Origin of the sequence: Oceanicella sp. SM1341 (genome assembly GCF_003448965.1) — a bacterium.
Taxonomy (GTDB): domain Bacteria; phylum Pseudomonadota; class Alphaproteobacteria; order Rhodobacterales; family Rhodobacteraceae; genus Paroceanicella.
On record NZ_QRGC01000023.1, the window covers coordinates 55090 to 96647 of the forward strand.

Genomic DNA, 41558 nt, shown 5'->3' on the forward strand with positions numbered 1-41558 from the left:
CCAGCGCCATGGTGCGCACGTTGTCGGCCACGCTGAGCGCGGGCGGGGTGTCGGAGGCGAGCGCGTGCTGGAGCTGCTCCATCACCCCGGTGAAGGCGTCGGGAAACCACATCGTCTCCCATTCCGGCCGCACCCATGCGCCGCCGGTCTCGCGCTGCGAGGCGTATTCCAGCGTGGAGGGCGCGCCGGTGGGCCAGCCGATGGTGCCGCGCGCCACCCCCTCCAGCCCCTCGATGCGCCAGCCGATGTGCTGGTCGTCGGCATAGCCCTCGGCCCGCGGGCCCGACCACACGTCCTCCAGCGACAGCGCCAGCGCGCCGGAGCCGAAGCGCAGGGTGGAGACCACGATGCCGTCGGTGTGGGCGAATTCGGTGCGCGGGTCCTCGCGCAGCACGGTGGTCACCTCCACCGGCTCGCCGAGCAGGAAGCGCAGCACGTCGAGGTGGTGCACGCTCATGTTCGACAGGGTGAGCCGGTCGTAGCCCTCGAGAAACCCCTGCCAGTGCGGGATGGCGTGCATGTCGATCTGGGCGAAGACGATGTCGCCCAGCGCGCCGCGCTCGATGAGCTGGCGGGCCACGCGCATCGACTGGTCGTAGCGCATGTTCTGGTTGACCGAGAGCGGCTTGCCGGCGGCGGCGGCGGCATCGCGCAGGGCGATGGCCTCCTCGAGCGAGAGCGCGAGCGGCTTCTGCGCCAGGATCGCCTTCACATGCGGGGCGGCCAGCGCGCGGCGGATCAGCTCCGGCTGGCGGTCCGGCGGGTAGGCGATATCGACGATCTCGACATCGGGGTCGTCGATCAGCGCCTCGGGCGTGTCATGCACCCTGGGGATGTGGTGGGCGGCGGCGGCCTCCTCGGCCCGGGCCCTGGTGCGCGAGGCGATGGCCACCACCTCGAACCCGGCCTTCGCATAGGCCGGCAGGTGGCAGCCGGTCATGATCATCCCCGCACCGATGCAGCCGATGCGGGCCCCGCGGGCCCGCACCTCCTGGTCGGGACGGAAGGGGGCGGCCGCGGTCATCGCCGGGCCTCCGCGGGGCATGGCGCGGCGGGGCCGGGCAGCGGCTGCCACGGCCGGACAGGGCATGTCTGGGTCATCGGGCGTCTCCCTCATCGCGGCGCTCGGGCGCACCGTCTCGCTGGTTTCGACGCAGCATTGGCGCCGGGTGCGATGGAGTCAACATCAAACTACATCATAACGCATCATCGGCGGCTAAGCGCGAGGAGACCATAGCCTGGAAATCTGATTTCCTTATAAAATATCCAAATCTCCATGCACCTCCGCTGCACATGCGAAAGTCGTTCAGCATGCGTGATGCAGCGCAACACTTGTCGCGTCCCGTGTTTCATGATGTATTTTGATGTAATTTGAGTCGCGCCGCCCGGCTTGACACCTTCCGGGGTGTGGCCGAAACGGGGCGGGAAGGATGGGAGAGCCTCAGCCATGGCCCTGCGCTCGACATTGACGGATATCGCCCGCGCCGCCGGCGTGAGCAGCGCCACGGTCGACCGGGTGCTGAACAACCGCGAGGGCGTGCGCCCGCGCACCCGCGAGATGGTGCTCGAGGCCGCTGGCCGTCTGGGCTACCTGCCCTCCGGCCGCCCGCTCTTCACCGCCGCCATGCCGGTGCGGCTCGACTTCGTGATGCCGGTGCGCTCCAACCCGTTCATCGGCGGGCTCTGCGCCGAGATCGAGGCCCAGGCCGCCCGGCGCGAGGGGCTCGAGGTGCGCGTCCACGGCATCGACGGCATAAACCCGCAGGCCCTCGCCCGCGCGCTCACCGCCCTGCCCGAGACCCAGGGCGTGGGCCTGATCGCGCTCGACCATCCGGCGGTGCGCGAGGCGGTGCGCGCCCTCTCGGCGCGCGGGGTGAAGGTGGCCACGCTCGTGTCCGACCTGCCGGACGTGCCACGCATCGGCTACGTGGGCATCGACAACCGCGCGGCGGGGCGGCTCGCCGGCTACCTGCTGGGCCGGCTGCTCGGCCAGGGCACGCGGCAGCGGGTGGCGGTGTTTGCCGGCTCGCTCTCCTACCGCGGCCACGAGGAGCGCGAGATGGGCTTCCGCGCCATCCTCGCCGAGGATTTCCCCGATTTCGAGGTGGTGGAGCTGCGCGAGATCCGCGACGACCCGGCCCGCGCCGTGGCCGAAACCCGCGCCCTGCTCGCGGCCCACCCCGACATCACCGGCATCTACAACATCGGCGCCGGCAACCCCGGCATCGCCGAGGGGCTGCGCGCCGCCGCCCTGCCCCGCCGGCCGGTGTTCGTGGGCCACGAGCTCACCGCGCAGAACAAGACCCTGCTGCTCGACGGCACCATCGACGCGCTGATCGACCAGAACCCGCGCGTAGAAGCCCGCGAGGCGCTCTCCCTCCTCGAATGCGCCGTGCGCGGCCTGCCCCACGACGCCCACCCGCCCCGCCTGCAGGTGATCTTCCGCGAAAACATCCCCGGCGCCTGAAGTCACTGCGTGACGGCTGAATGCGTGACGGCCGGACTGCGGGACGGTGGGGCAAAAGACGGTGGCGCGAGGGACGATGGGGCGCGGGATGGCCGAAGATCGGATCCCGCGCCGCGCAGGGGTGCGGCGCCCCGGGCCGTCGGGCGGAAGGGCGAGGGCGTGAACACCCGCCCGGCAAGCTGCTCAGGCGGGCGCCCTCCGTGGCGCGGGAGGCCGCGCGCCGCATGGGCTCAGGCGCCCGGGAACACCTCCTTCACGGCCGCCTCTGTCGCGGCCACGATGGTGTCGGCCTCCGCGCGGCTCAGGCACAGCGGCGGGGCGAAGCCGAGGATGTCGCCCTGCGGCATCGCCCGGCCGATCACGCTGCGGCGCAACAGGGCGGCGGCCACGGCAGGGCCGGTCTTCGCCGCGGGGTCGAGGAAGCGCCGGGTCTCGCGGTCGGCCACGAATTCGAGCGCGCAGAGCATGCCCTCGCCGCGGATGTCGCCCACGTTGGGGTGGGCGCCCAGCGCGTCCTCCATCGCGGCGCGCAGGTAGGAGCCGGTGTCGCGGGCATTGTCGACCAGGCCGAGCCGGTCGATCAGCTCGAGGTTCGCCACCCCGGCCGCCGCGCCGATCGGGTGGGCGGAGTAGGTCCAGCCGTGGCCGATGGGGCCCATCGCGTCGGTGCCCTGCTCCAGCACCGCCCACATCCGCTCCGACACGATGGAGCCCGAGAGCGGCGCATAGGCCGAGGTGAGCCCCTTCGCAATGGTGATGATGTCGGGCCGCATGCCGTAGTGATCGGAGCCGAACATCGAGCCGAGGCGCCCGAAGCCGGTCACCACCTCGTCGGCGATGAGCAGGATGTCATGGCGCTCCAGCACCGCGCCGATCGCCTCCCAGTAGCCCTCGGGCGGCGGCACGATGCCACCCGTGCCCAGCACCGGCTCGCCGATGAAGGCGGCGATGGTGTCGGCCCCCTCGCGCGCGATCAGCGCCTCCAGCGCGGCCACGCAGGCGGCGGTGAACTCGGCCTCGCTCTGGCCGGGGTTTTCCCGGCGGAAGTAGTAGGGCGCCTCGGTGTGCAGGATGCCGGGCATCGGCAGGTCGAACGCCTTGTGGAACAGCTCCAGCCCGGTGAGCGAGCCGGTCATCAGCCCCGAGCCGTGGTAGCCGCGCCAGCGCGAGATGATCTTCTTCTTCTCCGGCCGGCCCAGCACGTTGTTGTAATACCATACGAGTTTCACGTTGGTCTCGTTCGCGTCCGACCCGCCGAGGCCGAAGTAGACCTTCGACATGCCCGCCGGCGCGCGCTCGGTGACCATATGCGCGAGGCGGATCGAGGCCTCGGTGCCGTGGCCCACATAGGCGTGGTAATAGGCAAGCTCCCGCGCCTGCTCGGCGATGGCCTCGGCGATCTCCGGGCGGCCGTAGCCCACGTTCACGCAGTAGAGCCCGGCGAAACCGTCGAGCAGCCGGGTGCCGTCGCGGTCCTCCACGAAGACACCGCTGCCGCCGGTCATGATCCGGCCCGGCGTCTCGCCCCGCGCATGGGCGGCAAGGTGGGTGGAGGGGTGGAAGAAGCTCTCGCGGTCCCAGGCCGCGAGACGGTCGTTGTCGAGCATCGGTCTCTCCTCGGGGGTTTCGGCGATGCTAGCGCAGGGCGCGCAGGCGAAGCCTCCGAAGCGGCGCGAGCGCGCAGACGATCCGTCTCTATTTGCCCGGGCCGGCAGGCGGATCCTCTGCGCCGAGCAGCAGGGCGAGCGGCGGGCCCGCCTGCTTCACCGGCTTGGTGACCACGTAGGTGTAGTAGCGCGCGAGGCCGAGGCCCGCGGCGAGGAACCCGTCGATCAGCGCCTGGTAGCTCTCGATGTCGCGGGTGACCACGTGGAGCAGGTAGTCGAAACCGCCGCCCAGCGCCCAGGCGCCCACCACCTCCTCGCGCGCCGCCACCGCGCGCTCGAACCGCGCGAAGCTCTCGGCATGGTGGCGCTCCAGTTCCACGGTGACGAACACGCTCACATGCGGCGCGAGCCCGCGCAGCGAGACCTCGGCGCGGTAGGCGCGGATGATGCCCGCCGCCTCCAGCCGCTTCAGCCGCTCCCAGCAGGGCGTGGGGCTGAGGTTGATGCGCCGGGCGAGCTCGGCCTTAGACAGCCGCGCCTCCCGCGAGAGCAGGGCGAGGATGCGGATGTCACGATCGTCGAGTTTCAGCATCGCGGCACGCGGGCGGCCCTCCCTCTCACGGCTCCGGCGCGGGCGGCGCCTCCCCTCCCTTCTAGGGGGCAGGCCCGCCGGGCGGCAAGCCCCGGGGGGCACGGGCGCCCGCCAGGGCCGGGCGCACCGCGCGGGGCGCCATGCCTCTTTGCGGCAGCGCCGCGCTGGGCTTGCGCCACACCTCTTTGCGGCAGAGCCGCGCGGGGCTTGCGCCCCGGGGCCCTCCCCTGCTCAACTGGCCGGAAGGAAACCCGCTTCCGCCGAGGCCCCGCCATGACGCTGCTCGACGACACCACCGCCATCCTCGCCGATCTCATCGCTTTTCCCACCGTCTCCTCGGCGAGCAACCTCGAGCTCATCGCCTACGCGGCCGACCGGCTGGGCGCCTGCGGGGCGAGCCTGTCGCTCAGCCTCGACGAGGCCGGGCAGAAGGCCAATCTCTTCGCCACGCTCGGCCCCGAGCAGGACGGCGGCGTGATGCTCTCCGGCCATACCGACGTGGTGCCGGTCACCGACCAGGACTGGCGCACCGACCCGTTCGCAATGGCCGAGCGCGACCGGCTGCTCTTCGGCCGCGGCGCCTGCGACATGAAGGGTTTCCTCGCCGCCACGCTGGCCTTTGCCGGCACGCTGCAGGGGCGGCGCCTCGCGCGGCCGCTGCATTTCGCCTTCACCTACGACGAGGAGGTGGGCTGCATGGGCGGCCGGGCGCTGGCCGAGCAGATGCGCGGCATGCCCTTCCGCCCTGCCGTGGCCATCGTGGGCGAGCCCACCGAGATGCGCATCATCGAGGGCCACAAGGGCTGCTGCGAATACACCACCGTCTTCACAGGGCTGGAGGGCCACGGCTCGCGCCCCGACCGGGGCGTGAACGCGGTGGAATACGCGGTGCGCTACGTCTCCCGGCTGATGGAGCTGCGCGAGGAGCTGCGCGCCCGCTGCCCGGCCACGAGCCGCTTCGAGCCGCCCTGGACCACGCTGCAGGTGGGGCGCATCAGCGGCGGCCACGCGCATAACGTGATCCCCGGGCGCTGCGAGCTCGACTGGGAGCTGCGCCCGGTCACCGCCGCCGACGGCCCCTTCCTGCGCGAGGCGATCGACCGGTTCGCCGCCGAGACCCTGCTGCCCGAGATGCGCGCCCTCGCCCCCACCGCCGAGATCCTGCGCCACGTGGTGGGCGAGATCGACGGGCTGGAGCCGGTGCCCGACAACGAGGCAAGGCGCATCGTGGCCGAGCTCACCGGGGCGAACGGCGCCGAGCTGGTGGCCTTCGGCACCGAGGCCGGGCTGTTCCAGGAGCTCGGGCTCGACGTGGTGGTCTGCGGCCCCGGCTCCATCGCCCAGGCCCACAAGCCGGATGAATACGTGAGCCTCGAACAGCTCTCGCGCTGCCTCGAGATGCTCGAAGGGCTGGGCACGAAGCTCGCCGCCTGAGGGCCGGGCGGACCCGCGCCTGCACCCCCGGCCGCCGCACGCCGGAAGCGGCGGGTCCCGGCGCCCCCCGCGCGCCCCGCATCGGACTGTGCCCTGCCGGTGCCGGTCACGCCCTCGGGGCCCGGTGTCGGTGACAGCCCTCGGGCCCGGGCGCAGGCGCGCATTGCGGGCCGGGCGTCCGGGACATCCTGCGGGCTCGATTTCCGGTCCCGCCCCGCGGGCTCGGCGTCAGCCCCGCCCGGCGGGCTCGGTGTCCGGCGCTTCCACCTGCCACTCGTCGCCCGCGAGCTCGGCCATGTCGAAGCGCTCCACGGCGGCCATGTGCTGGGGCCAGTCCTCGGCGAAGAGCTGCTCCAGCGCCCGGTCCGCCACCCGCTGCGCGCCCACCGAGATGCCCGGGATGTCGCCGGCGATGCGGCCGTGGCTCATCATCGCGGCGTTGTTCATGCAGGTGACGCGCGACACCCAGTCATCCGCGCCCGGGATCTTGGGCAGGAATTCCATGCCCGGGCCGAGGTCGGGGTGCTCGAGCAGCTCCGGGTCTTCGCTGCGGCCGGGGAAGACGTCGCGCCACAGGCGCACGGCGGCGTGCAGGCGGGCAAGCTCGGGCCGCGCCGCCCAGTTCACCGTGAAGCCGGTGCCGGCGATCACGTGGTCGAAGCGCATCGGGCCCTGCCCGGTCTCGAGCCGCACGCCGCCGGCCTCCGCCGCCGCCCCGGTCACCGGGCAGGACATGCGGATGGCGAAGGCCGGGTGCTCGGTGCAGCGTAGCACCGAGGCCTTCGGCGGCGGCACGCCCACGGCGCGCATGTGGCGGTTGAGCGCCCAGCGCGCCTCGGGCGGCAGGGCGTGGAAACCGCGGGCGAAACCGGGCGAGTTTGCCGCGAGGCTCTTGTTCACGCGGGGAAAATCCGGGCGCCGCACGAGGAGGACGACACGGGCCGCCCCCGCCTCCAGCGCCTCGGCCGCATTGTCGACCGCCGAGGCGCTGGCGCCGACCACCCCCACGCGGCGGCCCTTCAGGGCGGCGAAGTCGATGTCGTCGGCCGAGTGCGAGACACCGGGCACCCCGCGCAGGAATTCCGGCATCCAGGGGCCGCCGAGCCCGTCGCGCCCGTTGGCCAGCACCACGTGGCGGGCGAGGTGCCGCTCCTCCGCCCCGGCCCGGCGGAAGCTGAGCGCGAGCAGGCTGCCCTGCGGCGCGAGGTCGGTGAGGGCGGCGCCGTTCTCCACCTTCAGGCCCGTCACGGCGCGCAGCCAGTCGAGGTAGTCCATCCATTGCGTGCGGGGGATGCGGCCCAGCGCCTCCCATTCCGCCGCCCCCCATTGCGCCTCGAACCAGGCGCGGAAGGTGAGGGCCGGCACGTCGACGCAGGGCCCCGCGAGGTGCTTGGGCGAGCGCAGGGTGCGCATGCGCGCATAGGTCACCCAGGGGCCCTCGCGGCCCGGTGCTGCGCGGTCGAACAGGCGGATGTTGCGGATGCCCCGGCGCAGCAGGGCGATGGCGGTGGCAATGCCGGCCATGCCCGCCCCGATCACCGCCACGTCGAGCACCGGGGCGCCGCCGGGCCCGGCCCGGGGCGGCACCCAGTTCTTCACCGGCTCCTCGAGGCAGGCGAGATCGTGGCGCAGCCGGGCCTCAAGCGCTGCGAGGCCGGGGGCGCTCACGCGCCCCGCTCCGCCGCTGCGCCACATCTCGCCGGGATCGCACTCGCACTGCTCACGTCGTCTCTCGCCTTCTGTCACGAAAAAGCGGCGCCGCGGCCTGCTGGCGCCGTGTGGCCGCACCTTGGCCAGCGGGGCGCCCAGCGTCAACCCGAAGGCGCCCGGCCCTTCAGCGCGGCGCGCGCCAGCCGGCGGCTTCTGCCTCCTCCGGCGAGCAGAACCAGCGCTCGCCGGCGCTCTCGTCGATGCGGGTGCGGGCGTAGGAGGCCGAGCCGGGCACGTGGTAGATGCGCCCGGAGGCGGAGATGTTGCCCTTGATGGCGCAATCGCCCGGCGGCGTGTCACGCGTGCTGCGCGTGGCGGCCACCGCGGCGCCGGAGGAGGCGTTGCGCGCCCGGGCGCGATAATCCCACGGGGCCTCGGTGGGGGCCTGCCACACTCCGGCGCCACGCGCGACGGCCGCGGCCTGCTCGGCCTCGTAGTCGCGCGAATAGCGGGTGTAGGCCCAGGCATAGCCCTCGCGCACCATCTCGCGGCCGAGGTCGCGGCCGCCGGCCACGCATTGCCCCACGCTGCGGCCGTAGCGGTCGGTGTCGAGCAGGGCGCAGGTGACACGTTCGCCCGCCACGAGGGCCTGCATCGCCTCGGTGGCCTTCGCCCCGCAGGGCCATTCGCCGCCGCCGGCGCGGGCGCAGGTCTGCGAGGCTTCCGGCGCGTCGATGCCGTTCAGCCGCCATTTCGTGCCGTTTACCGCCAGCGTGTCGCCATCGACCACGCGCACATCGTCGCCCTCGCCGCAGGCCAGCAGCCCGGCGCAGAGCAGCACGGCCGCAGCCGCGCGCATATGCATGAACATCGTCGCCCCGTATTCGTATCCACCACACCCGGAGCGGAACATAGCCTGCGCCGGCGCAGGCGCAAGTGGCTGAGCCGGCGGAGTTTTCAGGCAGGGTTAAGCGGATCTTGCCCGCGCGCGCCGCCGCTGCCGAACGCGGCCGCCCAGCGCGCCGCGGCTGCGCCCAGCGCGTCCGGAGCGCTGCCGGAAAACCCCACCACCAGCCCGTGGCGCGGCGGGGCCTGCAGGTAGAGCGGCGAGAGGGCGCGCCCGCCCAGCCCGGCACGCGCCGCGGCGGCGAACCCCTCCGCCTCGGCCGCGGCATCCGCCAGGCCGGCGATGAGGTGCAGGCCCTGGTCCGGCGCGCGCAGCCCGGGCAGCACGGGCGAGAGCGCGGCCACCAGCGCGTCACGCGCGGCCCGCACCCGCCGCCGCCCGCGGGCGAGATGGGCAGCGAAATGCCCCTCGCGCAGGAAGGCGGCCAGGGCCTCTTCGGCCAGGGTCGAGGGGTAGCGATCGGTCCGGGAGCGCAGCGCGACCACCGGCCCCAGCAGCGGCTCGGGCAGCACCGCGTAACCGGTCCGCAGGCCCGGAAAGAGCGCCTTGGAGAAGGTGCCGATGTAGATCACCCGGCCCGCGCCATCCATGCCCTGCAGCGCGGTGAGCGGGGGCCCGGCGAAGCGGAACTCGCTGTCGTAATCGTCCTCGATGATCCAGGCCCCGTTGCGCCGCGCCCAGTCCACCAGCGCGAGGCGCCGCGGCATCGACAGCGCCACCCCGAGCGGGAACTGGTGCGAGGGGGTCACGTGAACGGCGCGGGCGGCCGGTGCCATGCGCGCGCCGGCCGCGGGGTCCATCCCCTCGCCGTCCACCGGCACGCCGGTGAGCGCCATCCCGGCGCCGAGGAAGGCGGCGCGGGCCATCGGGTAGCACGGGTCCTCGACCCAGACCGGGTCTCCGGGCGAAAGCACGGCGCGGATCACCAGGTCCAGCGCCTGCTGGGTGCCGGAGGTGAGCAGGACCTGGCCCGGGTCGCAGCGCACGCCCCGCGCGGTGCGCAGGTAGGCCGCCACCTCCTCGCGCAGGGCCCGGCCGCCGAGCGGGTCGCCGTAGCTGAAATGCGTCGCCGCGGGGCGGGCGAGCTGGCGGTTCAGCAGGGTGCGGAAGATGCGCATGGTCCGCGCGTCGGGCGCGGTGAGGCCCAGGGTGCCGGGCGGCGGCGGTCCCGGTTCCGGCGGCAGGGGCTGCAGCGCCGGAGCCGGCGCCGCCACCCGCGGAACCCGGGCCGCCACGAAAGTGCCCGCCCCGGTGCGCGACTCGGCGAACCCGTCGGCGTTGAGCATCTCGAAGGCGGTCACGGCCGCCCCGCGCGACAGGCCCAGCCGCGCCGCGAGCGCCCGGGTGGGCGGCAGCTTGGCGCCCGGGCGCAGCGCCCCGGTCTCGATCAGCCGGCGCAGCTCGGCATAGAGCGCCCGCGCCCGTGGCCCGCCCTCGGGCAGCACGGGGATGAGGGCCGACCAGTCCGGCATATTGGTCTGCGTTCTCTTCGCCATATTGGACCTATATCGAACCAATCCGATGCCCTAGCTGTGACTGCAACACACACGCATTGCAACCAGCGAAAGCCAGACCATGCCCGACGACATGCACGCCCCCGCCCCGGACTATCCCGTCACCCCGCGCAACCGGGTAAAGCGCACGCCCGAGCGCGGCGTCTACGACCGCGAGACCGTGCACGCCATCCTCGACGCCGGCATGCTGTGCCACGTGGCCTGGGTGCTGGACGGCCAGCCCTTCTGCACCCCCACCTTCCACTGGCGCGAGGGCGACACGCTCTACTGGCACGGCTCCTCGGCCAGCCGGATGCTGCGCAGCCTGCGCGCCGGGCTGCCGGCCTGCGTGACCGTCTCGCATCTCGACGGGCTGGTGCTGGCGCGCTGCGGCTTCAACCACTCGGCCAACTACCGCTCGGTGATGTGCTTCGGCACCGCGCGCATCGTGGAGGACCCGGAGGAGAAGGCCCGCGCCCTCACGGCGGTCATCGACCGCTTCTTCCCCGAGCGCGCCGCCACCCTGCGCGCCAACACCGCGCAGGAGGTGAAGGCCACCACGGTGATCGGCATGCACATCGACGAGGCCTCCGCCAAGATCCGCGCCAAGGGCGTGGGCGACGGGCCGGAGGAATTCGGCCAGCGCGTCTGGGCCGGGGTGCTGCCGGTGCGCACGGTGATCGGCGCGGCGGAGCCCTGCCCGAACACGCAGCCCGCCCTGCCCCGGCCCGCCTCTCTCGACGTCTACGCCGAGGGCGGCACGCTGGACGCGGCGCTGCGCGCCACCCAGGCGCTCTACGAGGCGGCCGGCTGAAGAAGCCCCGGGGCGGCGCGCGCCGGGAGAACCATCCACGGCGCGCCCACAGCTTTCCCCGGGGTTGTCCCCGGGGTTTTCCACAGGGTCAGCTGTCCGGCCCGGCCGCCTGCCGGGCGGCGAGCAGCCCGGTGAACATCGCCTCAACCTCCGGCACGAGGCGGCGGGTGACCTCGAGCAGCGCCTCGCCCTGCATCCGCTCCATGCGCCGGTCCGAACCCCAGGAGGGGCTGAGGCGCGACAGGTCGGCCGAGGCGGTCGCGGTGCCGTAGGGGTAGCCGTTGCGCACGTCGAGCAGCAGGGCCGCGGCGCGGCCCTCGACCTCGATGGACCGCGTGGGCAGGATCGCGCCGCCGATGATGGTGAGATCGGCGAAGCCGAGCCCGGTGGCCGTCTTGTCCGCCCGCACGCCGGCCTCGTAGACCAGCACGGCGTCGATGTGCTGGCGCGCCGCCCCGATCCGGATGGTGGCGATCACGTCGGAGGGGTCACTCCATCCGCGCGAGAGGTCCGGCCCCCCGGTATCGGCCACGGCCGAGGCGGCGATGAGCGGCTGCACCGCCACGAAACTGCCCAGCTCCGCATGCGCTTCCGCCAGTTCCGCCCAGATCGCCGCCTCATCCGCCGGCAGGGTGGTAAGCCGGCGGTTCACCACCCGGGCCAGCCCGATCCGCGCCGGGAACCGCAGCAGCGGCTCGACGGCGGCGGCCATCCGCACCCGCTCATCGAGGCCCGGCGCGGCGCCCTCCCCTGCCTGCTGCGCGGGCAGGGCCGGCGGCGCCTCGTAGCGGGAAAGCCAGTCGGCCCCGGAACTCGTCTGCACCTGGTGGTCTGCACAGGCGGTGAGGAACAGGGCGGCCGCCAGCGCCGCGACAGCAATCGGTTTCATCGGTCTCTCCTGAATATGGGCAGTTTGCACATTTATTGCGACTCCCATAGCAGACATCCGGGCTTGCGGGAAAGCGAAAAATGGGCGATATGCACATTCATGAAGAGAATGCCCCAGGACACCCTGCGCCTCGCGGTCCTGCGCGTGCTGCGCCCGCTGGTGAGGCTGCTGATCGGCGGCGGAGTTCCCTATCCGCGCGCCGCCGAGTGGCTGCGCGCGCTCTACATCGAGGTGGCGGAGGCGGCCTTCCGCCTGCCCGGCAAGCGGATGACCGACAGTCGCATCAGCCTGCTCACCGGGGTGCAGCGGCGCGAGGTGAAGGCGGTGCGCGGCCAGCCTGCGCCGGAAGCACCGCCGGAAAGCGCGGGCCCCCTGCCCCGGGTGCTGGCGCGCTGGCAGGGCCACGCGCCCTACAACACCCGCCCCCGCCTGCCGCGCAGCGCGCCGGCGGGCGTGCCCTCCTTCGAGGGCCTGGTGGCGGAGGTGAGCCAGGACATCCACCCCCGCACCGTGCTCGACGAGTTGCTGCGGCTGGGGCTGGTGGAGCCCGGCCCGGGGGACGGCGAGTTGCAGCTGCGCAGCGCCGCCTTCGTGCCCGGGGCCGACGGCGCGGCCCTGCTGGGCTATCTCGGCGCCAATCTCGGCGACCATGCCGAAGCCGCCGCCGCCAACATCGCCGCCGCCCCGGGGCCCGGCCGCTTCTTCGAGCGTGCGGTGCACTACAACCGGCTGAGCCCCGCCTCGGTGGCCGAGCTCGACGCGCTGGCCCGCCGGCTGCAATCCGAGGCGCTCGAGGCCCTGAACGCCCGCGCGCTGGAGCTGCAGGAGGCAGACGAGCAGGCGGCCGACACCGCCACCCTGCGCTTTCGCTGCGGCGCCTTCGTCTATCACCAGGACAGCCGGCCCGAAGAGGAGACCGCCCCATGAGACCGCTCATCGCAGCCCTGCTGACGGCGCTCGCCCTGCTTGCCGCCTGCGCCGCGCCGCCGCCGGGCAGCCGGTGCCCGCCCGCTCACGAGGGGCCGAAGGACGGCGGCATCGGCGGCACGGGCGCGGCCGCGCCGGCCTGCGGCTAGGCCGCGCCCGGGCTCAGTGCGCGAGTTCCCCGGCAGGCACCGGCCGCGGCCCGGAGAGGCGGTTGCGGCCCAGGCGCTTGGCCTCGTAGAGCCGGTCGTCGGCCGCGCGCAGGAAATCGCCGAGGCTCTCGCCGCGCCGGGGCACCGCCGCGTGCCAGCCGATGCTCACCGTGAGATGGCGCGTGCTCGCCGCGTCGACGAAGGGGGTGTTCTCCACCGCCCGGCACAGCGCCTCGAGATGCGCACCAAATTCCTCCGCCGCGCCGCCCATGGTGAAGATCACGAACTCCTCGCCGCCGTAGCGGGCCACCACGTCGCCGTCGCGGCGAAACCGCTCGCGCAGGATGCCGCCGACATGGCGCAGGCAGGCGTCGCCGTAGACATGGCCGCGGTCGTCGTTCACCGATTTGAAATGGTCGACGTCCACCATCGCGAGGCAGAACAGCCAGCCGTTGCGCTGGCACAGGCCGAACTCCTCCGCGCCGCGGCGGTCGAAGTGCATGCGGTTGTTGAGCCCGGTGAGGCTGTCGGTGATGCTCATCTCGTGCAGGCTGCGGTTTGCCGCGGCCAGGGCCGTGTTCAGCCGCCTGAGCTTGCGATTCCAGTAGACCACCAGGCCGATCAGCAGCGCCGCCACCACGGCGATACGGACCAGCAGCGCATAGTCGGGGCGCGGCGCGAACTGCACCAGGAGCTGGCTGTTGAGAATGGCCTCGACCTCGGGCTCCCCGAGCCCGGCCACCAGCTTGGCGAAGATCTGGCCCAGCAGCGGCTCGTCGGCCCGGGTGGCGACGGAGGCGCGCCAGTCCTCGGCGATGCGGCCGGAGATCTTCACGTCGTTCTCGCCGCTCGCGGCAATGAGATAGCTCAGGCTGGCGAGCGTGCCCAGCGTGGCGTCGAGCCGGCCCTCGCGCAGCGCGCGCAGGCCCTCCTCCTCGCTCGCCACCTCGACGAGCGTGACCTCCGGGTAGCGCTGGCGCAGCAGCCGCAGCGGGCTGTGGCCGGGCACCACGCCCACGCGCTTGCCCGCAAGCTCGCGCAGCCCCTCCACGAAGGGCTGCGGCAGGGGCGTGGCCACCGCCATGGGCAGCACCAGGTAGGGCTGGGTGAAGTCCCAGTCGCCGGCCGGCACCTCGTCGCGCATCGCCAGCGGCAGCAGGTCGCACCGGCCGTCGCGCATGGCGTCGCCGGCCGGCATGTCCACCGGCACGGTCTGCCAGGAGAGCCCGGCACGGCCGGCGAGGCGTGTCATCACCTCGGCCGCGACCCCGGTGAAGCTGCCGTCCGCCGCGACCGAGGCATAGGGCGGCGCGCGCGGTGCGGCGCAGACCCGGATCACGCCCTTGCCGTCGAGGTAGCTGCGCTCCTCGGTGGTGAAGGCGACACGGCGCGCCGCGAAGCCCGAAAGCGTCGGCCCGAGCCAGCGCGTCTCCAGCTCGGCCCAGCGCGTCAGCGGGATGGCGCTCATCGCCCGGTCGATGATGCTCTTGGCATAGGGATAGCGCGGCGAGACACCGAAGCGCAGGTCCTCCCGCTCCACCCCGTCCATCGCGAATTCACCGCCGATCTCGATGTTGATCAGCCCGAGGCGCCGCACGATGGCATTGCCGTTGCTGAGCGCGAGGATGGCCGCGTCGATCTCGCCGCGCGAGAGGGCCTTGAGGATCTCGTCCTGCGCGGGGAAGCTGCGCAGCGGCCCGAGCCGCTCTTCCAGCGCGCCTGCGTAGTAGATGTCGCGCCCGATCCCCACCCGCTTGCCGACGAGCGATGACAGCCCCTCGTAGGGGCCGAAGCCGGAGCGCACGAAAACCGCATTGGGGATGCGGTGATACTCCTGCGAGAACAGGGTGTAGGCGGCGCGCTCCGAGGTGCGGGAGATGTTAGCGATGATGTCGATATCGCCGGCGCGGAAGCTCGCCAGCAGGTTCGACCAGTTGTCGTAGACCGGGTCGAGCCGCAGCCCTGTCCGGGCGGAGATCTCGTTGGCGAGGTCCACCGCCAGCCCCTTTCCCCGCCCCTGCGCGAGAAAGCTGAACGGCTCGTAATCGCTGATGTAGCCGATCCGCAGCGGTGGCGCGCTTTCCACGAAGGCCTGCTCCTCGGGCAGGAGGCGCAGCGGGCCGGCTGGATTGGCACGGCCGGAGCGGTAGATCAGCCAGCGCTCGGTGATGGCGGCGAGATCTTCGGCAGGCAGGCTCGCCACCGTCTTCTCAAGCACCGAGAACAGCAGCTCGCGGTCGCGGTTTCCGGCCTGCTTGAGCACGCCGAGGCGGAAGTCCTCGAGGCTCACCCCGGGGAGCGGCAGGGCGCCGGCCACCGCCACGTTGGAGAAGCCGTTCTCGCGGGCGAAGAAATTCCCGGTCATCTCCGCCGCCGCCGCGGCGTCCACCCAGCCGAAGGCCACGGCGGCCAGCAGGTCGCGGTAACTGGCATATTCCACAGGCTCCACCCCGGCGGCGCGCAGGGCGTCGGCGTAGTAGATGTCGCGGATCACCCCGATGCGGCGGCTTTTCAGCTCCTCCACGTTTTCCGGGTCGGGCAGCGGATGGTCGATGTTGTGAAACAGGACCGTGCGGCGCAGGTGGTAGCTGCCGGTGAAGCTGACGAAGGCGCTGCGGTCCTCGGTGAAGGAAATGTCGGCGATGGTGTCGATGCCGCCGTCACGGAACTCGCCGTAGACCTCCGGCCAGGTGCCCATGCGGATGTTGAAGGTGATGCCCGCCTGGGCCTCGAGCCGGCGCAGAACGTCGACCGTCCAGCCCATGATCTGGCCATTTCGGAAGAAGGAATAGGGCTCGTTGTCGGAGACGACGCCCACGCTCACCACCCGGTGGTCCCGGATCCAGGCCCGTTCCTCGGCGGAAAACCCCACCGGCTGCGCCGCCGCCGCGCCGGGCACGAGCAGCAGCCCGGCAAGCACCACCGCCATCGCCGACGCGCCCCCGGAAACCGAACGGGACGCCCTGCGCCACAGAATGCCCGCCAACAGGCACGACAAGAACCACACCAATACAATCACGTTCCGCAATCCGCAGACCAGACACAGGCCATTGCGAAACTCTCCCGCGCGAACTTCCGCCCCGGGCTGCGGCCACAACAGCTCCCCGCGCCATGAATATCCGGAACCGGGGCTGATGCGGAAAGCTTTTCTTTACTCTAGGCGCAATATCTCCGCCGCGCGGCTGGCGGCCACCCGAAAGGACCGGCCCCGCGCGGAGCCCTTCGGGTGGGCCCCCGGGGGGATGACCGGCAGCGGCGGCAGCTTCGGCCGGGCGCGCTGCACCTGCGCGGTGTCGCTCCCCCGCCCGGCAGCGGAGGGCGCGGTCAGGCGGCGCGCTGGTCGCGGCGCACCTCGGTCTCGGACCGGAAGAAGCCGAGGATGGTGCTGAGATCCTCGAGTTCGGCCTCGAGCTTCCGTGCCACGCTGCTGTTGGAACTGGAGAGATCAGTGTTGCTCTGCGTGGTGGCGTCGAGATTGGCGAGGGCTTGGTTCAGCTCGTTCACTCCCGTGGCCTGCTCGGTGTTGGCGCTGGAAATGTCGGCGATGCCGCGCTGCAGCTTGCCCACGAATTCGCGGATATCGCTGAACACCTCGACGGTGGAGGACATCAGCTGCACGCCCGCCTCCACATTGGTGCTGCTCTCCTTGATGAGGCGCGATGTGTCGGCCGCCGCCTCCGAGGAGCGCTGCGCGAGATTGCGCACCTCCGAGGCGACCACGGCGAAGCCCTTGCCGGCTTCGCCGGCGCGCGCGGCCTCCACCGCCGCGTTGAGGGCAAGCAGGTTGGTCTGGAAGGCGATCGATTCGATGACGCCGTTGATCTCGTTGATCTTGCGCGAACTCTCCTCGATGCGGCGCACGGCCTCGGTGGCGCGCTGGATGACCTCCTGGCCGGCCTCGGCCCGGCTCGCCGCGTCGCTCACGGTGGTGTTGATCCCGCGCGAGGCGTCGGCTGTGGAATTGATCGTGCCCGAGAGTTCTTCCATCGTGGCCGCCGCCTCCTCCAGCGTGGCGGCCTGGCGCTCGGAGCGCTCCGAAAGATCGGCCGCGCCGGCATTGATGTCGAGCGAATGGCCGCGGATGGCCCCGATCGCGACGCCGATGCGCTGCACCAGGTCGCGATAGACTGCCGAGAGCTTGTTCACGCTCACCCGCACCGGCTCGTAGGCCGGCTCCAGCGGCGTGTCGATGGTGACATCCACCCGGCCGTCCGCCAGCCTGGCCAGCGCATCGCCCACCATCTCGACAGACCGCACCCGCGGCGTGACGTCAGTGGCGTATTTCACCACCTTCACCACCCGGCCGGCGGCGTCGAGGATGGGATTGTAGCTCGCCTGCAGCCAGATTTCGGTGCCACCCTTCCCGAGGCGCCGGAACTCTCCGGTCACGAAGGTGCCGGTGGCGAGCCCTTCCCAGAACCGGGCGTATTCCGGCGAGTTCGCCTCCTCCCGGGGCATGAACATGCGGTGATGCTTGCCCTCCACCTCCTCCCGGCGGTAGCCCACGGTCTGCAGGAAGAGGTCGTTTGCGGTGCGGATCGTGCCATCGGTGCTGAACTCGATCACCGCCATCACCCGGCCTATGGCCTCGATCTTGCCGCGGTTGTCATACTCGCGCTCGGCATCGGAGGTCACGTCGACGGCCATCTTAACCACGCGCTCCACCTTGCCGGAGGGACCGAGCATCGGCATGTAGCTGGCCCGCAGGTAACATTCGCGGCCCGACTTGAGCACCCGCTTGAAGCGACCGCTCGCGGGCTTTCCTGCGGCGAGGTCGCGCCAGAAGGACTGGTAGTCCGCGCTTTGCGAGATCTCGGGCGGGCAGAGCATGCTGTGGTGCTTTCCCACCAGTTCGTCGCGCGTGTAGCCGATGGCGGCGAGAAACCGCTCGTTCGCGTCCAGGATCGTGCCCTTCTCGTCGAACTCGATGACGGCCCAGATCTTGCTGAGCACGTCCTGCAGGCTTTCTCCGCCCGCCTTGCCCGACCGCTTCAGAAACTTCAGCATGCTGCGTTCTCTCCCACCAGATGCACGCACAATCGCCGCGAATCATTCATGAAGCGTGAAGGCCCGTGGCCGCGCGAGCCGTTGCCTGCCCGGCCCGGGTGGCCTAGAAAACCCGGAGGCATCAATTCTCGCGACGGGCGGCGGCATGACGGCAGGGGAGGACGATCGCAGTTTGCTCGGCCGGGCCGCGCTGGGCGACAAGCAGGCCATGCACCTGCTCTACGAGCGCCACCACGACCCGCTCTTCGCCTTCATCCGCATCCGCTGCCGCGACGAGAGCCTCGCCGGAGACGTGGTGCATGACGCGATGCTGGAGGTCTGGCGCTCGGCCGGGCGGTATTCCGGCCGCGCCTCGGTGCGCACCTGGATCTTCGCCATCGCGCGCAACAAGCTGGTGGACCGGCTGCGGCGCGGCGCGCGGGTGTCCTACGTCGAGGAGGTGCCCGACCTGCCCGACGAGACCCCCGACGCCGAGACCGTGCTCGGCTCGGCCCAGGACGCGGCGCGGGTGCGCAGCTGCCTCGGGCGGCTGAAGGAGGCGCATCTCGCGGTGATCCGCCTCGCCTTCTACGAGGGGCTTGCCTATGACGAGATCTCCGAGGCGGAAGGCATTCCCCTCGGCACGGTGAAGACCCGGGTGCACCACGCCAAGAAACTGCTGTTGCACTGCCTCGGCCGCCGCCGCTAGCCGGGCCGGCCGGTTCAGGGCCGGGTGACCGAGGTCACGATCCCGGGGCGGGCGCGCAGCGCGGCTTCGGCCGCGTCCCTCCCGGCGGCGTCCTCGAAGCTCAGGGTGAACAGGCCGAGGGCGCCGGGGCCGTCGACGATCCGCGCACCGAGATCGGCGAGCAGGTCCGCCACGGCGTCGAGCCGCGCGTCCTGCGCGAAGGCGACGCGCAGCGTGGGGCCCTCCGCCGCCTCGCCGGCCGGCTGGTAGCCGCCGGGCTGCGGGGCGGGGCCGGTGAGGTAGGGCACCGCGGCGAGTTGCCAGACCAGCACCGCCGCCGCGGCCATGCCGGCGGCCTGCCACAGCGGGATGCGGCGGGGGTCGTTTGCCGGGCGGCCGGTGCGCTCGGCCTCGATGCTGCGCGACAGGCGCTCCCAGCCCCGGGCGCGCGCCTCGGCGCGCGGGGTATCGGCCGCCATCACCTCGGCGGCGGCGCGCATGGCGGCAAGCTCGGCGCGCAGCGCGGGGCGCGCGGCGAGCTCGGCCTCGAAGTCGGCCACGGCCTCCGCGTCGAGGCGGCCGTGCATGTAGGCAAGCAGGCGTTCGTCCGAATCCATCTCGTTTCCCAAGCTCCGGTCCGGCGCATTCTCCGCGACTTCGGCGCCGAACGAAAGTGCCCGCGGGCCGCGGGGCCCGGTGCCGCCCTCGCGGCGACAGGGCCCGGCCGCCTCTCGCTCCGCGCGGCAGGGTCCGTGGCTCTGACGCAGCGGCACCCCGGCGGGTTCACAAAAACCCTTCATTCTGTCGGATGACCGGGCCGGCGCACTGTGCCACACGTCACGGAAATCTTCAGCGACCAGCCTCGGAGGGGGTACGATGACAGGAATGACACGCCGGGCCCGCCGGATGGCCGGCCTTGCCGGCGGCCTCGCGCTGCTGCTCGCGGGCTGCGCGGACTACGCGCTGAACCCGCCGCCGCCCGAGCAGATCCGCGCCGACGCCGGCCGGGTCGTGGACGCGCGCGAGATCCTCGCGCTCACCGCCTCGCCCGAAAGCGCCGCCTCGCTGCGCGCCGGCGCCGAGGCGGAGGGCTTCACCTTCCGCGAGCAGACCGCCCTCTCCGGCCTCGGCCTGTGGATGCTGCGCTTCGACATCCCCGAACCGCTCGACGGGCCCGGCGCCATCGCTGCGCTGGAGCGGCTGGAGCCGGGCGCCACCGCCGGGGTGAACCACGCCTATCGGCTCGCCACCGACGAGGGGTCCGACGCGGCGCGCTTCGCCTATGCCGATGCCCTGCTCGACTGGCCGCGGGGCGGCTGCCGGGCGCAGGGCCCGGTCGGCATGCTCGACACCGGGGTGGAGCGCGCGGCGCCCGGGCTGGCCGGGGCCCGGATCGTCACCCGCGGCTTTGCCCGCGGCACGCCCGCCGCGACGCGCCATGGCACCGATGTCGCCACCCTCCTGGCGGACCCGCGCCGCCTCGGAGGCGTGACGCTCTATGCCGCGGGCGTGGTGAGCGCCGAAACCGGGGACGGGGAAGGAGCCGGCGGCGAAGCCGGGGTCGACAGTCTCATCAAGGGTCTGGACTGGCTCGACAGCCAGGGCGTGCGGGTGGTGAACGTGAGCCTCGCCGGGCCCTACAACAAGCTGCTCGACCGGGCCGTGGACCGCGCGCAGGCCGATGGCATGGTGCTGGTGGCCGCGGTTGGCAACGACGGGCCCGGGGCCGCGCCGCGCTACCCGGCCGCGCTGGGCAACGTGCTGGGTGTCACGGCGGTCGACGCGCGCCGGCACATCTACCGCAAGGCGGTGCAGGGCAGCTACGTGGACGTGGCGGCGCCGGGGGTGGACATTCACCTGCCCGGGCCGGGCGGCGGACATTTCGTCTCCGGCACCTCGATCGCGGCCCCCTTCGTCACCGCCTGGGTGGCCTCGGACCCCGCGCTCTACTCGAGTTCGGTCTCCGAACTGCGCAGCGCCCTCGCCCAAAGCACCCTCGACCTCGGCGCCCCCGGCCCGGACGCGGTGTTCGGCGCCGGCCTGCTGCACCTCGGCCCCGGCTGCTGACCGCCCTGCGAAGGCACGGCTCCGGGCGGACCTCGCCCGGGGCCGCCGGTGCCCGGGGCGCTCGGGGAGGAGCAGCGGAGGGGTGCAGGCCTCTCCTGCCCTGCCTTGCCCTGCAAGGTCCCGGCCCGAGGGAGCGCCGCGCGCTCCGGCCCCGCACCGCGAGGCGGAGGACAGACGTCGGACGGGGGCATCGAGCCCCCGACCGCCGTGTCGCCGCGTGCCGCGTCTCCGGCGCGGGATGTCCGGCGGGCGGCGGGGACGCAGGCCGCGCGCGAGGGCCGGGCCCGGCTCCCGTGCCCGGCCGGCGCCCGGTCTCAGGGCGGCGGGCCGGCCGGGTTCAGCGGGCCCAGCGCGCTGTCGCCGGAGCGGGGCGCCGGAGGCGGGGCATGCGCCACGCAGTCGGCCAGGCGCCGCCAGTCCGCGGCGCCGGGCTCCGCGGGGATGCCGCCATAGCGCGCGGCGGTGAGCCGGCGCACGGCCTCGGCCACGCGGGCCGCCTGCGCGGGGCCGGTGCGCGGCGGGCGGCCGGCCCAGTCGGGGATCATCCGCAGGGTGGCGGGCAGATCGCGCGCGGCGATGGCGCGCAGCAGCACGGCGCGGGCATGGCGCTTGCTGGCGAGCCGCGCGGCGCGACGCGCGACATGCGCGCGGGCGAAGCGCGGGCGCAGCCGCCAGGCCAGCAGCGCCGCGAGCGCGAGCCCCGCTGCCCCGGCGACGAGCCCCTGCCAGGGCCAGGGGGCGGCGCGCAGCGGCGGGCCCTCGACCGAGAGGGTGAAGCCCGGCGCGGTCGCGGTCTCCACCCTGCCGGTGTCGAGGTTGAACCAGTCGAGCCGCGGGCCGGGCACCTCGCCGGAGCCGCCGCCCTGGGCCATCAGGCTCACCGTCTCGACCCGGGTGCCGGAAAGGACGCCACGCGCCTCGGCCTCGGTCACCTGCGGCTGGCCGGGATAGCTGCGGATGCCCGGCAGGTTCACCTGCGGCAAGAGCGGCGGCAGCACGATCGGCGATGCACCGGCGATGCTGGCGGTGACCGTGAGCGTGACGCCATCGCCCGGGCGCAACCCCTGCGTGGGTCCGGAAAGACCGGTCTCGAGCGTGAGGGCCGTGGCGGCGATGAACGGGTCGAGCCCCCCGGCCCCCTCGGGCAGACTGCCGGTGAGGGTGAGCGGCGGGGTCTGCACCGTGACGCGCTGCGGCTCGGCCCCGCCGGGCCGGGCGAAGGTGACCGTGAGCGGCTGCGCCGGGATGTCGAACCGGCCGGGCACCATGGGCGAGACCAGGTAGCGGCGGCGCACGCCCGACCAGGTCTCGCCCCCGACGCTGCCGCTCACCGGGGTTGTGGAGCGCTCGGGCAGGCGCACCCGCAGGTTCGGCACCTCGAAGGAGGGGAACGCGACCGGGCTGGGCATCCAGGTGGGCACGAGCACGGTGACGCGCAGGGTGGCATACTGGCCGGGCACCAGCTCGGCCGGCTCCAGCTCCACCGTCACCTGCGGCTGCCCCTCCTCCTGCGCGGCGGCGGCGCCGCAGAGCAGCAGCAGGAGCAGCGCGAGCCACCTCATTGCGCCTGCGCGGCCTCGACCGCGAAGCGCTGGCGCAGGAAATCTCCCGCATCGGTGTCCACCGTGTTGATCCACTGCTCGGCGGTGAGCATCGGCTCGTCGCCTGCCTCGCCCTGCACCTCGGTCTCCTGGCCGCGGTTCTCCTCGTTGTCGAGCGTCACGTCGTCGGCGCCCATGTCCTGCTGCTCGCCGATGTCGGACTGCTCCTGCGCGGTCTCGACATAGTCGACGATGCGCCTGGCCAGCGCGAGGTTCGCGGCGGCATCGGGGAAATCGGGGTCGCGCGCAAGGGCGGTCTCGTAGGCGCGCACCCCGTCGCGGTAGGCATGGTTGCGGATGCTGGCGAGGCCGAGGGCGAAGGCCGCCTCCGCCGTCTCCAGCCGGGCGAAGACCTGCGCCGCCTCCTCGTACCTGCCGGCGCGCATCAGGGCCATGCCCTGCCACATCGGGTCGGTGAAATGCTCCGCCGCCTCCGGGTAGTGCTTGCGCTCATAGGCGATCCGGCCCTGCTGGTCGGGGGTGAGGAACCAGTCGGCCATGCCCTCCGCCCGCGCGCCCCCGGGCAGCGAGAGCAGCCCGAGCGCGAGCCCGGCCGCCCAGCGCATGGTCCAGCCGCGGCGAAACCAGATCAGCGTGAGCAGTGCCGCGGGCCAGGCCAGGAGCCAGCCGCGGTCATCCCAGGGCTGGTCGCCGTCCTCGGCCAGGGCGCGTCGGAAGGCGGCGTTGAGCCGGCGGTCGAGGGCGGCCACGTCCGCCCCGTCGGGCGTGAGGGCGACGACCGGCAGGGTGAGCGCGTCGAGCCCCGCGTCGCCGGTGCCGGGCGGCAGCACGGCGAGAACGGCGAGACTGCCGGCCGCGGCATCGAGCCCCGCCACGTCGGCGCCCGAGACGGAATCGGTCACCAGCAGCACCCCGCCCGGCGCGCTCTCGCGCGCGAGCATCCCCTGCGCGAGGGCGAGGGCGGCGAGCGCGTCATTGCCCTCGCGCGGCATCACGTCGGGGGCGAGGCCCTCGAGATAGGGCTGCACCACCTGCGCGTCGCCGGTCATCGGCACCACGGAATGCGCGCTGCCGGCATAGGCGACGAGGGCGGTGCGCGCGCCGGCGCGCAGCTCGATGAGGTCGCGGATCTTCTGCTTCGCCCGCTCCAGCCGGCTGGGCGCCACGTCCTCCCCCGCCATCGAGGGCGCGACGCGCAGCGCGATCACCATCGGCGCGGCCTGGGCCACGAACGGGTCCGGCACGCGCGACCAGGTGGGCCCGGCGGCGCCGAGCACGGCGAGCACGAGCCCCAGCGCCACGCCGTCGACCGGGCGCAGGCGGCGGCGGTCGGAGCGCCCGAGGGTGAGGGCGGCGCGCAGGTGCGGGGCGATGGCCGCCTCGGGCAGCTCGCGCCCCGCCCCCCGCCACCGCACCAGCCACCACAGCCCCGCCACCGCCGGCAGAAGCAGGAGCAGCCAGGGCCGCAGGAAATGGAAGAACTCGGCGAAGAGCGCGAGACCGCTCATGCTGAAGCCGAAGCTCATTCCCGCACCCTCCGCCGCCGCGCGGCGAGCAGCAGCACCGCCAGCGCGCCGCCGCCCGCCAGCGCCGCGCCCAGCAGCGGCACCCAGGCCAGCGCGCGCCGCGGCCGCCAGGAGAGGCTCTGGGTCTCGCGCGCGGTGAGCTGGTCGATGCGGGCATAGACCCCGGCGAGGGCGGCGCTGTCCTCGGCGAAGGAATAGCTGCCGCCGCTGCGCGCCGCGATGTCCTGCAGGGCGCGCAGATCGACCTTGTCCTCGCCGCCGGCATCGGGGTTTCCCACCCCGATGGTGTGGATCTCGATGCCCCGGCTGCGGGCGATCTCGGCGGCGTTGAGCGGGCTCATGCGGCTCACGGTGTCGGCCCCGTCGGAGAGCAGGATCAGCAGGCGCTCCTCGATGTCGCTCGCCTCGAAGGTGCGGATGGCGAGGCCGATCGCATCACCCAGCGCGGTGTGCGGGCCGGCCATGCCGACCTCGGTCCGGGCCAGCAGGGCGCGGATGGTCTCGAGATCCTCGGTGAGGGGCGCCTGCACATAGGCCTTCGAGCCGAAGACGATCAGCGACATCCGGTCATGCTCGCGCCCGGCGATGAACCCGTCGACCACGGCGCGCACCCCGGCGAGACGCTGCAGGGTGTCGCCGCCGGGGGCGCGGAAGTCCTTCGCGTCCATCGAGCCGGAAATGTCGATGGCCAGCACCATGTCGCGCGCGGTGCGGGTCTGCTCCACCGGGGCGCCCACGCGCTCGGGCCGGGCCATCGCGAGCACCAGCAGGAGCCAGACCAGCACCGCCGCCGCCATCTGCAGGGCGCTGCGGCCCAGCACCACCGCGCCCGGGCCCACGCGGCTCCCGGCCGTGTCCACCACCCGGCGGAAGAAGGGAAAGCGCAGCGCGGCCACCCGCTCGCGGTGCGGCGGCACGAGCCAGAGCACCAGCAGCGGCAGCGGCAGCGCCAGCAGCGCCCAGGGAAAGCCGAGCGAGATCATCGCCGCCGCTCCGGCCGGTGGCGCCGCACCCAGGCGATGGCCGCACGGGTGAGCGCGGGGTCGGGCCCGGCGCCGGAATAGGGCGCGGTGGCAAGGGCGCGGCCGGGGCCGGAGGTAAAGGCCCCGCCGCCGCCATGCGCATCGAGAAACCCCAGCCAGGCGGCACCGGTGAGCCCCGCCACCTCGGCCCGCGGATGGCAGGTGAGTGCGGCGCGGCGCAGGATGGCGGAGATGCGGGCCGGGTCGTCCCCCGCCTCGGCAAGCAGGCGCAGCGCGGCGCGGCGCCAGGCATTGGCACGGTGTCGCCGCCACAGCGCCCGGGCGGCAAGGGCGAGGAGCAGGGCCAGCAGCACCGCCAGCGCCACCCAGCCCCAGGTCTGCGGCATGAGCGAGACCGGGGGCGGCTCGGCCGGGGGCACGAGCTGGTCGAGCAGGTCGACGAGCGTGGTGCCCCCCTCCCCCTGCGCGGTCTCCTGTGTAGTCTCCTGTGCGGCGGCGGGCTCCATCAGCGCCCCCGCCCCGCCAGCCCCATCAGCCGGCGCATCTGGGTGACACTGTCCTCGCCGGCACTCAGCGGCAGCACCGGCACGCCGAAGCGGCGCTGCCAGTCGAGCACCGCGGCGAGCCGGCCCTGTGCCATGTCGCGCAGGCGGCGGTGGGTGGCGCGGTCAGCGGTGTTCACCTCGGCCTGCAGCTCGCCGTCGGACACCACGAGGCGCAGCCCCTCCGGCAGGTTGCCCGCCAGCGGGTCCGACACCAGCCCCAGCACCACGTCGTTGTGCCGCGCGAGGCCGGAGACGAGGCGCTCGGTGGTGGTGTCCACCGCGTCGAAATCGGAGAAGACCAGCACCAGGTGGTCGCGCCGGGCGATGCGCGAGACCGAGGCGAGCACCCGGTTGAGCGGCATCGGCTCGGCCGCCGGCGCATCGGCGCGCAGGAGCGCGTTCGCCTGCGCGATGGCGGTGAGCAGCCCGGTGAGGGCGCGGCGGCTGCGGGCGGGGCGGATCTCGGCCAGGGCCTCGTCGCCGAACACCACGCCGCCCAGCCTGTCGCCCTGCGCGAAGATGCGGAAGGCGGCGAGGGCGGCGCATTCCGCCGCGGTGACCGATTTCATGTTCAGCACCGAGCCGAAGAACATCGACATGCGCTGGTCCACCACGATGAGCGTGGGGCGGTCGCGCTCCTCGGTGTAGACGCGCACATGCGGCGTGCCGGTGCGCGCGGTCACCTTCCAGTCGATGCTGCGCACGTCGTCGGCGGGCAGGTAGTGGCGCAGCTCCTCGAAGTTCAGCCCCCTCCCGCGCAGCCGCGAGGCGTGCCGGCCATTGAGGATCGAGCCCGAGGGCTGGCGGGGCAGGAAGCTGATGCGCCGGGCCTGCTGCTCGAGCCCGCGCAGATGCGCGAGATCGACCCGCACGCGCGGGTCCTCCCCCACGGGCGGCACGGGCGCGGCGAGCCCGGAGCGAAGGCGTGCGGCCCGGTCCTCCACCGCCGTCAGCCCGGGGCGACGCGGGCGAGGAGCTCCTCCACCACCCGGTCCGGGGTGACGCCCTCGCCCTGCGCCTCGAAGGTGAGGCCCAGCCGGTGGCGCAGCACGTCGCCGGCGATGGCCCGCACGTCCTCGGGGTCGACGTAGTCGCGCCCCGCGAGCCAGGCATGGGTGCGCCCGCAGCGGTCGAGCGCGAGCGAGGCGCGCGGCGAGGCGCCGATCTCGATCCAGCGCGGCAGGTCGGGGCCGAAATCGCCCGGCCGGCGGGTGGCGTCGACCAGGTCGGCCATGTAGCGCTCGATCGCCTCCGAGACATGGATGGCCCCGATCTCGGCCCGCGCGGCGAAGACCGCCTGCTGGGCGATGGCGGGGCGGGAGGGCGCCGCCCCGCCCTGCGCCCCCTGAAGGGCCGCGATCTCCTCGGCCCGCACGAGGCGGATCACCTCCACCTCGTCCTCCACCGGCGGGTAGCTGATGAGCACATGCATCAGGAAGCGGTCCATCTGCGCCTCGGGCAGCGGGTAGGTGCCCTCCTGCTCCACCGGGTTCTGGGTGGCCATCACCATGAAGAGCGGCTCCATGCGGTGGGTCTTGCCGGCCACGGTCACCTGCCGCTCCTCCATCGCCTCCAGCAGGGCGGCCTGCACCTTGGCGGGGGCGCGGTTGATCTCGTCGGCCAGCACGATGTTGGCGAAGATCGGCCCGGGCTCGAAGCGGAACTCCGAGCGCTCGCCGGAGCGGTAGTACACCTCCGTGCCGGTGACATCGGAGGGCAGCAGGTCGGGGGTGAACTGGATGCGGCTGAAGGCCACCTCCAGGTTCTTCGCCAGCGCCTTGATGGCGCGGGTCTTGGCGAGGCCGGGCAGCCCCTCCACCAGCAGGTTGCCATTGGCGAGAAGGCCGATCACCAGCCGGTCGATCACGCCGCGCTGGCCGATGATCGCCTCGCCCATCCGGGCCCGCAGCGTCTCGATCTCCTCGCGTGGGGTCATTCGCCGCCCGCCCAGACGCGGCTCCAGTCCTGCGCCATGTCGACCACCAGCCAGCCGCGGGCCTCCGCCTCGTCGAGCCCGCGGTCGAGCCTGCCGATCGAGCTCTCCCGGTCATAGGCGAACTCGCGCGCGCCGTCGGTGTGATGCACGATCATGCCGAAGCGCGGGCCCTCGCCGGCGGTGGTCCATTCCAGCATCTGGAAATCGCCGTCGGAATTGCCGGCCGCGAAGATCGGGCGCTGGCCGATGTGGCGCATGATGCCCACCGGCTTGCCCTCCTTGTCGTCGATGAAGGTCACACCGCCGTCCTTGGTGATCAGGGGCGTGCCGCCCTCGGCGGAGTAGGAGGTGTTGCCCTCGCTCCCCACCACCTGCCAGGGCGGGATGCCGTAGGCCTCCTCCGCGAAGGAGCGGATGAAGTCGATGCCGCCGCCCGAGACGATGTAGGTGGCGAAGCCCTCGTCGCGCAGGTAGCGCAGCAGCTCGAGCATCGGCTGGTAGGTCATCGCGGTGAAGGGCATGCCGGTGCCCGGATGGGTGGCGGTGGAGAGCCAGTCCCGCGCGGTGGCCATGAACTCCTCCGGGCTGACGCCGGAATGGGAGATGTCGAGGATCTCCAGCAGCCCCGCCTCGCCGCCCGCCATCATCCCCGCCATGTCGCCCGCCGCGGCGGCCTTCAGCACGTCGGAGGAGAGGATGGAGGGGTCGGCCTCGGCCCTCGACTTCAGCACGTCGAGGGCGAAGAGGAGCTGGAAATAGGCCGGCTGCTCGGCCCAGAGCGTGCCATCGTTGTCGAAGACCGCGATGCGGTCCGCCTCCGGCACGTAATCGCCCGAGGCGGGGTCGGTCACCCGCTCCACGAAGGCGATGATCGCGGCCTCGGCCGCGGTGTCGTTCCAGGAGGGGAGCGGGTCGGCGAGGGCCGGAAGGGCCAGCGCGCAGAGGGCCGCGGCCGCGGCACCGGCGCTGCGCAGGGACGTGATGGACATGTGCGTTTCTCCCGCATGCGGGGCGGCACCCGCGGTGCCGCCCTCCCGTTGGTCCGGTGGCGCGCGCGGCTTACTGCACGCCGCCGGGCATCACGTTTTCGACGTCCTGCAGCCGCTGCACCAGGTCGGCGTTGCGCAGGGTCTGGTAGCCGAGGTTGGAGGCGGTGAGCGACGAGCCGGTCTGGTAGGGGAAGCCCGGGATCGTCTGGAAGAACTTCTTTATCTCCGCCTGGATGGGCACGAAGGTCCACATCGTGTTCTCGGCGTACCAGCGCAGGTACATGCCCGACTCCTCCCAGTTCTTCTCGTAGGGGTCGGCCTTGAGGTTGACCACCACCGGCCAGGCGGGGGTGTTGCGGATGCCCTCGGCGATGTTGCCGTCGACGGTGGCGAAATGGATCTTCCAGTCCGCGTAGCGCACCGCGTTGAGGTTTCCGCCCTGGTCGAAGTACATGATCTCGCGCCGCGGGCTCTGCTCGGCCTCGCCCGAGAGCCAGGGCAGCATGTTGTAGCCGTCGAGATGCACCTTGAACTCCTTGCCGTTGAGCGTGGTGCCCTGCTGGAGCTTCTCGACGATGTCCGGGTCGCCCATCGCGGCGGCGAAGGTGGGGAACCAGTCCTCCTGGCTGATGATGCCGTTGAGCTTGGTGCCCGGGTCGATCACGCCGGGCCATTTCACCAGCAGCGGCACGCGGAAGCCGCCCTCCCAGGTGCTGCCCTTCTCGCCCTTGAAGGGCGTGGTGCCGCCGTCGGGCCAGGAGGCCACCTCGGCGCCGTTGTCGGTGGAGTAGACCACGATGGTGTTGTCGGCGAGGCCCAGCTCGTCGAGCTTGTCGAGCACCTGGCCCACCATGCCGTCATGCTCGACCATGCCGTCGGGGTAGAGCCCCTTGCCGGTGGTGCCGACCGCCTCGGGCTTCAGGTGCGTCCACACGTGCATGCGCGTGGTGTTGAACCACATGAAGAACGGCGTGCTCTGGTCGCTCGCGCGCTGCAGGAAGTCGAGCGCGGAGGCGAGGAATTCCTCGTCAACCGTCTCCATGCGCTGCTTCGTGAGCGGGCCGGTGTCCTCGATCTCGCCGTCGGCGGAGGCGCGGATCACGCCGCGCGGTCCGTATTGCTCGCGGAAGGCGGGGTCCTTGGGGTAGAAATAGCCCTCCGGCTCCTCCTCGGCGTTGAGGTGGTAGAGATTGCCGAAGAACTCGTCGAACCCGTGGTTGGTGGGCAGGTGATGGTCCTGGTCGCCGAGGTGGTTCTTGCCGAACTGCCCGGTCATGTAGCCGTGCTCCTTGGCGAGATCGGCGATGGTGGGCGCCCAGTCGGGGATGCCGTGATCGTCGCCCGGCATGCCGATGGTCAGCAGCCCGGTGCGGAACGGATGCTCCCCGAGGATGAACGACGCGCGCCCCGCGGTGCAGGACTGCTGGGCATAGGAATCGGTGAACAGCGCCCCCTCGGCGGCGATGCTGTCGATGTTGGGCGTCTGGTAGCCCATGATGCCGTGGTTGTAGGCGCTGACGTTGTGAACGCCGATATCGTCGCCCCAGATCACCAGGATATTCGGCGGCGCCTGTTCCTGTGCGTGAAGAGCTGTTCCGGTGACGGCAAGTGCGGCTGATAGAAAAAATCGTCTCATGTCGCGCCTCTTGGAATGCGATTCTCTACCCGATCTCGAATCTGCTCGAGAAGTCGGGGACAGGAGAATGTTAACGTGATACCGTGGGGGAAACTGCACTATTCGGTACAATCGGAACGCGAATTGGACGATATTCTGAGTTCCGTCTACAAGACGGGCTGGCTTGCCGCGCAACCGGAAAGCTTCAGGAATGAAATACTCGACGGCGGGGAGCTCCGGCATTACTCGCAGGGAGATGTCGTGTATTCCCTGGAGGATCCGCCCGGTGGCCTCTATTGCGTCCTCAAGGGCCAGATCGAGATCGTCCTGCCCTCGCGGGAGATGGGCCTGCACCTCGCGCATATGGCAGGGCCCGGCTTCTGGCTGGGTGAGGGCAGCTTCTTCTCGCGCGCGCCGCGCAACATCGGGCTGATCTGCAGCACCGACGCCGTGCTGTTCCACCTCGCGCTCGAGCGCATGGACCGCATGACCCGGGACGACCCGCTCGCCGCCCGGCGCTTCGGCCAGATCGCGCATCGCAACCTCGAGCAGGGATGGGCAAGGTGTCCGACCTGCTGCTGCCGGCGAGCGAGCAGCGCCTGGCCGCCACGCTGCTGCGCCTCGTCGCGGCGCAGGACACGCCGCGGCTGCGCATCAGCCAGTCCGAACTCGGCGCAACCGCCAATGTCTCGCGCAACGTGGTGAGCCGCATCCTCGGCCGCTTCTCGCGCAAGGGCTGGGTCGAGCTGGGCTACGGCTGTGTCGAGGTGCGCGACGCCGCCGCCCTGACGGCCAGTTTCCGCGCCCCCGCCGAAGACACGTTCCACTACAAGTGAGGCAGCCCCGGGGCCGCCGGAAGGACCGAATGACCCGCCTTGCCCTCTTCGCCTGCCTGCTGGCCCTGTTCCGCCTGCTGCCCGCCGCGGCCCAGGAGATGCCGCGGGCCGAAGGCGCGCCCGGCTACATCGGCTCGCAGGCCTGCGCCGGCTGCCACGCCGAGGCGGCCGAAGCCTGGGCCGGCTCGCACCACGCCCTCGCCTGGACCCTGCCGGACGCGGGCCACCTGCTTGGCGATTTCAACGACACGCGCTTCGAGCAGGGCGACATGTCCGTGCGCTTCCGCACCGCGCCGGACGGCCGCCCGCACGTGGAGGTGACCGAGCTCGACGGCACCACCACCGACTACCCGGTGCATTCCGTGGTCGGCATCGCGCCCCTGCAGCAATACCTGCTGGAAACCGCGCCGGGCCGGCTGCAATCCTTCGACGTGGTCTGGGACACCGAGCGGGGCGGCTGGTTCCACCTCTACCCCGACACCCCCCTGCCGCCCTCCGACGGGCTGCACTGGACCGGGCCCTACAAGAACTGGAACGGCCGCTGCGCCACCTGCCACGCCACCGGCTACAGCGCCAACTACGACCTCGCCACCCGCAGCTATGCCTCCGAATGGTCCGAGATCGGCGTGGGCTGCGAGGCCTGCCACGGCCCCGGCGCCGCGCATGCCGCCTGGGCGGAGCAGCCCTCCTCGCCCGTGCCGCCGAACCACGGCTTCTCCGCCCGGCTCGCCCCCGGAGAGGGGCAGATCGAGGCCTGCGCCGGCTGCCATTCCCGGCGCGAGGCCTTCCTCGACGGCAACCCCCTGCCCGGCACGCCCTACGCGGATGCCTACAGCCTGTCGCAGCTGCGCCCCGGCCTCTACCACGCCGATGGCCAGATCCTCGACGAGGTCTATGTCTACGGCTCGTTCCTGCAGTCGAAGATGTATGCCTCCGGTGTCTCCTGCTCGGATTGCCACGCGCCGCATTCCGCCCGGCTGCGCGCCGAGGGCAACGCCCTGTGCACCACCTGCCACGCGCCGGAGGCCGACGCCCGCTTCCCCGCCGCCGGACAGGCGGTCTACGACAGCCCGGAGCACCATTTCCACGCGCCCGGCAGCCCCGGCGCCCAGTGCCGCGCCTGCCACATGGTCGAGCAGGTCTACATGGGCAACGACTGGCGGGCCGACCATTCCTTCCGCATCCCCCGCCCCGACCTCGCCGCGACCACCGGCGCGCCGGACGCCTGCACCACCTGCCACGCCGGGCGCGACCCCGCCTGGGCGGCGGAGCGCATCGCCGCCTGGTACCCCGACAGCGCCCACCGCGGCCCGCATTACGGCGAGGTGCTGGCCCGCGGGCGCGAAGACCCCGCCGCCGCCGCTCCCGCCCTCACCCGCCTCGCGCGCGATGGCGACATGCCGGGCATCATCCGGGCCACCGCCCTGTGGCTGCTCGAACAATCCGGCACGCCCGAAGATGCCGCCGGCCTCGCCGCCCTGCTGGAAGACCCCGACCCGGTGGTGCGCGAGGCCGCGCTCGGCGCCCAGCGCCTCGCCGGGCCGCAGGCGCGCGCGCAGCGGGTGATCGGCCTGCTCGACGACCCCGCCCGCTCGGTGCGCATGGCCGCGGCGCGCCAGCTCCTCGACGCGCCCATCGCCCACCTGCCGCCGCGCTACGCCACCCGGCTGCGCAGCGCCATGGCCGAGTGGCAGCAGGCGCTCGGCCAGCGCATGGACTTCCCCGAGACCAGCCTGCAGCTCGGCGGCATGGCGCTGACCATGCGCAACATCCCCGCCGCCAACCGCGCCTTCCGCGAGGCGGTCACCCTCGATCCGCAGCGGGTGGAGGCCTGGGTGATGCTGTCGCGCATCGCCGCCGCCACCGAGGGCGCGGCGGCCGCTCTCGCCATCGTCGACGAAGCGCTCGCCGCGGCTCCGGGCGACTTCAGCCTGCGCTCGATGCGCGCCGAGCTCACCGGCCAGGCCCCGAACCTGCTGCCCCCGCCCCCGCCCTCGCCTTCGCGCTGAGCCCGGCCCCGGCGCCGGCACGCCCCCGCCCGCAAGGCCCCGCCCGCAAGGCTCCACTTCCGCCGGCGGCGGGAGGAACGGGGACCGGGGCAAAAGGCCGTCTCGACCCCGCGCCCGGCCTGCGCGAGGATGGAACGAGAGGGCGGCGCGGCCGCCCCGGGGCAGCAGCCAGGGACAGCTCGGTCCCGAGCCAGGCGAAGGTGAGATGATGGACCGTTCCGGCTCCGGCCGTGTCGACCTGGCGATGCTCGCCATTGCCGTCTGCGGCCTGCTTGGCGGGCTCGCCTTCCGCCTGGCCGGACAGCCGGGGCCCGCCGACATCGCCTGGACCGCGGGGGTGCTCCCCAGCCTGGCGGTGCTGCTCGCGGACATCCTGCGCGGCCTCCTGCGGCGCGGGACCGGGCTCGACATCATCGCGGCGCTCTCGATGACGGCGGCGCTGGTCTTCGGCGAGACACTCGCCGCCGCCGTGGTGGCCGTGATGTACGCCGGCGGCACCTTCCTCGAGAGTTTCGCCGAGGGGCGCGCGCGCCGCGAGATGCACGCGCTGCTCGCCCGCGTTCCACGCACCGCCACCCGCTGCCGCGGCGACCGGCTGGAGGACGTGCCGCTCGAGGCGATCGAGCCGGGCGACAGGCTGCTGATCCGCCGCGGCGACGTGCTGCCGGTGGATGGCACGGTGACCGGCGGCGCGGCGCTGCTCGACACATCGGCGCTCACCGGCGAGGCCCTGCCGGTGCGCGTCGACCCGGGAACCGAGGCGCTCAGCGGCGCGACGAACGCCGGTGAGGCCTTCTCGCTCTGCGCCCTGCGCCGCGCGCGGGAGAGCACCTACGCCGGCATCGTGCGGCTGGTGGAGGAGGCCCGGAGCTCGAAGGCGCCGATGTCGCGGCTGGCCGACCGCTGGTCGCTGTGGTTTCTCGCGCTGACCTGCACGCTCGCCGGCGCCGCCTGGTGGGCGACAGGCGACCCGCTGCGCGCGGTGGCGGTGCTGGTCGTCGCCACCCCCTGCCCGCTGATCCTGGCCGTTCCGGTGGCGCTGGTGGCCGGCCTGTCCTGCGCGGCGCGCTTCGGCGTGCTGGTGAAGGGCGCGGGGCCGCTGGAGCGGATGGGTCGCGTCCGAACCGTCATCCTCGACAAGACCGGCACGCTCACCGAGGGACGCCCGCAGATCGTCTCCGTCACCTGCGAGGCGGGCGTCGGACCCGCCGAGGTGTTGCGCCTCGCCGCCGCCCTCGACCAGGCGACAGGCCACCCGGTGGCGCGGGCCATCGTCGCGGCGGCCCGGGCGCGGGGCCTCGCCCTGCCGGCGCCGACGGGGGTGGAGGAGACGGCCGGCGAGGGGGTGCGCGGGCAGGTCGAGGGGCGGGCCGTCGTGGTGGGGGGCACCGGCTTCGTGGCCTCGCAGATCGGCGTTCCGGAGGGCGCGCTCCCCGGCCGCGCCGCCGGCTCGGTGCTGGTCGCGGTGGCGGCGGATGGCCGGCGCATCGGGCATCTGACGATGTCCGACCCGCTGCGGAGCGACGCGCGGCAGATGCTGCAGCGTCTGCGCCGCGGCGGGGTGCAGCGCATTCTGCTCGCCACCGGCGATCGCGCCGAGGTGGCCGGGCGCATCACCGCGGGGCTGGGGCTCGACGCCGTCCGCGCGGAGCTCACGCCGGGGCAGAAGGTCGGGCTGGTCCGCGCCGAGCGCGCCGCCGGCCCGGTGATGATGGTCGGCGACGGCGTGAACGACGCCCCGGCGCTGGCCGCGGCAGACGTCGGCGTGGCGATGGGCGCGCGCGGCGCCGCCGCCTCGGCCGAGGCGGCCGACATCGTGCTGCTGGTCGACCGGCTGGACCGGCTGGCAACCGGCATCGACATCGCCCGGCGGGCGCGCCGCATCGCGCTGCAATGCGTTGTCGCGGGCATCGGCCTCTCGGCGGCAGGCATGATGGCGGCGGCGCTCGGCCACCTCACCCCGGTGCAGGGCGCGCTTCTGCAGGAGGCCATCGACCTCGCGGTGATCCTGAACGCGCTCCGCGCGCTGCGCCCGGCAACCGGCCGCGCCCCGGCGGACACCCCGGCCGCCGCGTGAGCCGCGCCGGCCTCTCGGAACCTCCCCTGCCTTGCCGGCGCGAACCGGCGTGGAAGAGGCGTCGCAGCGTGGCGAAGACAGGATCGGAGGCCGGCCCTTCTCCCCGTCCCCCCGGCGCGCCCGAAGCGGGAGCCGGACGCCGGGACCGTTCCCCGCGCACCCCCGATGCGGCCGTGGCCGATCCGCAGCGCGGCACGCGGCGGCCCATGCTCCACGTGTCAGCGACGCGCGATGGCGCCCCGAACGGGCCGCGCCTGCGCCGGGCCACGCCTGCGCCGGAGAGATGAGAAAGCTTGAGAAGCTGTGATCGGCGGAGTGAGCCACGCGCCTGCCGGCCTGGCTCACTTTCCCGATTTTCCCTTTTCCATCAAGGGCCCACCAGGGGAGTGGTGGGCGGGGTGGGGCTGATAGTCCCGCCGATTTCCTCAATGATTTCAGCGAAATACTGCACCGCAAGGGCCTCCAGCCCGGCTAAATCAGAACAATGACTTACGCGGCGAGCGCACCACCCCAATCTGCCATCCTGCTCGCCGCTACCATCTCCTTCGCCATGCCCTTCACTCGACAAACCAGCGATGCGTCCGCCCGCGTCCCCGGGCCGGCGGTATCTTCGCGCGCGGCGTCCAAGCGGGCCCGCCTAAGGATCCGGCAAAAGCGGAGGTGCGGCGGAGCCGCCCCGCGACTGTGGCGTTGCCGGCTCCACCGCTTTAGAACTCGTAGTCCACGACCATCGAGTCCGAGTGAGAGAATGTTTGCACGTCTTCAGAATGCGTCGCTCAGAACCTGGATCGCAGCGGGAGTCCTGCTGGCCGTCGCTCCGCTCTACCTGTGCATGGCGACCGGCTACTTCATTTTCCGGGATACCGTCGCCGAGCCTTTCCGGCAGGTGATCCACGCTCAGCACCGCATAATGCTGCCCCTGGAGAAGCTGCAGGGCGAACTCTGGCACCTATCGGTGGCTGTGAACGGCTATGCCGAGACAGGCGACATTGCCCTTCGGCGGAGCATGGAGGATATCGAGCGCCAGATTGCGGCGCATCTGGTGGAACTTGAACGAGCGGCGGAGGACTTCGGCCAGTTTTCACCCATCCTGCAGGGAGCGCGCCAGCAATGGGAGGAAGTGATAGCCAGCTCCACCGCTATCTCTCCAGGCAATCCAGGCACCGCAGACGCCGCCCTGTTGCGCTTCGAGGAAGTGGTCGCCGGCGTCGCGCTGCGGCTGGAAGACGTGCTCACCGAGCTGCGTCGGGAGAACGAAGACAGCCACGCCGACGCTCTGGAGGCCATCCGCGCACTGGAGATAGGAGCCGGCATTGCCTCCGTGCTCACGGTGCTCCTCACCTTCGCCGGCGCCCGCATCATAAACCGGGCATTGAAGGCGAGCACGGATGAACTGGTGGCCGGCGCAATGCGCATGGCCAGTGGCGAGCGCGGCGGACGCATCGATGTGCAGATTCCGCCCGAGCTGGCAGCGGTGGCCGGAGCGTTCAACACGCTTGCCGGGCGCGTGGCAGAGCAGGAGAGCGAGCTGCGCGCACTGGCAGGCACTGACGATCTGACCGGGCTTGGCAACCGCCGCGAGTTCAACCGCGCCCTCGCGAGCGAAGCCGACCGGGCGCAGGCTACAGGCGGTTCCTTCGCCGTGCTGCTGGTGGACGTGGACCATTTCAAGCGGGTGAACGACGCGCACGGCCACCCGGCCGGAGACGAAGTCCTCCGCGAGATCAGCCGTCAGATCGCGGAGGCGGCCCGCGCCCAGGACCGTGTGTTCCGCTACGGTGGGGAAGAGTTCGCGCTCCTGCTCCGCGACGTGCGCGAGACGGAGGCCCACGCGATCGCAGAGCGAATGCGCACGCGTATCGAGGCGCACCAGATCCTGTTGCCGGGCGGCGCCCGCGTTTCGGTAAGCATCAGCGTGGGCATTGCAGTGAATGGCGGCGCAGCCGGCCAGCACGAGAAGCTGCTGCACATAGCCGACACCGCCCTCTACCAGGCGAAGAGCAGCGGGCGCAACCAAGTCGCAATGGGCAGCAGTGTCCAAGGTTAGCACTCACCGGCGGCCTGAGGGTACGCGAAGCGGGGCCTCCTTCCGGCCATGACCTTCACCCGCCAGCGCACACCGCCGCAGCATGTCGGCGACACCGAGTTGTGGACCATCCGCCTGGCGGAGGTGAAGCGCATCTATCTGGAGGCGTTGAAGGCCGGGCCTGTCAGGCTGCCGCGCGATCCGCCGGAATGGGATCCTAGCAACATCTGGTGATGGGATTGGGGCTTGGCACGGGCTGTATTGCGCTGTGCAATTTATTCCACACATCTGTTGACTTCTACATAAGTGTGGAATATATTATCTTCATGAACAGCAAGGAACTTGAAAAACTGCTCAGACGACTCGGCGCAACCTTCGAGAACCACAAAGGCGGCAGCGGACACAGGACGGTCAGACTTAACGGAAAGACCTCACAACTCCCACGCCACGGCTCCCGGAAGGAACTCGGCACCAACCTCGTCGAAAAGATCAAGAAAGACCTCGGCGTCAAATGAGGCCGGGTCATCCAGAAAAGGAGCCCGCCATGTTGACTTACCCCGTTGAACTCACGCCAGATGATAACGACACGTTTCTGGTGACCTGCCCTGACCTGCCAGAGGTCACCACCTTCGGGGAAGGCCAGGAAGAGGCAATCGCGCATGCCGCCGGCGCCGTCGCAGAGGCATTGGCTGGTCGGCTGAAACGCTTCTCCGAGATCCCCATGCCGAGCGCAGGAGAGACCCAGGTCGCCGTTGACCTGCTTACTGAGATGAAGGTTCGGCTCATGTGGGCAGCGCAGGGCGCCGGAATGTCCAGGGCAGATCTGATGCGCGCGCTTGGCTGGCAGCGCAATCAGGTCGACAGACTGTTCGATGCAAACCACCACACGCGGCTGGACCAGTTCGAAGCAGCGTTCCACGCTCTGGGCGTCGAACTGCAGATCGGCGCCCTGCAGAGAGCCGCATGAAATGCGATAGTCCCGCCGGTAATCGTCGGCGGGGCTGCTGTGGGCCCAGCCTATCTCTTTCCGCTGAAAATGTCTTTCAAATCTATGTTTACCTTAATTGATACTATTTGTATTAGCTTCGTAATCAGCCCCTCGCTTGGCCTAATCCTAACCGTGCTACGGATATTCCTCCCATTCTCTGTTAGCTCGGTCGAAAACTCCCCTTCGAGCACATACCCCTTCTCCCGCAGGCCAACCATCGTTTCATGCAAATCTGTCGCGTCCGGAACAATCGAATTTCCCGCTATGCGATGCCCTTGAGATTCCGCGACGCTAAAGGCAGAAGCTATTTCGGACTCCGTTGACATACCTCTGTCCACCAAGCCCAACGCCAAGCGATCCGCTGGAGGGAAAAAGTACTGATAGACGTCGAGCGACTTAAGACGCTCTTCAATTTTTTCCAGTTCCTTGTTCTCATGAAACAACTCCCAGTCATTCTCTGAGAGCTCGTAGGTAGGTATCGGGCAGATGCCCTGAACTCTATCTCCAGATAGATTATCGATCTGAGATACCTGGGTTAGAATATCCGTCGCCGGCTGGACCAGACCATCACCATCAGCTGGTCTCGAAACCTTACTCCAGTCGAATACGCTCATCTGCTCAATAATACTTGTTACTATACTCCGCAATGGGAGTGAGCTTTTCTTCATATTTCCTATAATTTCACTTGCTTCAGGCTCGAGAAGGCTCCACAGAGTTTTCCCAGCATCCCCTCCTTGAGACAAAATGGTCCCAGCCGCGAAAAGTTTCGCAACATCGAGGGTACCGTTTTCCGTGAAGAACATTACTCTCGCGGCATGCGCCAAATCTATCGCCAGAGGGCGCGCAACTAAAACTCTTACGCTTGGCATTGTTGACTGAACGTCTATTCGCATAAGTGCAGCGATACGTGGGCTTGCCTCAGAAGAAACCAATATTATACGATTATTTTTTTCATCCACACCGATTGCTTCAATCGGATGTACAAGCCCACTTGTGCCCCGAATCTCTCGTGCTTCACGGTACTCTGTTCGAAGGGCCCTGCAAAACGCTTCCCAAATCCGAGGGTTATCGAGGTTCTTTCCACTCATCATGCCACCAAATACTGCCTTCTTTGTTAAAACCCAAGATTGGGGGCATACTTTATGACGCTAACCTCGAATGTCGAGCTAGGCTTTGCAAATAGGCAGAACTACTGGCGCGCTTTCGAATGCTCGGTAGGTAAGGCCCCTGCCCCAAACGGCCGAGCGGCAGCGATGGACCGGAAGTGACGATTGAGGGGGGCAGACGCCGCAGGACCATTGTACGATTCCTGAGCGCTGCTGCCGATCATGAAACCAAGCGCTGACTTCGGTTTTCTCCTCCTAGCCTCAGTCCTCCAAAACAACAAACGCCCCGCCAGCGTCAGCCGGCAGGGCACATATCCTATCGACTGCTTGACCGCCTCACCCGAACAAATCCCGTTCCACCGCGCGATCCGCCACCACGAGCTCCGCGGCCTCCACCGCCGCTCCACGCCCCGCGGTGTAGCTCAGGCTCACCCCATCGAGGTGGAACCGCCCGAACCAGTCCCGCGTCTCGGGCGTGTCGTTGATCGACATCACGAACCGCCCTTTCAGCCCGGCGAGCAGCCCCGCCATCTCGGCGAAGTCCGCCCGCGCGAACATCCCCTTGCCGTAGTCGTTCTCGCCCCCGAGGTAGGGCGGATCGAGATAGAACAGCGTGTCGGGGGTGTCGTAGCGGGCGAGCACCTCGCGCCAGTCGAGGTTCTCGAACACCACGCCTGAGAGCCGCGAATGCGCTGCCTCCAGCAGCGGACCGAGCCGGGAGATGTCGAACCGTGGGCCGCAGGTCGGCGCCACCCCGAAGGCACCGCCGATGTTGCCGCCGAACGCCAGCCGCTGGAGATAGAGGAACCGCGCCGCGCGCTCGAGGTCGGTGAGCGTGGCGGGATCGGTCCGGCGCAGGCGCTCGAACTCCTCGCGGGCGGTCACGTGGAAGCGCATCGTGTCCATGAGGTAGGCGTAGTGCCGCTGGAGGATGCGGAAGAGGTTCACGATCTCGCCGTTGCGATCATTGGCGACCTCGAGCCGCGGACGGAAGGGGCGGCGCAGGAAGACGCCGCCCATGCCGACGAAGGGCTCGACGTAGGTCTTGTGGGGGATGCGGGAGATGCGATCGATGAGGGTCCGGTGCAGGGCCCTCTTGCCGCCCTTCCAAGGGGCGACGGGTGCGGCGGCGCGCACTTGTTCCATGAGGTGAATCCGTGTCAGGTCGCGCGGCCCGCGCGGGCACGGGCGACCACTTCGATTCGATCCTGGTCGGCACGGTCTCTTCTCAACATGTGGCCGTGTGGTTCGGGCTGTTGACGCAGCCCGGGCCCCCGCCGCGGCGGCGGGGGTCGATCTCAGGGGCGGCGGGCGTCGAGCCCCCTACCCTGCCCCACCGAGCGCGGCGGCCACCTTCGCCCGCAGCACGTCCTCGGAGGCGCCGAGCCTCTTCACCGCATCGGGCACGGACCGCTTCACGTAGTCGACGGCCGTCTCAACCTGCGCGGCATCCGGCAGCGCGCCGGTGGCGGGCAGCGTCACCCCGGCCCGGCGAAGCGCCAGGCGCACGCCGGTCATGATCGCAGCGTCAAGCGCGGCGCGGTGCTTCGCCTCGATGTCGAGGCCGAGGCGCTGCTTTGCGACGAGCGCGAGCCAGGCGACCAGCACCGAGGCGAGGGTGCCGGCGAGCTCGAGCGCCACGGGCGCGAGGACGTTGAGGATGGTGTGCATGTCAGGCTCCTGTCAGCCAGGTGAGGATACGGGCGAAGAGGGACGGCCGGGGCGCGGGCGGCTCCGGCTCTGGTTCCGGCTCGGGCGGTTCGGGCTCCACCAGCGCCAGGAACTCCGGCACCGGCATGACGCGCAGCACGCCCTGCAGGCGGCCGGCCGTGTCCGCGCGCCAGATCGGCACGGGCGCGTCGGGGTACGTCCCGGCGCGGAACAGCTCGCGCTCGGCATCGCGGCGCGGGATGATCTCGGGGGGCTTGTGCCAGTTGTCGAAGGCCAGCGCCGCGCCGCGGCGGTCGCCGGCGTTGAGCAGCTCCACCAGGCGCGCGCTGGTGATGCCGCCGGTGTTGAAGTCGAACGACACCAGCGCATCGAACTCATGCTGCGCGAGGGGCACGGCGACTGCCGCGAGCACGCGCGCCTCGCAGAGAGCCAGATCGGCGCGGAATATCTCCACCGCCCGGCGCACGGCCGCGTCGAGATCCGCCGGCATGCCGGGCGGCATCGCGCCGGGGTCCGGACCGCCGGCCCCGGCGGTGTGGCCGATGCCGAAGGTCCAGGTGCCTTTCGTGTCGCGGTAGGGGGCGGGCACAAGGCCCTCGTGCGCGGCCAGGGCGGCCACGCCTTTTGGGGATGTTCTCATGGGGGGATCTCCGGGAGAGAGGGTGGCGCCGGGCCTACCGGCCGCGGGCCTCTATGCTGGCCTTGAGCTCGCCGATGGCGGCGAGGATGTTGTCGAGCTTCTGGCGGTCGCCGGCGGCGGTGATCTCGGCGAGGCGCATGCGGTCGGCAAGCTGCTCGACGCGCCGGGTGCGCTCGGCGCCGGCATCCTCCACCGCGCCGATGCGCGCCTGCATGGTGGCGTAGGTCGCGGTCACCACCACGATCATCGTGCCGATGGAGATCAGGTTGCCGACACTCACGGTGCGGTCGAGGCGCATGGGCTTTTCCCTCTCGCGCGGGGGGCCGGGGGATTGGATCATGCCCGCCGCCTCAGATCGCGATGCCGAAGCGCCCCAGCC

Annotated in this window: 37 protein-coding genes and 1 pseudogene (1 of these 38 running past the window's edge); 15 read left to right on the forward strand and 23 right to left on the reverse strand. The window is 71.6% G+C overall.

Translation table 11 applies throughout. The annotated features are described in order from the left end of the window. Positions 1-1024, reverse strand: the 5' portion of a protein-coding gene (locus tag D3P35_RS18450; RefSeq protein ID WP_118136546.1) for a Gfo/Idh/MocA family protein. 95 nt of this gene lie to the left of the window's left edge; 1024 of the gene's 1119 nt are visible here — the first part of the coding sequence; its start codon is at positions 1022-1024; the stop codon falls past the left edge of the window. A 423-nt stretch (positions 1025-1447) separates the two neighbouring features. On the opposite strand from D3P35_RS18450, the gene D3P35_RS18455 reads away from it, so the two are divergent. Further along, positions 1448-2467, forward strand: a complete 1020-nt coding sequence (locus tag D3P35_RS18455; protein ID WP_232830550.1) for a LacI family DNA-binding transcriptional regulator — start codon at positions 1448-1450, stop codon at positions 2465-2467. A 230-nt stretch (positions 2468-2697) separates the two neighbouring features. On the opposite strand, the gene D3P35_RS18460 is transcribed toward D3P35_RS18455, so the two are convergent. Together D3P35_RS18460 and D3P35_RS18465 are read right to left on the reverse strand one after the other, a co-directional pair. Next, positions 2698-4074, reverse strand: a complete 1377-nt coding sequence (locus D3P35_RS18460; protein WP_118136548.1) for an aspartate aminotransferase family protein — start codon at positions 4072-4074, stop codon at positions 2698-2700. A gap of 88 nt (positions 4075-4162) precedes the next feature. Further along, the gene (locus D3P35_RS18465) at positions 4163-4666 is read right to left on the reverse strand and encodes an Lrp/AsnC family transcriptional regulator (protein WP_118136550.1); all 504 of its coding nucleotides are present in this window, start codon (positions 4664-4666) and stop codon (positions 4163-4165) included. Between the two features lie 273 nt (positions 4667-4939). Between D3P35_RS18465 and argE the strand changes: the two genes are divergently transcribed. Continuing rightward, entirely contained in the window at positions 4940-6100 is a 1161-nt protein-coding gene (gene argE / locus D3P35_RS18470; protein WP_198670693.1) for an acetylornithine deacetylase, read from the forward strand. Positions 6101-6328: 228 nt separating this feature from the next. On the opposite strand, the gene D3P35_RS18475 is transcribed toward argE, so the two are convergent. From D3P35_RS18475 to D3P35_RS18485, 3 genes are all read right to left on the reverse strand, one after another. Then, positions 6329-7768: an FAD-dependent oxidoreductase gene (locus D3P35_RS18475; RefSeq protein WP_198670694.1), complete on the reverse strand. Its 1440-nt coding sequence runs from the start codon at positions 7766-7768 to the stop codon at positions 6329-6331. A gap of 166 nt (positions 7769-7934) precedes the next feature. Then, positions 7935-8615, reverse strand: coding sequence for a thermonuclease family protein (locus D3P35_RS18480; RefSeq protein WP_232830551.1), 681 nt, complete (start codon positions 8613-8615; stop codon positions 7935-7937). 92 nt (positions 8616-8707) lie between these two features. Then, positions 8708-10153 (reverse strand): PLP-dependent aminotransferase family protein, encoded by a 1446-nt coding sequence (locus D3P35_RS18485; protein WP_118136555.1) that lies wholly within the window; start codon positions 10151-10153, stop codon positions 8708-8710. 79 nt (positions 10154-10232) lie between these two features. On the opposite strand from D3P35_RS18485, the gene D3P35_RS18490 reads away from it, so the two are divergent. Beyond that, positions 10233-10964: a pyridoxamine 5'-phosphate oxidase family protein gene (locus D3P35_RS18490; protein WP_232830552.1), complete on the forward strand. Its 732-nt coding sequence runs from the start codon at positions 10233-10235 to the stop codon at positions 10962-10964. A gap of 88 nt (positions 10965-11052) precedes the next feature. Here the strand turns inward: D3P35_RS18490 and D3P35_RS18495 are convergent, their stop codons facing one another. After that, complete coding sequence (locus tag D3P35_RS18495) at positions 11053-11853, reverse strand: hypothetical protein (RefSeq protein ID WP_118136557.1); 801 nt, start codon at positions 11851-11853, stop codon at positions 11053-11055. Between the two features lie 99 nt (positions 11854-11952). On the opposite strand from D3P35_RS18495, the gene D3P35_RS18500 reads away from it, so the two are divergent. Together D3P35_RS18500 and D3P35_RS26245 are read left to right on the forward strand one after the other, a co-directional pair. Further along, on the forward strand, positions 11953-12780 hold the full coding sequence (locus tag D3P35_RS18500) for a DUF6502 family protein (protein ID WP_157982199.1): 828 nt from the start codon (positions 11953-11955) through the stop codon (positions 12778-12780). Continuing rightward, a complete protein-coding gene (locus D3P35_RS26245; RefSeq protein ID WP_157982200.1) occupies positions 12777-12929 on the forward strand; it encodes a hypothetical protein in 153 nt (50 codons plus the stop codon). The genes D3P35_RS18500 and D3P35_RS26245 overlap by 4 nt, the downstream gene beginning before the upstream one ends. 13 nt (positions 12930-12942) lie before the next feature. On the opposite strand, the gene D3P35_RS18505 is transcribed toward D3P35_RS26245, so the two are convergent. Together D3P35_RS18505 and D3P35_RS18510 are read right to left on the reverse strand one after the other, a co-directional pair. After that, a complete protein-coding gene (locus tag D3P35_RS18505; protein WP_118136561.1) occupies positions 12943-15858 on the reverse strand; it encodes a transporter substrate-binding domain-containing protein in 2916 nt (971 codons plus the stop codon). 395 nt (positions 15859-16253) lie between these two features. Further along, complete coding sequence (locus D3P35_RS18510) at positions 16254-17936, reverse strand: PAS domain-containing methyl-accepting chemotaxis protein (protein WP_118136563.1); 1683 nt, start codon at positions 17934-17936, stop codon at positions 16254-16256. A gap of 172 nt (positions 17937-18108) precedes the next feature. Here D3P35_RS18510 and D3P35_RS18515 point away from each other — a divergent pair, with 172 nt between their 5' ends. Next, positions 18109-18624: an RNA polymerase sigma factor gene (locus D3P35_RS18515; protein WP_157982201.1), complete on the forward strand. Its 516-nt coding sequence runs from the start codon at positions 18109-18111 to the stop codon at positions 18622-18624. Between the two features lie 14 nt (positions 18625-18638). Here the strand turns inward: D3P35_RS18515 and D3P35_RS18520 are convergent, their stop codons facing one another. Beyond that, positions 18639-19220, reverse strand: a complete 582-nt coding sequence (locus D3P35_RS18520; protein WP_118136567.1) for a hypothetical protein — start codon at positions 19218-19220, stop codon at positions 18639-18641. 259 nt (positions 19221-19479) lie between these two features. Here D3P35_RS18520 and D3P35_RS18525 point away from each other — a divergent pair, with 259 nt between their 5' ends. Beyond that, positions 19480-20670, forward strand: a complete 1191-nt coding sequence (locus tag D3P35_RS18525; protein ID WP_232830553.1) for a S8 family serine peptidase — start codon at positions 19480-19482, stop codon at positions 20668-20670. Between the two features lie 314 nt (positions 20671-20984). Here the strand turns inward: D3P35_RS18525 and D3P35_RS18530 are convergent, their stop codons facing one another. The 8 genes from D3P35_RS18530 to D3P35_RS18565 all read right to left on the reverse strand — a co-directional run bounded on the left by D3P35_RS18530 (position 20985) and on the right by D3P35_RS18565 (position 29847). Next, complete coding sequence (locus D3P35_RS18530; RefSeq protein WP_118136569.1) at positions 20985-22232, reverse strand: BatD family protein; 1248 nt, start codon at positions 22230-22232, stop codon at positions 20985-20987. After that, positions 22229-23758 carry a VWA domain-containing protein gene (locus tag D3P35_RS18535; protein ID WP_232830554.1) on the reverse strand — a complete coding sequence of 510 codons (1530 nt, stop codon included), beginning with the start codon at positions 23756-23758 and terminating at the stop codon, positions 22229-22231. Before D3P35_RS18535 ends, D3P35_RS18530 begins: the two co-directional genes overlap by 4 nt. After that, on the reverse strand, positions 23755-24741 hold the full coding sequence (locus D3P35_RS18540) for a VWA domain-containing protein (protein WP_118136571.1): 987 nt from the start codon (positions 24739-24741) through the stop codon (positions 23755-23757). The genes D3P35_RS18535 and D3P35_RS18540 overlap by 4 nt, the downstream gene beginning before the upstream one ends. Continuing rightward, positions 24738-25247: a DUF4381 domain-containing protein gene (locus tag D3P35_RS18545; protein ID WP_118136573.1), complete on the reverse strand. Its 510-nt coding sequence runs from the start codon at positions 25245-25247 to the stop codon at positions 24738-24740. Before D3P35_RS18545 ends, D3P35_RS18540 begins: the two co-directional genes overlap by 4 nt. Beyond that, positions 25247-26158 carry a DUF58 domain-containing protein gene (locus D3P35_RS18550; RefSeq protein WP_232830555.1) on the reverse strand — a complete coding sequence of 304 codons (912 nt, stop codon included), beginning with the start codon at positions 26156-26158 and terminating at the stop codon, positions 25247-25249. Before D3P35_RS18550 ends, D3P35_RS18545 begins: the two co-directional genes overlap by 1 nt. A 77-nt stretch (positions 26159-26235) precedes the next feature. Further along, positions 26236-27222 (reverse strand): MoxR family ATPase, encoded by a 987-nt coding sequence (locus D3P35_RS18555; RefSeq protein WP_118136577.1) that lies wholly within the window; start codon positions 27220-27222, stop codon positions 26236-26238. Beyond that, positions 27219-28211, reverse strand: coding sequence for an HAD family phosphatase (locus D3P35_RS18560; protein WP_118136579.1), 993 nt, complete (start codon positions 28209-28211; stop codon positions 27219-27221). Before D3P35_RS18560 ends, D3P35_RS18555 begins: the two co-directional genes overlap by 4 nt. 70 nt (positions 28212-28281) lie before the next feature. Beyond that, positions 28282-29847 carry an arylsulfatase gene (locus D3P35_RS18565; RefSeq protein ID WP_118136581.1) on the reverse strand — a complete coding sequence of 522 codons (1566 nt, stop codon included), beginning with the start codon at positions 29845-29847 and terminating at the stop codon, positions 28282-28284. A gap of 15 nt (positions 29848-29862) precedes the next feature. Here D3P35_RS18565 and D3P35_RS27005 point away from each other — a divergent pair. From D3P35_RS27005 to D3P35_RS18600, 8 genes and pseudogenes are all read left to right on the forward strand, one after another. Beyond that, a pseudogene (locus D3P35_RS27005) lies at positions 29863-30309 on the forward strand (Crp/Fnr family transcriptional regulator); the annotation flags it as partial. Positions 30310-30389: 80 nt separating this feature from the next. After that, positions 30390-30662 (forward strand): Crp/Fnr family transcriptional regulator, encoded by a 273-nt coding sequence (locus D3P35_RS26780; RefSeq protein WP_157982203.1) that lies wholly within the window; start codon positions 30390-30392, stop codon positions 30660-30662. A 29-nt stretch (positions 30663-30691) separates the two neighbouring features. After that, complete coding sequence (locus D3P35_RS18580) at positions 30692-32671, forward strand: multiheme c-type cytochrome (RefSeq protein ID WP_198670695.1); 1980 nt, start codon at positions 30692-30694, stop codon at positions 32669-32671. Between the two features lie 208 nt (positions 32672-32879). Further along, positions 32880-34748: a heavy metal translocating P-type ATPase gene (locus D3P35_RS18585; protein ID WP_118136624.1), complete on the forward strand. Its 1869-nt coding sequence runs from the start codon at positions 32880-32882 to the stop codon at positions 34746-34748. A 748-nt stretch (positions 34749-35496) separates the two neighbouring features. After that, positions 35497-36795, forward strand: coding sequence for a diguanylate cyclase (locus D3P35_RS18590; RefSeq protein WP_157982204.1), 1299 nt, complete (start codon positions 35497-35499; stop codon positions 36793-36795). A gap of 48 nt (positions 36796-36843) precedes the next feature. Further along, positions 36844-37008, forward strand: coding sequence for a hypothetical protein (locus D3P35_RS26250; protein WP_157982205.1), 165 nt, complete (start codon positions 36844-36846; stop codon positions 37006-37008). A 92-nt stretch (positions 37009-37100) separates the two neighbouring features. Beyond that, positions 37101-37289: a type II toxin-antitoxin system HicA family toxin gene (locus D3P35_RS18595; RefSeq protein ID WP_118136626.1), complete on the forward strand. Its 189-nt coding sequence runs from the start codon at positions 37101-37103 to the stop codon at positions 37287-37289. A gap of 29 nt (positions 37290-37318) precedes the next feature. Further along, positions 37319-37741 carry a type II toxin-antitoxin system HicB family antitoxin gene (locus D3P35_RS18600; RefSeq protein ID WP_118136589.1) on the forward strand — a complete coding sequence of 141 codons (423 nt, stop codon included), beginning with the start codon at positions 37319-37321 and terminating at the stop codon, positions 37739-37741. Positions 37742-37791: 50 nt separating this feature from the next. On the opposite strand, the gene D3P35_RS26255 is transcribed toward D3P35_RS18600, so the two are convergent. The 5 genes from D3P35_RS26255 to D3P35_RS18620 form a co-directional block, all read right to left on the reverse strand. After that, the gene (locus tag D3P35_RS26255; RefSeq protein WP_157982206.1) at positions 37792-38853 is read right to left on the reverse strand and encodes a hypothetical protein; all 1062 of its coding nucleotides are present in this window, start codon (positions 38851-38853) and stop codon (positions 37792-37794) included. A 351-nt stretch (positions 38854-39204) separates the two neighbouring features. Beyond that, on the reverse strand, positions 39205-40014 hold the full coding sequence (locus D3P35_RS18605) for a DNA adenine methylase (RefSeq protein ID WP_118136591.1): 810 nt from the start codon (positions 40012-40014) through the stop codon (positions 39205-39207). 177 nt (positions 40015-40191) lie between these two features. Continuing rightward, the gene (locus tag D3P35_RS18610; protein WP_118136593.1) at positions 40192-40539 is read right to left on the reverse strand and encodes a hypothetical protein; all 348 of its coding nucleotides are present in this window, start codon (positions 40537-40539) and stop codon (positions 40192-40194) included. Position 40540: 1 nt separating this feature from the next. Continuing rightward, a complete protein-coding gene (locus tag D3P35_RS18615; protein WP_157982207.1) occupies positions 40541-41179 on the reverse strand; it encodes a lysozyme in 639 nt (212 codons plus the stop codon). A gap of 34 nt (positions 41180-41213) precedes the next feature. Beyond that, positions 41214-41477 carry a hypothetical protein gene (locus tag D3P35_RS18620; protein ID WP_118136597.1) on the reverse strand — a complete coding sequence of 88 codons (264 nt, stop codon included), beginning with the start codon at positions 41475-41477 and terminating at the stop codon, positions 41214-41216. Positions 41478-41558: the final 81 nt, after the last annotated feature.

What these genes read in the sequence shown, in the direction of transcription:
- D3P35_RS18455 (WP_232830550.1), top strand. Translation starts at nt 1,448, where the DNA reads ATGGCCCTGCGCTCGACATTGACGGATATCGCCCGCGCCGCCGGCGTG.
- D3P35_RS18460 (WP_118136548.1), bottom strand. Translation starts at nt 4,074, where the DNA reads ATGCTCGACAACGACCGTCTCGCGGCCTGGGACCGCGAGAGCTTCTTC.
- D3P35_RS18465 (WP_118136550.1), bottom strand. Translation starts at nt 4,666, where the DNA reads ATGCTGAAACTCGACGATCGTGACATCCGCATCCTCGCCCTGCTCTCG.
- argE (WP_198670693.1), top strand. Translation starts at nt 4,940, where the DNA reads ATGACGCTGCTCGACGACACCACCGCCATCCTCGCCGATCTCATCGCT.
- D3P35_RS18480 (WP_232830551.1), bottom strand. Translation starts at nt 8,615, where the DNA reads ATGCATATGCGCGCGGCTGCGGCCGTGCTGCTCTGCGCCGGGCTGCTG.
- D3P35_RS18485 (WP_118136555.1), bottom strand. Translation starts at nt 10,153, where the DNA reads ATGGCGAAGAGAACGCAGACCAATATGCCGGACTGGTCGGCCCTCATC.
- D3P35_RS18490 (WP_232830552.1), top strand. Translation starts at nt 10,233, where the DNA reads ATGCCCGACGACATGCACGCCCCCGCCCCGGACTATCCCGTCACCCCG.
- D3P35_RS18495 (WP_118136557.1), bottom strand. Translation starts at nt 11,853, where the DNA reads ATGAAACCGATTGCTGTCGCGGCGCTGGCGGCCGCCCTGTTCCTCACC.
- D3P35_RS18500 (WP_157982199.1), top strand. Translation starts at nt 11,953, where the DNA reads ATGAAGAGAATGCCCCAGGACACCCTGCGCCTCGCGGTCCTGCGCGTG.
- D3P35_RS26245 (WP_157982200.1), top strand. Translation starts at nt 12,777, where the DNA reads ATGAGACCGCTCATCGCAGCCCTGCTGACGGCGCTCGCCCTGCTTGCC.
- D3P35_RS18505 (WP_118136561.1), bottom strand. Translation starts at nt 15,858, where the DNA reads ATGGCGGTGGTGCTTGCCGGGCTGCTGCTCGTGCCCGGCGCGGCGGCG.
- D3P35_RS18510 (WP_118136563.1), bottom strand. Translation starts at nt 17,936, where the DNA reads ATGCTGAAGTTTCTGAAGCGGTCGGGCAAGGCGGGCGGAGAAAGCCTG.
- D3P35_RS18520 (WP_118136567.1), bottom strand. Translation starts at nt 19,220, where the DNA reads ATGGATTCGGACGAACGCCTGCTTGCCTACATGCACGGCCGCCTCGAC.
- D3P35_RS18525 (WP_232830553.1), top strand. Translation starts at nt 19,480, where the DNA reads ATGACAGGAATGACACGCCGGGCCCGCCGGATGGCCGGCCTTGCCGGC.
- D3P35_RS18530 (WP_118136569.1), bottom strand. Translation starts at nt 22,232, where the DNA reads ATGAGGTGGCTCGCGCTGCTCCTGCTGCTGCTCTGCGGCGCCGCCGCC.
- D3P35_RS18535 (WP_232830554.1), bottom strand. Translation starts at nt 23,758, where the DNA reads ATGAGCTTCGGCTTCAGCATGAGCGGTCTCGCGCTCTTCGCCGAGTTC.
- D3P35_RS18540 (WP_118136571.1), bottom strand. Translation starts at nt 24,741, where the DNA reads ATGATCTCGCTCGGCTTTCCCTGGGCGCTGCTGGCGCTGCCGCTGCCG.
- D3P35_RS18545 (WP_118136573.1), bottom strand. Translation starts at nt 25,247, where the DNA reads ATGGAGCCCGCCGCCGCACAGGAGACTACACAGGAGACCGCGCAGGGG.
- D3P35_RS18555 (WP_118136577.1), bottom strand. Translation starts at nt 27,222, where the DNA reads ATGACCCCACGCGAGGAGATCGAGACGCTGCGGGCCCGGATGGGCGAG.
- D3P35_RS18560 (WP_118136579.1), bottom strand. Translation starts at nt 28,211, where the DNA reads ATGTCCATCACGTCCCTGCGCAGCGCCGGTGCCGCGGCCGCGGCCCTC.
- D3P35_RS18565 (WP_118136581.1), bottom strand. Translation starts at nt 29,847, where the DNA reads ATGAGACGATTTTTTCTATCAGCCGCACTTGCCGTCACCGGAACAGCT.
- D3P35_RS18580 (WP_198670695.1), top strand. Translation starts at nt 30,692, where the DNA reads ATGACCCGCCTTGCCCTCTTCGCCTGCCTGCTGGCCCTGTTCCGCCTG.
- D3P35_RS18585 (WP_118136624.1), top strand. Translation starts at nt 32,880, where the DNA reads ATGGACCGTTCCGGCTCCGGCCGTGTCGACCTGGCGATGCTCGCCATT.
- D3P35_RS18590 (WP_157982204.1), top strand. Translation starts at nt 35,497, where the DNA reads ATGTTTGCACGTCTTCAGAATGCGTCGCTCAGAACCTGGATCGCAGCG.
- D3P35_RS26250 (WP_157982205.1), top strand. Translation starts at nt 36,844, where the DNA reads ATGACCTTCACCCGCCAGCGCACACCGCCGCAGCATGTCGGCGACACC.
- D3P35_RS18595 (WP_118136626.1), top strand. Translation starts at nt 37,101, where the DNA reads ATGAACAGCAAGGAACTTGAAAAACTGCTCAGACGACTCGGCGCAACC.
- D3P35_RS18600 (WP_118136589.1), top strand. Translation starts at nt 37,319, where the DNA reads ATGTTGACTTACCCCGTTGAACTCACGCCAGATGATAACGACACGTTT.
- D3P35_RS26255 (WP_157982206.1), bottom strand. Translation starts at nt 38,853, where the DNA reads ATGATGAGTGGAAAGAACCTCGATAACCCTCGGATTTGGGAAGCGTTT.
- D3P35_RS18605 (WP_118136591.1), bottom strand. Translation starts at nt 40,014, where the DNA reads ATGGAACAAGTGCGCGCCGCCGCACCCGTCGCCCCTTGGAAGGGCGGC.
- D3P35_RS18610 (WP_118136593.1), bottom strand. Translation starts at nt 40,539, where the DNA reads ATGCACACCATCCTCAACGTCCTCGCGCCCGTGGCGCTCGAGCTCGCC.
- D3P35_RS18615 (WP_157982207.1), bottom strand. Translation starts at nt 41,179, where the DNA reads ATGAGAACATCCCCAAAAGGCGTGGCCGCCCTGGCCGCGCACGAGGGC.
- D3P35_RS18620 (WP_118136597.1), bottom strand. Translation starts at nt 41,477, where the DNA reads ATGCGCCTCGACCGCACCGTGAGTGTCGGCAACCTGATCTCCATCGGC.